Annotated in this window: 46 protein-coding genes and 1 pseudogene (1 of these 47 running past the window's edge); 31 read left to right on the top strand and 16 right to left on the bottom strand. The window is 72.9% G+C overall.

Annotation, left to right across the window (positions count from 1 at the left end):
• The 7 genes from AB0O36_RS14070 to AB0O36_RS14100 all read left to right on the top strand — a co-directional run.
• Nucleotides 1-916: the 3' portion of an allantoate amidohydrolase gene (locus AB0O36_RS14070; protein WP_365108976.1), read on the top strand. 275 nt of this gene lie to the left of the window's left edge; only the last 916 of its 1,191 coding nucleotides appear in the window; its start codon lies off the left edge, out of view; the stop codon is at nucleotides 914-916.
• On the top strand, nucleotides 907-2,250 hold the full coding sequence (locus AB0O36_RS14075; protein ID WP_365108802.1) for a formimidoylglutamate deiminase: 1,344 nt from the start codon (nucleotides 907-909) through the stop codon (nucleotides 2,248-2,250). The genes AB0O36_RS14070 and AB0O36_RS14075 overlap by 10 nt, the downstream gene beginning before the upstream one ends.
• 223 nt (nucleotides 2,251-2,473) lie before the next feature.
• Nucleotides 2,474-3,643 carry an imidazolonepropionase gene (hutI, locus tag AB0O36_RS14080; RefSeq protein ID WP_365108804.1) on the top strand — a complete coding sequence of 390 codons (1,170 nt, stop codon included), beginning with the start codon at nucleotides 2,474-2,476 and terminating at the stop codon, nucleotides 3,641-3,643.
• 114 nt (nucleotides 3,644-3,757) lie between these two features.
• Nucleotides 3,758-4,468 (top strand): LPXTG cell wall anchor domain-containing protein, encoded by a 711-nt coding sequence (locus AB0O36_RS14085; RefSeq protein ID WP_365108807.1) that lies wholly within the window; start codon nucleotides 3,758-3,760, stop codon nucleotides 4,466-4,468.
• 11 nt (nucleotides 4,469-4,479) lie between these two features.
• Nucleotides 4,480-5,682, top strand: coding sequence for a hypothetical protein (locus tag AB0O36_RS14090; protein WP_365108810.1), 1,203 nt, complete (start codon nucleotides 4,480-4,482; stop codon nucleotides 5,680-5,682).
• Nucleotides 5,679-6,809: a neocarzinostatin apoprotein domain-containing protein gene (locus tag AB0O36_RS14095; RefSeq protein ID WP_365108813.1), complete on the top strand. Its 1,131-nt coding sequence runs from the start codon at nucleotides 5,679-5,681 to the stop codon at nucleotides 6,807-6,809. The genes AB0O36_RS14090 and AB0O36_RS14095 overlap by 4 nt, the downstream gene beginning before the upstream one ends.
• The gene (locus AB0O36_RS14100; protein ID WP_365108815.1) at nucleotides 6,806-8,131 is read left to right on the top strand and encodes a hypothetical protein; all 1,326 of its coding nucleotides are present in this window, start codon (nucleotides 6,806-6,808) and stop codon (nucleotides 8,129-8,131) included. The genes AB0O36_RS14095 and AB0O36_RS14100 overlap by 4 nt, the downstream gene beginning before the upstream one ends.
• A 109-nt stretch (nucleotides 8,132-8,240) precedes the next feature.
• Here the strand turns inward: AB0O36_RS14100 and AB0O36_RS14105 are convergent, their stop codons facing one another.
• Complete coding sequence (locus tag AB0O36_RS14105; RefSeq protein WP_365108818.1) at nucleotides 8,241-9,761, bottom strand: oligopeptide:H+ symporter; 1,521 nt, start codon at nucleotides 9,759-9,761, stop codon at nucleotides 8,241-8,243.
• A 400-nt stretch (nucleotides 9,762-10,161) separates the two neighbouring features.
• Here AB0O36_RS14105 and AB0O36_RS14110 point away from each other — a divergent pair, with 400 nt between their 5' ends.
• Together AB0O36_RS14110 and AB0O36_RS14115 are read left to right on the top strand one after the other, a co-directional pair.
• The gene (locus tag AB0O36_RS14110) at nucleotides 10,162-10,839 is read left to right on the top strand and encodes a response regulator transcription factor (protein WP_365108821.1); all 678 of its coding nucleotides are present in this window, start codon (nucleotides 10,162-10,164) and stop codon (nucleotides 10,837-10,839) included.
• Nucleotides 10,840-10,853: 14 nt separating this feature from the next.
• Entirely contained in the window at nucleotides 10,854-12,119 is a 1,266-nt protein-coding gene (locus tag AB0O36_RS14115) for an ATP-binding protein (RefSeq protein WP_365108824.1), read from the top strand.
• Between the two features lie 76 nt (nucleotides 12,120-12,195).
• Here AB0O36_RS14115 and AB0O36_RS14120 read toward each other — a convergent pair whose 3' ends face one another.
• Nucleotides 12,196-12,750, bottom strand: coding sequence for a GtrA family protein (locus AB0O36_RS14120; RefSeq protein ID WP_365108827.1), 555 nt, complete (start codon nucleotides 12,748-12,750; stop codon nucleotides 12,196-12,198).
• A 205-nt stretch (nucleotides 12,751-12,955) separates the two neighbouring features.
• Here AB0O36_RS14120 and AB0O36_RS14125 point away from each other — a divergent pair, with 205 nt between their 5' ends.
• The 3 genes from AB0O36_RS14125 to AB0O36_RS14135 are packed head-to-tail and all read left to right on the top strand — an operon-like array spanning nucleotide 12,956 to nucleotide 15,809.
• Nucleotides 12,956-14,095: a 5-(carboxyamino)imidazole ribonucleotide synthase gene (locus AB0O36_RS14125; RefSeq protein ID WP_365108830.1), complete on the top strand. Its 1,140-nt coding sequence runs from the start codon at nucleotides 12,956-12,958 to the stop codon at nucleotides 14,093-14,095.
• Entirely contained in the window at nucleotides 14,092-14,622 is a 531-nt protein-coding gene (purE, locus tag AB0O36_RS14130; RefSeq protein WP_365108832.1) for a 5-(carboxyamino)imidazole ribonucleotide mutase, read from the top strand. The genes AB0O36_RS14125 and purE overlap by 4 nt, the downstream gene beginning before the upstream one ends.
• Entirely contained in the window at nucleotides 14,619-15,809 is a 1,191-nt protein-coding gene (locus tag AB0O36_RS14135; RefSeq protein WP_365108835.1) for a dipeptidase, read from the top strand. Before purE ends, AB0O36_RS14135 begins: the two co-directional genes overlap by 4 nt.
• A gap of 162 nt (nucleotides 15,810-15,971) precedes the next feature.
• Here the strand turns inward: AB0O36_RS14135 and AB0O36_RS14140 are convergent, their stop codons facing one another.
• A complete protein-coding gene (locus AB0O36_RS14140) occupies nucleotides 15,972-16,337 on the bottom strand; it encodes a VOC family protein (protein ID WP_365108838.1) in 366 nt (121 codons plus the stop codon).
• A 107-nt stretch (nucleotides 16,338-16,444) separates the two neighbouring features.
• Here AB0O36_RS14140 and AB0O36_RS14145 point away from each other — a divergent pair, with 107 nt between their 5' ends.
• The gene (locus tag AB0O36_RS14145; RefSeq protein WP_365108841.1) at nucleotides 16,445-16,933 is read left to right on the top strand and encodes a CGNR zinc finger domain-containing protein; all 489 of its coding nucleotides are present in this window, start codon (nucleotides 16,445-16,447) and stop codon (nucleotides 16,931-16,933) included.
• A 246-nt stretch (nucleotides 16,934-17,179) separates the two neighbouring features.
• On the opposite strand, the gene AB0O36_RS14150 is transcribed toward AB0O36_RS14145, so the two are convergent.
• The gene (locus tag AB0O36_RS14150) at nucleotides 17,180-18,526 is read right to left on the bottom strand and encodes a UDP-glucose/GDP-mannose dehydrogenase family protein (RefSeq protein WP_365108844.1); all 1,347 of its coding nucleotides are present in this window, start codon (nucleotides 18,524-18,526) and stop codon (nucleotides 17,180-17,182) included.
• A 150-nt stretch (nucleotides 18,527-18,676) separates the two neighbouring features.
• Between AB0O36_RS14150 and AB0O36_RS14155 the strand changes: the two genes are divergently transcribed.
• The 4 genes from AB0O36_RS14155 (at nucleotide 18,677) to AB0O36_RS14170 (ending at nucleotide 23,593) form a co-directional block, all read left to right on the top strand.
• Nucleotides 18,677-19,834, top strand: a complete 1,158-nt coding sequence (locus tag AB0O36_RS14155) for an acyl-CoA dehydrogenase family protein (RefSeq protein ID WP_365108846.1) — start codon at nucleotides 18,677-18,679, stop codon at nucleotides 19,832-19,834.
• A gap of 179 nt (nucleotides 19,835-20,013) precedes the next feature.
• Nucleotides 20,014-21,096, top strand: coding sequence for an NDP-sugar synthase (locus tag AB0O36_RS14160; protein ID WP_365108849.1), 1,083 nt, complete (start codon nucleotides 20,014-20,016; stop codon nucleotides 21,094-21,096).
• A gap of 50 nt (nucleotides 21,097-21,146) precedes the next feature.
• On the top strand, nucleotides 21,147-21,950 hold the full coding sequence (locus tag AB0O36_RS14165) for a polyprenol monophosphomannose synthase (protein WP_365108852.1): 804 nt from the start codon (nucleotides 21,147-21,149) through the stop codon (nucleotides 21,948-21,950).
• A 56-nt stretch (nucleotides 21,951-22,006) separates the two neighbouring features.
• Nucleotides 22,007-23,593: a hypothetical protein gene (locus tag AB0O36_RS14170; RefSeq protein ID WP_365108855.1), complete on the top strand. Its 1,587-nt coding sequence runs from the start codon at nucleotides 22,007-22,009 to the stop codon at nucleotides 23,591-23,593.
• Nucleotides 23,594-23,614: 21 nt separating this feature from the next.
• On the opposite strand, the gene AB0O36_RS14175 is transcribed toward AB0O36_RS14170, so the two are convergent.
• Both AB0O36_RS14175 and AB0O36_RS14180 read right to left on the bottom strand, forming a co-directional pair.
• Nucleotides 23,615-24,763 (bottom strand): acyltransferase, encoded by a 1,149-nt coding sequence (locus AB0O36_RS14175; RefSeq protein ID WP_365108857.1) that lies wholly within the window; start codon nucleotides 24,761-24,763, stop codon nucleotides 23,615-23,617.
• 98 nt (nucleotides 24,764-24,861) lie between these two features.
• Complete coding sequence (locus tag AB0O36_RS14180) at nucleotides 24,862-26,232, bottom strand: LCP family protein (RefSeq protein ID WP_365108860.1); 1,371 nt, start codon at nucleotides 26,230-26,232, stop codon at nucleotides 24,862-24,864.
• 106 nt (nucleotides 26,233-26,338) lie between these two features.
• Between AB0O36_RS14180 and AB0O36_RS14185 the strand changes: the two genes are divergently transcribed.
• Nucleotides 26,339-26,875: an acyl-CoA thioesterase gene (locus tag AB0O36_RS14185; protein WP_365108863.1), complete on the top strand. Its 537-nt coding sequence runs from the start codon at nucleotides 26,339-26,341 to the stop codon at nucleotides 26,873-26,875.
• 219 nt (nucleotides 26,876-27,094) lie between these two features.
• Nucleotides 27,095-28,270 (top strand): acyltransferase, encoded by a 1,176-nt coding sequence (locus AB0O36_RS14190; RefSeq protein ID WP_365108866.1) that lies wholly within the window; start codon nucleotides 27,095-27,097, stop codon nucleotides 28,268-28,270.
• A gap of 32 nt (nucleotides 28,271-28,302) precedes the next feature.
• Here the strand turns inward: AB0O36_RS14190 and AB0O36_RS14195 are convergent, their stop codons facing one another.
• Nucleotides 28,303-29,685, bottom strand: coding sequence for an LCP family protein (locus AB0O36_RS14195; RefSeq protein ID WP_365108978.1), 1,383 nt, complete (start codon nucleotides 29,683-29,685; stop codon nucleotides 28,303-28,305).
• A gap of 268 nt (nucleotides 29,686-29,953) precedes the next feature.
• Here AB0O36_RS14195 and AB0O36_RS14200 point away from each other — a divergent pair.
• Nucleotides 29,954-30,949 (top strand): annotated as a pseudogene (locus AB0O36_RS14200) (glycosyltransferase family 2 protein); the annotation flags it as partial.
• A 589-nt stretch (nucleotides 30,950-31,538) separates the two neighbouring features.
• On the opposite strand, the gene AB0O36_RS14205 reads toward AB0O36_RS14200, so the two are convergent.
• The 4 genes from AB0O36_RS14205 to AB0O36_RS14220 form a co-directional block, all read right to left on the bottom strand.
• A complete protein-coding gene (locus AB0O36_RS14205) occupies nucleotides 31,539-33,287 on the bottom strand; it encodes an LCP family protein (RefSeq protein ID WP_365108869.1) in 1,749 nt (582 codons plus the stop codon).
• Between the two features lie 94 nt (nucleotides 33,288-33,381).
• Nucleotides 33,382-35,196 (bottom strand): LCP family protein, encoded by a 1,815-nt coding sequence (locus AB0O36_RS14210; RefSeq protein ID WP_365108872.1) that lies wholly within the window; start codon nucleotides 35,194-35,196, stop codon nucleotides 33,382-33,384.
• Between the two features lie 161 nt (nucleotides 35,197-35,357).
• A complete protein-coding gene (locus AB0O36_RS14215) occupies nucleotides 35,358-36,665 on the bottom strand; it encodes an LCP family protein (RefSeq protein WP_365108874.1) in 1,308 nt (435 codons plus the stop codon).
• 435 nt (nucleotides 36,666-37,100) lie between these two features.
• Complete coding sequence (locus AB0O36_RS14220; RefSeq protein WP_365108877.1) at nucleotides 37,101-37,853, bottom strand: TIGR03089 family protein; 753 nt, start codon at nucleotides 37,851-37,853, stop codon at nucleotides 37,101-37,103.
• Nucleotides 37,854-37,993: 140 nt separating this feature from the next.
• Between AB0O36_RS14220 and AB0O36_RS14225 the strand changes: the two genes are divergently transcribed.
• The gene (locus AB0O36_RS14225) at nucleotides 37,994-39,490 is read left to right on the top strand and encodes a peptidoglycan recognition protein (protein WP_365108880.1); all 1,497 of its coding nucleotides are present in this window, start codon (nucleotides 37,994-37,996) and stop codon (nucleotides 39,488-39,490) included.
• A 649-nt stretch (nucleotides 39,491-40,139) separates the two neighbouring features.
• Nucleotides 40,140-40,802: an HAD family hydrolase gene (locus AB0O36_RS14230; RefSeq protein WP_365108883.1), complete on the top strand. Its 663-nt coding sequence runs from the start codon at nucleotides 40,140-40,142 to the stop codon at nucleotides 40,800-40,802.
• Here the strand turns inward: AB0O36_RS14230 and AB0O36_RS14235 are convergent.
• The gene (locus AB0O36_RS14235; RefSeq protein WP_365108885.1) at nucleotides 40,783-42,009 is read right to left on the bottom strand and encodes a transcriptional regulator; all 1,227 of its coding nucleotides are present in this window, start codon (nucleotides 42,007-42,009) and stop codon (nucleotides 40,783-40,785) included. The genes AB0O36_RS14230 and AB0O36_RS14235 overlap by 20 nt on opposite strands.
• Nucleotides 42,010-42,194: 185 nt before the next feature.
• On the opposite strand from AB0O36_RS14235, the gene AB0O36_RS14240 reads away from it, so the two are divergent.
• Together AB0O36_RS14240 and AB0O36_RS14245 are read left to right on the top strand one after the other, a co-directional pair.
• Nucleotides 42,195-42,557 (top strand): hypothetical protein, encoded by a 363-nt coding sequence (locus AB0O36_RS14240; protein ID WP_365108888.1) that lies wholly within the window; start codon nucleotides 42,195-42,197, stop codon nucleotides 42,555-42,557.
• Between the two features lie 163 nt (nucleotides 42,558-42,720).
• Nucleotides 42,721-43,677, top strand: coding sequence for a DNA-3-methyladenine glycosylase 2 family protein (locus AB0O36_RS14245; RefSeq protein ID WP_365108891.1), 957 nt, complete (start codon nucleotides 42,721-42,723; stop codon nucleotides 43,675-43,677).
• Nucleotides 43,678-43,737: 60 nt separating this feature from the next.
• On the opposite strand, the gene AB0O36_RS14250 is transcribed toward AB0O36_RS14245, so the two are convergent.
• From AB0O36_RS14250 to AB0O36_RS14260, 3 genes are read right to left on the bottom strand one after another with little or no spacing between them, the layout of a single operon-like run.
• Nucleotides 43,738-45,054, bottom strand: a complete 1,317-nt coding sequence (locus AB0O36_RS14250; protein ID WP_365108894.1) for a coenzyme F420-0:L-glutamate ligase — start codon at nucleotides 45,052-45,054, stop codon at nucleotides 43,738-43,740.
• The gene (gene cofD, locus AB0O36_RS14255) at nucleotides 45,051-46,004 is read right to left on the bottom strand and encodes a 2-phospho-L-lactate transferase (protein WP_365108897.1); all 954 of its coding nucleotides are present in this window, start codon (nucleotides 46,002-46,004) and stop codon (nucleotides 45,051-45,053) included. The genes AB0O36_RS14250 and cofD overlap by 4 nt, the downstream gene beginning before the upstream one ends.
• 31 nt (nucleotides 46,005-46,035) lie before the next feature.
• Nucleotides 46,036-46,539 (bottom strand): cysteine dioxygenase family protein, encoded by a 504-nt coding sequence (locus AB0O36_RS14260; protein WP_365108900.1) that lies wholly within the window; start codon nucleotides 46,537-46,539, stop codon nucleotides 46,036-46,038.
• A 623-nt stretch (nucleotides 46,540-47,162) separates the two neighbouring features.
• Between AB0O36_RS14260 and AB0O36_RS14265 the strand changes: the two genes are divergently transcribed.
• From AB0O36_RS14265 to AB0O36_RS14275, 3 genes are all read left to right on the top strand, one after another.
• Nucleotides 47,163-47,426, top strand: coding sequence for a WhiB family transcriptional regulator (locus tag AB0O36_RS14265; protein WP_003983763.1), 264 nt, complete (start codon nucleotides 47,163-47,165; stop codon nucleotides 47,424-47,426).
• A gap of 214 nt (nucleotides 47,427-47,640) precedes the next feature.
• The gene (locus tag AB0O36_RS14270) at nucleotides 47,641-51,375 is read left to right on the top strand and encodes a glycosyltransferase (RefSeq protein ID WP_365108903.1); all 3,735 of its coding nucleotides are present in this window, start codon (nucleotides 47,641-47,643) and stop codon (nucleotides 51,373-51,375) included.
• Complete coding sequence (locus AB0O36_RS14275) at nucleotides 51,372-52,883, top strand: DUF5719 family protein (protein WP_365108906.1); 1,512 nt, start codon at nucleotides 51,372-51,374, stop codon at nucleotides 52,881-52,883. Before AB0O36_RS14270 ends, AB0O36_RS14275 begins: the two co-directional genes overlap by 4 nt.
• A 78-nt stretch (nucleotides 52,884-52,961) precedes the next feature.
• Here AB0O36_RS14275 and AB0O36_RS14280 read toward each other — a convergent pair whose 3' ends face one another.
• The gene (locus tag AB0O36_RS14280; protein ID WP_365108981.1) at nucleotides 52,962-53,411 is read right to left on the bottom strand and encodes a metallopeptidase family protein; all 450 of its coding nucleotides are present in this window, start codon (nucleotides 53,409-53,411) and stop codon (nucleotides 52,962-52,964) included.
• A 181-nt stretch (nucleotides 53,412-53,592) separates the two neighbouring features.
• Between AB0O36_RS14280 and AB0O36_RS14285 the strand changes: the two genes are divergently transcribed.
• The 4 genes from AB0O36_RS14285 (at nucleotide 53,593) to AB0O36_RS14300 (ending at nucleotide 57,664) form a co-directional block, all read left to right on the top strand.
• The gene (locus AB0O36_RS14285) at nucleotides 53,593-54,021 is read left to right on the top strand and encodes a DUF3499 domain-containing protein (RefSeq protein WP_365108984.1); all 429 of its coding nucleotides are present in this window, start codon (nucleotides 53,593-53,595) and stop codon (nucleotides 54,019-54,021) included.
• Nucleotides 54,022-54,099: 78 nt separating this feature from the next.
• Nucleotides 54,100-55,464, top strand: a complete 1,365-nt coding sequence (locus AB0O36_RS14290; RefSeq protein WP_365108909.1) for a phosphomannomutase/phosphoglucomutase — start codon at nucleotides 54,100-54,102, stop codon at nucleotides 55,462-55,464.
• A 762-nt stretch (nucleotides 55,465-56,226) separates the two neighbouring features.
• The gene (locus AB0O36_RS14295; protein WP_365108911.1) at nucleotides 56,227-56,409 is read left to right on the top strand and encodes a Trm112 family protein; all 183 of its coding nucleotides are present in this window, start codon (nucleotides 56,227-56,229) and stop codon (nucleotides 56,407-56,409) included.
• Between the two features lie 121 nt (nucleotides 56,410-56,530).
• The gene (locus tag AB0O36_RS14300) at nucleotides 56,531-57,664 is read left to right on the top strand and encodes an SIS domain-containing protein (RefSeq protein ID WP_365108914.1); all 1,134 of its coding nucleotides are present in this window, start codon (nucleotides 56,531-56,533) and stop codon (nucleotides 57,662-57,664) included.
• The last annotated feature ends 7 nt before the right edge of the window (nucleotides 57,665-57,671 follow it).

A 57,671-nucleotide genomic window follows, 5' to 3' on the forward strand; every position in this document is an offset into this window, starting at 1 on the left:
CCTCGACGAACTCCGCGCCCGCGGCGTGGAATTCACCCGGCCGCTCGCCATCACCAACTTCGGCGACGAGGAAGGCGCCCGCTTCGGCCTGGCCTGCGTCGGCTCCCGGCTCACCGCCGGACAGCTGACCAGGCAGAAGGCGTACGAGCTCCGCGACGCGAACGGCATCACCCTCCCCCAGGCCATGGAGGCCGCCGGCCACGACCCGGAGACCATCGGCCCGGACCCCGAACGCCTCGCCCGCATCGGCGCGTTCGTCGAACTCCACGTCGAACAGGGCCGCGCCCTGGACCTGTCCGGGGACCGGGTCGGCATCGCCTCCGCGATCTGGCCGCACGGCCGCTGGCGGTACGACTTCCACGGCGAGGCCAACCACGCCGGCACCACCCGCCTGGTGGACCGCCGCGACCCGATGCTCGCCTACGCCGAGACGGTGCTCGCCGCCCGCCGCGAGGCCGAACTGGCCGGAGCCGTCGCCACCTTCGGCAAGATCTCGGTCGAGCCCAACGGGGTCAACGCGATCCCGTCGCTGGTCCGTGGCTGGCTGGATGCCCGCGCCGCCGACCAGGTCTCCCTCGACCAGGTCGTCGACGGCATCCGCAAGTCCGCCGGCGAATACGCCGACCGGCACGGCATCGACCTCGCCGTCACCCGGGAGTCCTTCACCCCCGTGGTCGAGTTCGAGCACGCCCTGCGCGACGAACTCGCCCGGATCCTGGGCACGGGCACCCCCGTCCTGGGCACGGGCGCCGGACACGACGCCGGAATCCTCTCCGCCGCCGTCCCGACCGCGATGCTGTTCGTGCGCAACCCCACCGGCGTCTCCCACTCCCCGGCCGAGTACGCAGCCGAGGACGACTGCGTCGCCGGTGTCCTCGCCCTGGCCGACGTACTGGAAGGACTCGCGTGCCGGTGACCACCACGTACTGGCTGGAACACGCCTGGCTCGGCACCCACGTCGAGCCGGGCGTGGCCCTGGACGTATCCGCGGACGGCCGGATCGCCGCCGTCCGCACCGGGACGGAAACGCCCCCGCCCGGCGCCGAAGTGCTCCGCGGCCTGACCGTCCCCGGCCTCGCCAACGCGCACAGCCACGCCTTCCACCGGGCCCTGCGCGGCACCGTGCAGCTGGGCTCGGGGACCTTCTGGACCTGGCGCGAGATCATGTACTCCGTCGCCCAGAACCTCACCCCCGACACGTACTTCGCCCTCGCCCGCGCCGTGTACGCGGAGATGGCGCTGGCCGGCATCACCAACGTCGGCGAGTTCCACTACGTCCACCACGCGCCCGGCGGCACTCCCTACGCCGACCCCAACGCGATGGGCGAGGCACTGATCGAGGCGGCCGCCGCGGCCGGCATCCGGATCACCCTGCTCGACACGGCGTACCTGTCCAGCGGCTTCGGCAAGGCCCCCGAACCGCACCAGCTGCGGTTCTCCGACGGCACCGCCGACGCCTGGGCCGAGCGCGCCTCCGCCCTCAAACCGCGCGAGCACGCCCTGATCGGTGCCGCCGTGCACTCCGTACGGGCCGTGCCGGCCGGCCAGCTGGCCACCGTCGCGCAGTGGGCGGACCAGCGGCAGGCCCCTCTGCACGTGCACCTCTCCGAGCAGACGGCGGAGAACGAAGCCTGCCTGGCCGCGCACGGGCGTACGCCCACCCAGCTGCTCGCCGACCACGGAGTGCTCGGCGCCCGCACCACGGGCGTCCACAACACGCACCTCACCGACGGCGACATCGCCCTGCTGGGCGGCTCCGCCACGGGCACCTGCATGTGCCCCACCACCGAACGGGACCTCGCCGACGGCATCGGCCCGGCCGTACGGCTGCAGCGGGCGGGCAGCCCGCTCTCGCTGGGCAGCGACAGCCACGCGGTCGTCGACCTGCTGGAAGAGGCCCGCGCGATGGAGCTGAACGAACGCCTCCGCAGCCGGACCCGGGGCCACTGGACGGCGAACGCGCTGCTCACCGCCGCCACGGCGGACGGCCACGCGGCGCTGGGCCTGCCGGACGCGGGCCGCCTGGAGGCGGGCGCGCTCGCCGACTTCACCACCATCGCGCTGGACTCGGTCCGCACGGCGGGGCCGGTGCCGCGGCTCGGCGCCGAGACCGCCGTCTTCGCCGCCTCGGCCGCCGATGTCCGCCACACGGTCGTGGCGGGCCGCCACATCGTCCGCGACGGCGCCCACACCCTCGTCCCCGACGTCCCGTCGGCCCTGGCCGAATCCATCGCCGCGGTCCGCGCCTGACGGGCCATTCGCCCCTCCCCACCCCTTCCCGAAACCGGGGGGCTCCGCCCCCGGACCCCCGCGCCTCAAACGCCGGCGGGGCTGGATTTCGCGCAGCGAAATTCCAGCCCGCGCGGCGTTTGAGCGCACCGGGCGCGGAGCGCACGGAACGGGGCCCGGGGCGGAGCCCCCGGTTTCGGGAAAGGGGCGGGGAGGGGAAATGGCGAAGCCCTGAGAGGAACCCATGACCACCACAGCCATCACCAACATCGGCAGCCTCGTCACCAACGATCCCGCCCTCGGCGAAGGCCCCCTCGGCCTGGTCCAGGACGCCGCCGTCGTCATCGAGGACGGCACGATCGCCTGGGTCGGCCCGACGGCGAATGCCCCGGCCACGGACGAGCGCTTCGACGCGGACCGCCGCGCCGTCATCCCCGGCTTCGTGGACAGCCACAGCCACCTCGTCTTCGCGGGCGACCGCACGCAGGAGTTCAACGCCCGCATGTCGGGCCGCAACTACTCCGCCGGAGGCATCCGCACCACCGTCGCCGCCACCCGCGCCGCCACCGACGCCGAGCTCGAAGCCAACCTGCTGCGCCACCTCCACGAGGCGCGCCGCCAGGGCACCACCACCTTCGAGACCAAGTCCGGCTACGGCCTCACCGTCGAGGACGAGGCCCGGGCCCTGCGCATCGCCGCCGCCCACACCGAAGAGGTCACCTACCTCGGCGCCCACATCGTCTCCCCGGACTACACCGAGGACCCCGCCGCCTACGTCGACCTCGTCACCGGCCCGATGCTGGACGCCTGCGCCCCGTACGCGCGCTGGGTGGACGTGTTCTGCGAGAAGGGCGCCTTCGACGGCGACCAGGCCCGCGCCGTCCTCACCGCCGGCCGGGCCAAGGGCCTGATCCCGCGGATCCACGCCAACCAGCTCAGCCACGGCCCGGGCGTCCAGCTCGGCGTGGAGCTCGGTGCGGCCTCCGCCGACCACTGCACCCACCTCACCGACGCGGACGTCGACGCCCTGGCGAACTCCGAGACGGTCGCCACCCTGCTCCCCGGCGCCGAGTTCTCCACCCGGGCCCAGTGGCCCGACGCCCGCCGGCTGATCGACGCGGGTGCCACCGTCGCCCTGTCCACGGACTGCAACCCGGGCTCCTCGTACACGAGCTCCATGCCGTTCTGCATCGCCCTCGCCGTCCGGGACATGGGCATGACCCCCGACGAGGCCCTGTGGTCCGCCACCGCCGGCGGCGCCCGGGCGCTGCGCCGTACGGACATCGGCCGGCTGGCCCCCGGATCGCGTGCGGACCTGGCCCTGCTGGACGCGCCCAGCCACGTCCACCTGGCCTACCGGCCGGGCGTTCCGCTGGTCTCGGCGGTCTGGCAGAAGGGCGAGCGCGTGCACTGACGGACGGCTCCGGCTTGTTCTGTCCCTTGTCTTCCCTCCGTAAGGTCCCGGGCGTACCTTGAGCCCCCGATCTGATGTGCCGTCAGTAACTTGTGGCCCGAGGGGAAGACCAAGGTGTCCGACCGGATACGCTCCACCGCGCTCCTGATCGCCTCCGCGCTCGCCGGTTCGGCGGCGGCCGTCCTGGCCGCCGCCCCCGCGGCCCACGCCGATGTGGTCGACGTCAAATACGACTGCAAGACTCCGATCGGCGACAAGTCGGCCGTCTCGCCCATCGACATCAAGGCGGTGAAGGAGGGCGAGGGCTACAAGCTGACCATGTCCTTCCAGAAGGGCGTCTCCTCCAGCCCGGTCGAGCTGGGCAAGGGGGCGATGAGCCCCAGCGCGCTGATCGTGGTCAAGGGCGCGGAGGAGGCGAGCGTCCCGGTCTCCGGCCCGGCCAACGCCGAGGCCGCGCCCGCCAACACCCCCATCAAGATCAGCGACCTGTCCGGCACCTACAAGCCGAAGAAGTCGGGCAAGGTCACCTTCACCGCGGGCGTCCTCACCATCAAGGCCCTGGGGACCACCACCACCTGCACCCCGGGCAACAGCCCCAAGGCGTCGCTGGAACTGGACGTGACCGCCGCGGGCGGCGCCACGGGCGGCGGCGGAACCTCGGGGAGCACCGCGGGGAACACCTCCGGCGGCGGATCCGAGAGCCTGCCGCAGACCGGGCCCGCCGACTCCGCGCTCGCCCTGGGCACCCTCGGCGGCACCGTCCTGCTCACCGGCGCGGCCGGCGTGCTCTGGCTGACCCGGCGCGGGCAGCGGGCCCGGTCCTGAAGGTCCCCCGGATGCACGCGCCCCACCGCCGGCGCCACCCGGCCCCCCGGCACCGCCACCCCGCCCGCCCGCGCCTGTGCCGGGGACCGCTCCGGGCCGCCGCCGCACCGCCGGCGGCCGCGCTCGCCGCCGCGTTCCTGCTGGCCGCGGCGGCCACTGCGGCCCCGGCGGCCTCTGCGGCCGACAGCGGCGCGCGGGGCCAGGTTTCGGCCCGCACCGCCGCCGCGCCCCGCGCCACCGTGCCCCGTACGGCCACTGCGGCCAATGCCGCCGCCTCGGCCCGCACCACCTCGGCGCCCCGGACCGTGGCCCCGCCGGCGGCCTCCGCCGCGGACCCCGGCTGGACCGCCGAGCCGGCCACCGCGTCCCCTTCCGCCGTCCCCCGCCCCTTCTTCTACCTGCAGGGTCCCGCCGGCAGCGTGCTGGAGGACCGGCTCGCCCTCGCCAACCCCACGGACCGGGAACACGTCATCACCCTGCGCGGGGCCGACGCGTACAACACCGCCGACGGCGCCTTCGCGGTGCGCCCGCCCGGTGCCTCGACCGCGTCCGGCCCCTGGATCAGCTTCGGCACCCACGGCACGGTCAGGATCCCGCCCCGGCACCGGGCGGTGGTGCCCTTCACCGTCACGCTGCCCGCCGACGCGGTCCCCGGCGACCACCCGGTCGCGGTGGTCGCCGAGGAAGCGGGCCGGGAGGCGGGCGTACGCGTCCACCTGCGGGTCAGCGGGCCCGCACTGGCCGCCCTCACCGTCGAGGACGTGTCCGTGGCCGGCCGGGGCACGGCCGCCCGGGTCCGCTACGCCCTGGTCAACCGGGGAAACGTGGCGCTGTCCCCGGAGGCGGTCCTGCGTACGGACGGCCTGTTCGGCGGCCCGGAGGAGCGGCCCGCCCACCGGCTGCCGGTGGAACTGCTGCCCGGCCAGCGGGTGGAGCTGACCGAACCCTGGCCGGGCGCGCCGCGGCTGGACGCGGTGGACCTCACCCTCACCGTCACCGCCCCCGGCGGCGCCCGCGCCACGGGCACGGCCTCGGCCCGCATGGTGCCGTGGTCCGCCGCGGGCTGGACCGGGGCCGGCCTGATCGCCCTGGCGGGTGCGGTCCTCGCCGCCCGCCGCACGGTCCGTTCGCGGCAGCGGGACCCCGGCCCGTCGGCCGCGCCGCCCGCCGCACCCTCCGTACGGGAACCCGAGTTGACGGGAGCGTCGAAGTGAGCGCCCACCCCGCCCCGCGCCGCGCCGCCCGGATCCGCGTGGTCCTGGCCGCCCTGTTCCTGCTGGCCCTGTCGGCCGGTCCGGCCGCGGCGGCGCAGCGGAGCCCGGCCGCCCCCGCGGCACCGGCTGCTCCCGCCGCCCCTGCCGCCCCCGCCGAAGGGAAGGCCGCGGCCGAGCTGTCGCTGAAGGAGGCGGCCCAGGGCACCGAGGTCACCGTCTCCGGTACGGGATGGCCCGCCGGGACCGTGGTCATGCTGCTGCTCTGCGGGCAGAACATGATCGGCGGCACCAACAGCTGTGCCAACGACGCCGGACAGGCGGCCTCGGTCGGCGCCGACGGGACGTTCCGCAAGGCGCTGGCCGTCGTGCCCCCGCCCAAGCCCTGCCCCTGCGTGGTCAACGTGACCTCGGTCAACGGCGACCAGTCCACCGTCAGCCTGCCCTTCACGGTCACCGGCCACCCGGTGGCCGAGCTGCCCGCGGAGTCCGGGCAGGCCCGCCTCGCCCTGCTCACCGGGGTCCGGCTCAAGGGCGAGGACGGGGTGCTGACCTGGTTCGGCGCCCCGCCGTCCCGGAAGTTCACGGTGACCGTGGGCAACCTCGGCTCGGCCCCGGTCAAGGACCCGGTGTTCCAGATCGGCACCGCCCACGGGGTGTTCGCGCCCGTGTGGGAGGAGCGCCAGTGGAAGGGCACCATCCCGCCCGGCCAGAAGGCGGAGGTGGAGCTCGACGTCGAGCTCACCATGGGCGCGCACGGCGACTACGGCATCTCCCTCAAGTACGGCGACAAGGTCCTGGCCGTGCAGCCCTGGGGCGTCGACCGCCCGTACGGCGTGCTCCTGTTCTGGGGCCTGCTGTTCGTGGTGGTCCCGGCCGGGCTCTTCCGCATCGGCATGGCGGTCGTCGACCGGGTCAGGCCCCGTACGGGCACGGGGCGGTCCGCCGCGCCCGCCGCCCCGGGACGCCACCGCGCGGCCGCGGCCGGCGCCCCGCCGGCCCCGCCCGTGACGCCCCCCGGCGGGGCGTCCCCGCAGACCACCACGGCCGTCCTGCCGTGGTTCACCCCGGCACAGCCGGCAGATCCATCCGCACCGTCAGACCATCCGACAACGAAGGGAAATCCGTGAAGACCCAACGGAGGGTGAGCGCGGCCGCGGTCGCGCTGCTTCTCGGCGGCGCGGGCGTGGTGATGGTGGCCGCTGCCCCGGCAGGCGCGGCCGAGATCTCGTTCCCGACCGTGTGCGATCCCCCGATCGGCGCGAACATCGAGGGAACGACCAAGGCCGAGGTGACCGTGACCCCGGCCGAGGCCAAGGTGGGCGACGAGGTGGAGGTGGTCTGGAAGACCACCAAGGCGGCGTCGGACAACCCCGGCTACATCGACCTGCCGGCGAACTCGGTGACCCCGTCCGGCGTGCTCAAGGTGGGCGGGGACGGCACCGGCGACCTGCCGGTGCAGGGCAAGGCGGAGAACCCGGCCATCCCCAAGAACTCGCCCATGGTGGTCACCCCCATGAAGGCGAAGTTCAAGCTGACCAAGGCCGGCACGGTCACCCTGACCCCGGCCTCGTACAAGATCACGGCGATGGGCACCGACACCGTGTGCACGCCCAAGCAGGGGACCACCGTCCCCGTCGCGGCGACGATCAAGGTGTCCGGCTCGGGCGGCCCGGACCCGACACCCACGGCGACCTCCAAGCCGACGCCCACACCGACGCCCACTCCGACCCCGACCCCGTCGGGCAGCGTGACGCCCACGGCCACGCCGACCGCCACCCCCACGCCCACCGCGACGAACAGCGGGCCGAGCGAGGTGCCGGGCAAGGAGGCCGCCGTGACCTTCGCCTGCGTGGCTCCGGGGCCCCCGACCATCCAGTCCAAGGTGACCATCGACGCCAAGCGGAACGGCGGGAACTGGGACCTCACCGTCAAGACCGGCCAGGGCGTCATGAACAGCCCGGCCGACCTGCCGGCCGGAGCGCTCAAGCCCTCCATGGAGGTCGTCCTCGGCGGCGCCGACAGCGGCAAGGTCCAGGTCAGCGGGCCGGGCAACAAGGAGCCCATCGCTGCGGGCCGGCCGGTCAGCCTCAGCGACATGACCGGCACCTACAAGCCGGGCAAGAGCGGCAAGGTCACGCTCAGCCCCGGCAAGCTGACGATCGACGCGCTCGGCATGAAGATCGCCTGTGAGGCCAAGTCCACCGCGGTGTCCCTGGAGCTGGACACCACCGCGCAGCCCGGCGGCAGCGGTGGAGGCACCGGCGGCACCTCGGGCGGCTCGGGAGGCAGCTCCGGCACCTCGGGCGGCTCCGGCGGCAACCTCGCCGAGACCGGTGCCGAGGACGACGGCGGCCTGAAGGCGCTCGCCCTGGTCGCCGGCACGGTGATCCTGCTCGGCGGCGCGGTGTTCACCTTCACCCCGTGGCGCCGCCTCCGCGGGCAGCGCTGACCCTGCCGTCGTCGGCCCTCACCTGCCCTCACCTGCGGGAACGCGGAACGGCCCGGCACACACCGTTGTGTGCCGGGCCGTTCCCCCGTTCAGCGGGCGGGGACGTGCGTCAGTTCACATCGCCCATCAGCGCGTTGACCTTCTTGCGGTACATGAAGATCGAGAGGCCGGCCAGTACGGCGGCGACCGCCTGGAAGAGGATCACGCCGACGCCGTCCAGCTTGACCTCGGCCAGGCCGAGCAGACCGGTGACGCAGTCACCGGCGGTGACGGCCAGGAACCAGACGCCCATCATCTGGGAGGCGTACTTCTGCGGCGCCATCTTCGTGGTGACCGACAGGCCGACCGGGGAGAGGCACAGCTCCGCGATGGTGTGCATCAGGAAGATCAGCACCAGCCACCACATGGTGACCTTGGTGTCGTTGCCGGCGGTCTGGCTCAGCGGCACGGCGAAGACGAAGAACGAGGCACCGACGATGACCAGGGCCACCGAGAACTTCACGATGGTGCTGGGCTCGCGGCTGCGGCGGGCCAGGGCCACCCACACGGCGGCGAAGATCGGGGCCAGGGCCACCACGAAGAGCGGGTTCAGCGACTGGAAGATCGTGGTCGGGACCTCCCAGCCGAGGAGGCTGCGCTGGGAGTTCTTGTCACCGAACAGCGAGAGGGTCGAACCGCCCTGGTCGTAGATCATCCAGAACACGGCGGCGGCCACGAAGAACCAGATGTAGGCGCTCATCCGGGTCTGCTCGACGGAGGACAGGTCCTTGTCCCGCTTGATGCGCGCCAGGACGGCCACCGGGATGATCAGACCGGCGATGGTGATCGGGTACAGCGCCCACTTGATGGTGAACATGTCCGCCGCGACCACGGCGCCGTAGAAGACGGCGGCGACGCCCAGGACGGCCAGCGCCTTGACGATCACGGCCTTGCGCTCGGCCGGGCTCAGCGGGTTCGGGACGAGGCTGCTCTTCGGGCTCAGGGTGCGGCCGGCGAGCAGGAAGATGGCCAGGCCGACGCCCATGCCGATGGCGGCGAGCAGGAAGCCGATGTGCCAGTTGACGGTCTCGCCGATGGTGCCGATCACGAGCGGAGCGGCGAAGGCACCGACGTTGATGCCGATGTAGAACAGCGTGAAGCCGCTGTCACGGCGCGGGTCGTCCGCGCCCTTGTACAGGTGGCCGACCATCGTGGAGATGTTGGCCTTCAGCAGACCGGAGCCGACCGCGACCAGCAGCAGGCCGACGAAGAACGCCGCCTGGCCGGGCAGGGCGAGCGCCACGTGACCGGCCATGATCACGAAGCTGGCGACGGCGACCGTCTTGCGGGCGCCCCAGACGCGGTCACCGAACCAGCCGCCGGGCATGGCCATGAGGTAGACCATCGCCACGTACACGGAGTAGATCGCCGTGGCCGTCGCCGCCGTGAAGCCGAGGCCGCCGCCCTGGCTCCCGGTCGCGGCGTCCACACCGCCGGAGACCAGGTACAGGACGAGGAGGGCGCGCATGCCGTAGTAGGAGAAGCGCTCCCACATCTCGGTCATGAAGAGCGTGGCCAGGCCGATGGGGTGGCCGAGGAAGGTCTTCTCGTGAGCTGCGCTCGGCGAGGCCTGCGTCAGGCTGGAAGCCATGTCGATCCTTGCTAACTCGGGACGCCGCGCTTCGTGAGCGGGTACGGCGCCCGGGGAGGGGGTGGCCCGTGCGCGTCGTCGCACGCGGGCCGGTCCCACAGGTCATTCACTGCCGCCGGGGCGGGGGAGGAAAGCCTTCCGAGGCTGACGGTCCACCCGGGCAGAGAAACAGGGACCTTGGGCCGCTTTCGGACGCAAAAGTCCCTGAACTACTTCATCAGGAGTGTCGCCACCATACGACACGACACCGCCGGATATGGAAGGAGATGAGAGATGGATCACAGGCTGGGAGGGAACCGATCTGCCATATTCGAAGGTGAGTAGTAGTTCATATCCGCAGATCGATGGGGGTCTGTCGACGCAGTCCAGCATTCCGCGCACGCGCATTACCATCACCCACATGACGCGTGTACTGCTCGCCGAGGACGACGCCTCCATCTCGGAGCCGCTGGCCCGCGCCCTGCGCCGGGAGGGCTACGAGGTCGAGGTCCGCGAGGACGGACCCACCGCACTGGACGCGGGACTGCAGGGCGGCGTCGATCTGGTCGTACTCGACCTCGGTCTGCCCGGGATGGACGGGCTGGAAGTGGCCCGCCGCCTGCGGGCCGAAGGTCACGGCTTCCCGATCCTGGTGCTCACCGCCCGTGCGGACGAGGTCGACACGGTCGTCGGCCTGGACGCCGGCGCCGACGACTACGTGACCAAGCCCTTCCGCCTCGCCGAGCTGCTCGCCCGGGTCCGGGCCCTGCTCCGGCGCGGCGCCGTCGAGCCCGCCCAGCCCCCCGCCACCCACGGCGTCCGCATCGACGTGGAGTCGCACCGGGCCTGGATGGGCGACGAGGAGCTGCAGCTCACCGCGAAGGAGTTCGACCTCCTGCGCGTGCTGGTGCGCGACGCAGGCCGGGTCGTCACCCGCGACCAGCTGATGCGCGAGGTGTGGGACACCACCTGGTGGTCCTCCACCAAGACGCTGGACATGCACATCTCCTGGCTCCGCAAGAAGCTCGGTGACGACGCGGCCAACCCGCGCTACATCGCCACCGTGCGCGGGGTCGGCTTCCGCTTCGAGAAGAGCTGAGCCCCACCCGAGCCATGCGCCGCCGCCTGATCCAGTCCACGCTCGCCGTGGTGCTCGTCGTGATCGCCGTGTTCGGTGTGTCCCTGGTCATCGTGGAGACCCGGACGATCACCAACAGCGCCCAGGAGATGGTCGAGTCCCAAGCCCTCACGCTCGTGGGCGTCGTCGAGTCCAACGTGCTGGAGGGCAAGCCGGTGGACGCCGACGCCCTCGCCGACCGGCTGGACAACGGGCGGTACGCCCGCGTGCACGTGCCCGGGAACCCGGACCTCGTCCTCGGCACCCCCATCGACGGCGGTGTGATCCGGGGCAGCGCCCCCGGGGAGCACGGCGTGACCGTGGTGGTCGAGGAGCCCCGCTCCACCGTCACCCGCGAGGTCGTCCGCACCCTCGCCGTGGTCGGAGCGGTGGCCCTGCTCGCCGTGGTGGCGGCCGTCCTGCTCGCCGTACGCCAGGCCAACAAGCTGGCGTCCCCGCTGACCGACCTCGCGGAGACCGCAGAACGGCTCGGCTCCGGCGACCCGCGCCCCCGGCACCGCCGCTACGGCGTCCCCGAGCTGGACCGCGTCGCCGACGTCCTGGACGCCAGCAACGAGCGGATCGGGCGGATGCTGACCGCCGAGCGGAGGCTCGCCGCCGACGCCTCGCACCAGCTCCGCACCCCCCTGACCGCGCTGTCCATGCGGCTGGAGGAGATCACGGTCACCGACGACCTGGAGACCGTACGGGAAGAGGCGTCGATCGCCCTCACCCAGGTGGAGCGGCTCACCGACGTGGTGGAACGGCTGCTGACGAACTCGCGCGACCCGCGGACCGGCTCCGCCGTCCCCTTCGACCTCGACGAGGTCGTCAAACAGCAGGTGGAGGAGTGGCGGCCGGCCTACCGCAGTGCCGGGCGGGCCATCGTGAGCTCCGGGAAGCACGGCCTGCAGGCCGTGGGCACGCCCGGAGCGGTGGCCCAGGTGCTGGCGGCGCTCGTGGAGAACTCGCTGATGCACGGGGGCGGCACCGTCGCCCTGCGGACCCGGGTGACCGGCAACCAGGCCGTCATCGAGGTCACCGACGAGGGGCCGGGCGTGCCCGCCGACCTCGGCAACCGGATCTTCGAGCGGGCCATCAGCGGCCGGAACTCCACCGGCATCGGCCTGGCCGTGGCCCGCGACCTCGCGGAGGCGGACGGCGGGCGGCTGGAGCTGATCCAGGCGCACCCGCCGGTGTTCGCCCTGTTCCTGAGCCGGAAGGCGCACGAACGCGTCGAACCGGAGAAGACCGTCCGCTGAGGCGGCCGGGCCGCCGGGACCGCGGAACGGCGGTCCGCCCCGCGGATCGGAAGGCCTGGGAGGATGTCCCCGTGGCTCAGCGGTTGGCGGGGACCCGCTCGTCCGGGGCGGCCAGCGAATCCGGGGCGGCCAGGGACGCGGCCGTGGCGCCCGCCCCGCGCGGACCGACGACCACGGCCGCCGGAGCCGGCTCGGGCATCGCCCGGAAGACCCAGGTGCGGTAGGACCAGAAGCGGAACAGCGTGGCCACGCCGATGCCGATCAGCTTGAAGGCGTTGTTCTGCAGCGGGCTGTCCCAGCCCGCCCCGTAGGTGGCGGCGTACAGGATCCCGGTCTCGATGACCATCCCGATCACGCTGAACAGCACGAACAGGACCATCTCGCGCTTGCGGCCGGACTTGTCCCGGTCCCGGTAGGTGAAGTACCGGAACCCTATGTAGTTGCAGACGATGGCGACCGTGATGGCTATGACGTTGGCCCGGCCGACCTGCAGCTCGGTGGTGCTCCGCAGCAGGTTGAACACGCCCAGGTTGACCAGGACACCCAGACCGCCGACGGCGCCGAACTTCACGGCTTCGCGAGCGAGGCCGCGCGCCCGGTCCCCGAGGGCCGCCTGCTGTGTCGCGCTCATACGGTGTTCCGCCCCTGTCGTCGGTCGTCGTCCGGTGGTCCGCGGGCCTTCCGGCCGATCCAGTCATGCTAAGTGTCAGCCCGATGGTGCGTCTGCGCCTTCCGGCACGGATGTGACGAACTCGTACAGCTCTGCGACACGGCAGGAGTTCTTCCGGCCATCGCCCTGGTCCGGATGGCGGAATACCGGCGGATACCCTGGAGGAGTGACGTTCCCGGTAGTCGGTATGGTCGGCGGCGGCCAGCTCGCCCGCATGACCCACGAGGCGGGTATCCCCCTCGGTATCAGATTCAAGATCCTCAGTGACAGTCCGCAGGACTCGGCGGCCCAGGTGGTGAGCGACGTCGTCATCGGCGACTATCGCGACCTGGACACCCTGCGCGCCTTCGCGCGCGGCTGCGACGTGATCACCTTCGACCACGAGCACGTGCCCACCGAACACCTTCGGGCCCTGGAAGCAGACGGCATCCCCGTCCGCCCGGGGCCCGACGCGTTGGTGCACGCCCAGGACAAGGGGGTGATGCGCGCCAGGCTCGACGAGATCGGCGCGCCCAGCCCCCGCCACCGGATCGTGTCCGATCCGGACGACGTGGCCGCCTTCGCGGAAGAGGTCGGCGGGTTCCCCGTCATCCTCAAGACCGTGCGCGGCGGCTACGACGGCAAGGGGGTGTGGTTCGTCCGCACCCACCAGGACGCGGAAGCCCCCTTCAGGGCGGGCGTCCCCGTCCTCGCCGAGGAGAAGGTGGACTACGTCCGCGAACTCGCGGCGAACATCGTCCGCTCCCCGCACGGCCAGGCCGTGGCCTACCCCGTCGTCGAGTCCATCCAGGTGGACGGCGTCTGCGACACGGTCATCGCCCCCGCCCCCGACCTCTCGGAGGAGCTGGCCGGCGAGGCACAGGCCCTGGCCCTGCGGATCGCCGGGGAACTCGGCGTGACCGGCCACCTGGCCGTGGAGCTGTTCGAGACCACCGACGGCCGGATCCTGGTCAACGAGCTGGCGATGCGCCCGCACAACTCGGGCCACTGGACCCAGGACGGCGCGGTCACCTCCCAGTTCGCCAACCACGTCCGCGCGGTCCTCGACCTCCCCCTCGGCGACCCCCGGCCGCGCGCGCCCTGGACGGTCATGGCCAACGTGCTCGGCGGGGACTACCCCGACATGTACGCGGCCTACCTGCACTGCATGGCCCACGACCCGCAGCTGAAGATCCACATGTACGGCAAGGACGTGAAACACGGCCGCAAGGTCGGCCACGTCAACACCTACGGCGACGACCTGACCGATGTGCTGGAGCGCGCACGTCACGCTGCCGGCTACCTGCGAGGAACGATCACCGAATGAGCACCGCGATCAGCACCACCCACGGCGACGCCCCCCTGGTCGGCATCGTCATGGGATCGGACTCCGACTGGCCGGTCATGGAGGCCGCCGCCCAGGCACTCGCCGAGTTCGAGATCCCCTACGAGGTCGACGTCGTCTCCGCGCACCGGATGCCGCACGAGATGATCGCGTACGGCGAGCGGGCCGCCGACCGCGGCCTGAAGGTCGTCATCGCGGGTGCGGGCGGGGCCGCCCACCTGCCCGGCATGCTCGCCTCGGTCACCCCGCTGCCCGTGATCGGCGTACCCGTCCCGCTGAAATACCTCGACGGCATGGACTCGCTGCTGTCGATCGTCCAGATGCCCGCCGGGGTTCCCGTGGCCACCGTCTCGGTGGCGGGCGCCCGCAACGCCGGCCTGCTCGCCGCCCGCATCCTGGCCACCCAGGACGCGGACCTCCTCGCCCGGATGAAGGAGTTCCAGCAGGAGCTCAACGACCAGGCGACCGAGAAGGGCAAGCGGCTGCGCGCCAAGGTGGCCGCCGGATGACGGACGCCGCCCCCGGAACCCACCGGATCGCCGAGGCCCGGGAACTGCTCGCCGAGCACCCCGTCGTCGACGGCCACAACGACCTCCCCTGGGCACTGCGCGAGCAGGTCCGCTACGACCTGACGCGGCGGGACCTCACCGGCGACCAGTCGGCGCACCTGCACACCGACATCCCGCGGCTGCGGGCCGGCGGTGTCGGCGCCCAGTTCTGGTCCGTGTACGTCCGCTCCGACTACGCCGGCGACGAGGCGGTCAGCGCCACCCTGGAGCAGATCGACGCGGTCGCCCAGCTGATCGACCGTTACCCCGGCGACCTGGTGCGGGCGCTGACGGCCGACGACATGGAAGCGGCGCGGGCGGACGGGAGGATCGCCTCGCTGATGGGCGCCGAGGGCGGCCACTCCATCAACAACTCGCTGGCCACCCTGCGCGCTCTGCACCGGCTGGGCGTGCGGTACCTGACCCTCACCCACAACGACAACGTGGACTGGGCGGACTCGGCGACCGACGAGCCGCGCCACGGCGGCCTCACGGACTTCGGCCGCGAGGTCGTCCGGGAGATGAACCGCATCGGCATGCTGGTGGACCTCTCCCACGTGGCCCCGAGCACGATGCGGGACGCCCTGGACGCCTCGTCCGCCCCGGTGATCTTCAGTCACTCCTCCGCGCGGGCGGTCTGCGACCACCCGAGGAACGTCCCGGACGAGGTGCTGGAGCGGCTGCCCGCCAACGGCGGTGTCGCCATGGCCACCTTCGTGCCGAAGTTCGTCCTCCCGGCGGCCGTGGAATGGACCCTGGCGGCGGACGAGAACCTGCGGGCCCACGGCCTGCACCACCTCGACACCTCCCCGGAGGCGATGGCCCTGCACCGGGCCTTCGAGGAGGCCAACCCGCGGCCGGTGGCCACCGCCGCCACCGTCGCCGACCACCTGGACCACATGCGCGAGGTGGCCGGCGTGGACCACGTCGGCATCGGCGGCGACTACGACGGCACGGCGTTCACCCCGTCCGGCCTGGACGACGTGTCGGGCTACCCGAACCTGATCGCGGAGCTCCTCGGCCGCGGCTGGTCTCGGGCCGACCTGGCCAAGCTCACCTGGTCGAACGCGGTCCGCGCCCTGCGCGACGCGGAAGCGGTCTCCCGCGACCTCTCGGCGACCCGCGGCCCCTCGAACGCGGTGATGTGACCCGCGGGGGTCAGGAGCGGCACAGACACACGGGATGCCCGGCCGGAACACCGTTTTGGATGCGTCCCTCGCGCCGCTCGGCGCCGGGGGCGCCTCCCGGGCTTCGGGGCGCTGCGCCGGACTCCGTCCGTCGGCCTCGGCGGGCGGGGCGAACCGCGGGGGTCAGGAGCGGCACAGACACACGGGATGCCCGGCCGGATCGGCGTAGACGCGCCAGTTCCGGCCGGGCTCTCCCGCGTCCAGGGGCTTCGCGCCCAGCGCCACGATGTGCTGCTCCGCGGCGTCCAGGTCCTCCACCGTCAGGTCCAGGTGGAACTGCTGCGAGCCCTCGGGGGAGGGCCAGGCCGGCGGGACGTGCCCCGGCGCCAGCTGGAAGGCCAGCGGCGTGCCCTCGTGTCCCCCCAGGTCCGCCCAGCTGCCGTCCTCCTCCAGCGAGGGGGTGCCGCCGAGCAGCCCCGCGTAGAAGGTGGCGAGGGCGAGCGGGTCCGGGCAGTCGAGGACGACGGTACCGAGCTTGGCGACGGCCATGACGTACTCCTTCGAAGCGGCGAACGGGTTACCGGTAATGCGGCTTTGCCGGTAACGACCACCCTACGCGTTACCGCATCGCCGATCCAGCAGGTAACTTCGAGAACATGAGCGGCGGACGCGCGGCGGCCCCCGGAGGGCTCGCACTGGTGGAGGAACTCGTCAACACGCTGAGCGTGGACACCGGCGAGGACCGCCTCGCCACCCGCTTCGCCCTCTCCGGCACGGAGCTCGCGGAAGCCGCCTCCCTCCGCGAGGCGCTGCGCGCCGCCCTCCTGGCACACGCCGGCCACCCGACCCCGCCCGGGACCCTGGGCGCCTTGAACCACCTGCTGGCCGGGGCCCCGCTGACCCTGCGCATCGACGAGGAAGGCACCGCCACCCTGGCGGCCGACGGGGACGGGCTGACCGCCCGGATCGCCACGGCCGTCACCGAGGCCGTGACCGCCGGCACCTGGTCCCGCCTCAAGGCGTGCGCGGCCGAGGACTGCCAGTGGGCCTACTACGACCGCAGCCCCGCCGCCCGCGGCCGCTGGTGCACGATGTCGGTCTGCGGCAGCCGGGCCAAGATGCGCACGTACCGCTCCCGCGGCTAGCCCGACGCCCTGGGGTTCCGGGGCGGAGTCCCGAGGGGGGCTTGGGGTGGAGTCCCGAGGGGTCTGGGGCGGAGCCCCGAGGGGGTCCGGGGCAGGGCCCCGGTTTCGGGAAAGGGGCGGGGTGGGGAATTCGCCCCGCGCAGCGGCAGGCCCGCCGAGCGCGCGCACGCCCGCTCGCGAGGGCCGGCCCGAGGGCGGTCAACCGCCCGGGCACGTCCGGCCGGCAGGCCAAAGCAGCGGCAGGCGCTACGCCCGCGGCCGCCCCATCGCCCGGTACGTCCAGCCGGCGGCCCGCCACCGCTCCGCGTCCAGCGCATTGCGCCCGTCCAGGATCAGCGGCACGGAGACCGTGCCCGCCAGCTCCGCAGGATCGAGCTCGCGGAACTCCCGCCACTCGGTCAGGTGCAGCACCACGTCCGCGCCGGCCACCGCCGCCGCCGCCGAGGCCGCGTACGCCAGCGTCGGGAACACCTGCCGCGCGTTGTCCATGCCCTTGGGGTCGTACACCGTGACCTGTCCGCCCTGGAGGTGGACCTGTCCGGCCACGTTCAGCGCCGGCGAGTCCCGTACGTCGTCCGAGTCGGGCTTGAAGGTGGCGCCCAGCACCGCGACCCGCTTGCCCAGGAAGGAGCCGCCCACGGCCTCCCGCGCCAGCTCCACCATGTGCCCGCGCCGCCGCATGTTGATCGAGTCGACCTCGCGCAGGAAGGTCAGCGCCTGGTCCGCGCCCAGCTCGCCGGCCCGCGCCATGAAGGCGCGGATGTCCTTCGGCAGGCAGCCGCCGCCGAAGCCGATCCCGGCCCGCAGGAACTTCGCGCCGATCCGCTCGTCGTGGCCGATGGCCTCCGCCAGCTTCACCACGTCGCCGCCGGCCGCCTCGCAGACCTCGGCCATGGCGTTGATGAAGGAGATCTTCGTGGCGAGGAAGGAATTCGCCGCGGTCTTCACCAGCTCCGCCGTCGGGAAGTCGGTCACCACCAGCGGGGACCCCTCCGCGACCGGCGTCGCGTACACCTCGCGGAGCAGCTTCTCGGCGGACCCGCCCGCCTCGCGCACGCCCACCACGATCCGGTCCGGGTGCAGGGTGTCCTGTACGGCGAAGCCCTCCCGCAGGAACTCGGGGTTCCAGGCCAGCTCCACGTCCCCGCCCGCCGGGGCCAGCTCGGCCAGCCGCCGCGCCAGCCGGTCCGCCGAGCCCACCGGCACGGTGGACTTGCCCACGACCAGCGCCGGCCGGGTCAGCAGCGGGGCCAGCGAGTCGAACGCCGCGTCCACGTAGCTCATGTCGCAGGCGTACTCGTTGTGCTTCTGCGGGGTGTTCACGCACACGAAGTGGACGTCGCCGAACTCCGCGACCTCCGCGAAGTCCATCGTGAACCGCAGCCGCCCGGTGGACCCCGGCAGCCCGGCCACGTGCCGGGCCAGCAGCTCCTCCAGCCCCGGCTCGTACATCGGGACCCGCCCCGCCGCCAGCATCTCGATCTTCTCGGGTACGACGTCCAGCCCGAGCACCTCGAAGCCCAGTTCGGCCATGGCCGCGGCATGCGTCGCGCCGAGATAGCCAGTGCCGATCACAGTGATCTTGGGGGCCATGGGTACTCCATCGGGTGGCGGTGCGGTGTGCGGGCCCGAGCATAGCCGCGCGCGTTGTCACCAAGCTCACGCGTACGGCCCGTACCCCTACTCGCCGGTCGGCCATAGGCTTGGGTTACTTAACGGTAGTTAGCATGGGGAGTGAGTGCTTTGGCAGGTTCCGACTTCGACCTCTACCGCCCCGCCGAGGAGCACGACATGCTCCGCGACTCGGTCCGCGCGCTGTGCGAGGCGAAGATCGCCCCGTTCGCGGCCGCAGTGGACGAAGAGGCGCGGTTCCCGCAGGAAGCCCTGGACGCGCTGGTCGCCAACGACCTGCACGCCGTCCACGTACCGGAGACCTACGGCGGTGCGGGCGCCGACGCCCTCGCCACCGTGATCGTCATCGAGGAGGTGGCCCGCGTCTGCGCCTCCTCCTCCCTGATCCCGGCGGTCAACAAGCTCGGTTCGCTCCCGGTCATCCTGTCCGGCTCCGAGGACCTCAAGAAGAAGTACCTGGGCCCGCTCGCCAAGGGCGACGGGATGTTCTCGTACTGCCTCTCCGAGCCGGACGCCGGCTCGGACGCGGCCGGCATGAAGACCCGCGCCGTCCGCGACGGCGACTACTGGGTCCTCAACGGCGTCAAGCGCTGGATCACCAACGCCGGCGTCTCCGAGTACTACACGGTCATGGCCGTCACCGACCCCGAGAAGCGCTCCAAGGGCATCTCCGCCTTCGTCGTCGAGAAGTCGGACGAGGGCGTCTCCTTCGGCGCCCCGGAGAAGAAGCTCGGCATCAAGGGCTCCCCGACCCGCGAGGTCTACCTCGACAACGTCCGCATCCCCGCCGACCGCATGATCGGCGAGGAGGGCACCGGCTTCGCCACCGCGATGAAGACCCTGGACCACACCCGCATCACCATCGCGGCCCAGGCCCTCGGCATCGCCCAGGGCGCCCTCGACTACGCCAAGGGCTACGTCAAGGAGCGCAAGCAGTTCGGCAAGCCGATCGCCGACTTCCAGGGCATCCAGTTCATGCTCGCCGACATGGCCATGAAGGTCTCCGCCGCCCGCGCCCTGACCTACCAGGCCGCGGCCGCCTCCGAGCGCGGCGACGCCGACCTCACCTACCTCGGCGCCGCGGCCAAGTGCTTCGCCTCCGACATCGCCATGGAGGTCACCACCGACGCCGTCCAGCTCCTCGGCGGCTACGGCTACACCCGCGACTACCCGGTCGAGCGCATGATGCGCGACGCGAAGATCACACAAATTTATGAAGGTACGAATCAGGTTCAGCGCATCGTCATGGCCCGCAACCTTCCCGCGTAGTCACGCGTCTGAACCTGTGGGCACTCCCGGTCACGGCGGGGGTGCCCACAGGGTTTTCCGGGCGCGGCCCCCTGCCCCGGACGGCCGCCCGGCACTGTCCGGGGCGGGTGTCCGGGGCAGGGGGCCGCGAACCATAGACTGACTTCGCTCATGAGTTTGACCATGTACTGGGGAGAGAGATGACGGAAGCGATCCTGCTCGTCGGCGGGCAGGGGACGCGGCTCCGCCCGGTGACGGTGAACACGCCCAAGCCGATGGTGCCCGCGGCCGGAGTGCCGTTCCTCGCGCACCAGATAGCCAGGGCCGCCGACGCCGGTGTCACGCACATCGTCATGGCCACCTGCTACCTGGCCGAGGTCTTCGAGCCCTACTTCGGCGACGGATCTGACTTCGGCGTCCACCTCGAATACGTGGTCGAGGACGAGCCGCTGGGCACCGGCGGCGCCATCCGCAACGCGGCCGAGCGCCTCACCGGCGGACCGGACGAGCCGGTCCTGGTCTTCAACGGCGACATCCTCACCGGCCTGGACATCCGCGGCCTGGTCGACGCCCACCAGGCCGCGCAGGCGGACGTCTCCCTGCACCTGGTCCGCGTCGAGGACCCCCGCGCGTTCGGGCTCGTCCCCACCGACGCCGACGGCCGGGTCCTGGCCTTCACCGAGAAGCCGCAGACCCCCGAAGAGATCGTCACCGACCAGATCAACGCGGGCTGCTACGTCTTCCGCCGCTCCGTGATCGACTCCATCCCGGCCGGCCGCCCCGTCTCCGTGGAACGCGAAACCTTCCCCGGCCTGCTGGCCTCGGGCGCCACCCTGCACGGCGTCACCCAGGACACCTACTGGCTCGACCTCGGCAAGCCCGAGTCCTTCGTCCGTGCCTCCGCCGACCTGGTCCGCGGAGTCGTGTCCTCCCCCGCCGTCCCCGGCCCGCGCGGCGAGGCCCTGGTCCTGCCCGGTGCCGAGGTGGCCGAGGGCGCCGAACTGACGGGCGGTACCGTGGTGGGGGCCGGCGCCCGGATCGAGTCCGGCGCCGTCGTCCACGGCTCGATCGTGCTGGACGGCGCGCGCCTGGGCGCGGACACGCACGTGAGCGCCAGCCTGGTCGGTGCCCGTGCCGTCGTCGGCCCGCGCACCGTGCTGGACGGTGCCGTCATCGGAGATGACGCACTGGTGGGGGCTGACAACGAACTTCGCGCGGGGGTGCGGGTGTGGTGCGAGGCAGAGCTGCCTCCCGGAGCGCTGCGCTTCTCCTCGGACCGGTGACACGGGCCGACGGCCCCGCGCTTTCCGACGACTTCAGTGAGGCACACCCTGTGATTGGCGAGCACGACTCCCCGCGCGCGACGGACCTCGCGAACACCCGCCTGCCCGAGAGCTGGGCCGACACGCCGTTGACCGTGGTCATGCCCACGTACAACGAGGCGGAGAACGTGCCCCTCATGGCCGAGCTGCTCATGGGCCTGGAGCTGCCCGGCCTGCACCTGCTCGTCGTCGACGACTCCTCGCCCGACGGCACCGGGAAGATCGCCGACGAGCTCGCGGAGAAGTACCTCGCGGAGGACGGCAGCCCGCGCATGTCGGTGCTGCACCGCACCGCCAAGGACGGCCTGGGCCGCGCCTACACCGCCGGCATGACCAAGGCCGTCGAGGACGGCGCCCGCTACGTCCTGCAGATGGACGCCGACGGCTCCCACCCGTCCGGGAAGATAGCCGAGATGCTGGGCGTGGCCCTGTCCACCGACGCGGGCCTGGTCGTGGGCAGCCGCTACGTGCCCGGAGGCACCCTCTCCGACAACTGGGGCACCCACCGCAAGCTGCTCTCCCGCTGGGCCAACGCCTACGCGAGCACCATCCTGGGCACCCGGATCCGCGACATCACCGGCGGTTTCAACCTGTGGAGCGCGGACGCACTGCGCGCCATCGACCTCGCGTCGGTCGACAGCGCCGGCTACAGCTTCCAGGTGGAGATGAAGTACGCCGCCCTGCGCCGCAGGTTCCGGGTCATGGAGGTGCCGATCCACTTCGAGGACCGCACCGTCGGCGAGTCGAAGATGAACCTCGCGGTCCAGCTGGAATCGATCGCCATGCCGTGGAAGCTGCGTGCCCGCGCCCGCTGAGCCCGGCCGTCCGCTCTTACGCCTCACACGCCGAGAACCCCGACCCTGGATTCCCATTGACACGCGCTCTTGAGTCGGCGACCCGCCACGATCACGAGCCGGAAGCGGCGGCGGCCGACACCGCCCCGGCCGGCACCGGGACGACCCGCCGGCGCAGGCTCTTCGACCAGGACCGGGCGGTCGCCGTCCTCCACGGAACCGTGCTGCTGGTCACGGCGCTGCTCGCCCTGGTCATCGTCAAGCTGCCGTGGATCGGCGACCTCGGCATGCACGCCGCCACCCTCGAACGGCTGCGGCACGACCTGCTCGACCCGGGCAACCCGATGGTCGACGCGACGACCGCCAGCCCGTACTACTCCCCGTGGATGGTGCTGCTCGCCGTCGTCGCCAAGGCCACCGGCCTCGGCACCTTCGCGGTGCTGCGGCTCGCCGCGGTCGTCGGCCTCACCCTGCTGCTCACCGGCGTCTGGCACTTCACCCGCACCCTCACCCGCGACCGGGCCGCGCCGCCGCTGGCCCTGCTGTGCCTGCTCTTCCTCTGGGGACCGAAGTTCTTCGTCTGGAGCGGGTTCATCGGGTTCACCGGGCTCAGCCTGAACATCTCCTACCCGAGCACCTTCACCACCGGCCTCGGCCTCCACCTGCTGGCCCTGCTGGCCAGGACGCTGCGCCGCGGCACGCCCCCGGGCTGGTCCGCCGCCGCCGGACTGGGCGTGATGTGGGCGCTGCTGATGCTGTGCCACCAGTTCACCGGTGTGGTCATGACCTTCGGTGCGCTCGGCGTGCTCGCCGGGGCCCGCCCCTGGCCCGCCCGGCAGACCTGGCTGCGGCTCGGCGCCGGACTGCTCAGCGGGCTGGCCCTGCTCGCGGTGTGGCCGTACTACTCCTTCTTCTCGCTGTTCGGCATCAAGGGCCTGGAGGAGATCCACTTCGGCCTGTACGACGAGCTGTGGGGCAAGTGGGCGTACGTGCTGGTCGGCGTGGCCGCGCTGGCGGTGCGCTGGTGGCGCGACCGCCGTGACCCGCTGGTCGTCTGGTTCCTGCTGGGCCTGGCGATGGTGGTGGCCGGCGAGGTCCTGGACAAGTGGTCCTGGGGCCGGGCGGAACCGGCCGTGGCCATGCCCGCGCAGATCGCCGCCGCGCTCGTCGTGGTCGAGGGCGGCAGGAAGGCGCTGCGCGCCCTGTTCGCGGTCGTGGTGAGCGCGGCGCTGGTGGCCGGAGCCTGGGCGCAGAACGACGTGCTCGGCTGGGTCATCCGCAAGGAGGCGCTGCCGAAGGCGGTCACCGAGGGCGCCTGGCAGCCGTGGGGCGGGCACCGCTGGATGACCCGCCACACGGCCTACGGCGACGTGGTGATGTCCCCCCGGAACACCGCACTGACCCTCCCGGCGTACGGCGTGTACACCGTCGACCCGGGCTATCCGGACTTCTTCCTGCCGGACGAGAAGGAACGGATCGAGGCCACCCGGCGCTACTTCGACCGGGACACACCGCGCCAGGAGCGCCTGGACATCCTGCACCGCTACCGGGTCAAGTGGATCGTCCAGTGGAAGGACCAGGGCGGCCTGCCCGTCACGGACCCGGCGGTCCGCCTCGCGGGCAAGGGGCCCACGGGCGAGCTGCTGCTCCGCGTCGTCGGCTGACCCGCGCGGAGCGGGACCCGCTCAGACCTTTCCGGGCCGCTGGTCCAGCAGGCGCCGGAGCAGCCGGCTCCCCGGCCGTTCCACGAACCGCTGGATCAGCCAGCCGAGCAGTACCGCTCCGGCGATGACCGACAGCAGCAGCGTCCAGGCCGGCACCTCGTCCTTCAGCCGCTCGAACACGGTGATGCCGAGCTGCTGGTGGATCAGGTACAGGGGGTAGGAGACGGCCCCGGCGGCCGGCAGCCACCTCCAGTTGATCCGGTCGAACCAGCCGAGGGCCACACCGGCCATCGCGACGTAGCAGAGGCTGACCACGGCCATGCAGACCGTCCACGACAGGGTGTGCGGAGGGTGGGTGTTGGCGGCCACGGTCGCGATCATCTGGTGCTGGGCCAGCAGCCAGGACAGGCCGAGCAGGAACCACGGCTCGGAGTAGCGCGGGCCCTCACGCCGGATCAGGTAGAAGGCGATGCCGGAGACGAAGAACGGGGACGAGCCGGGATTGGCCAGCGTGTCCAGCAGCGGGATGCCCGAGAGCGGGGCCAGCAGCGAGGCGATGGTCCAGATCCAGCAGAAGTTCAGCACCCGGCGCCAGGTCAGGCCCGCCCACGCCACGACCGCGAAGATCAGGTAGAACCGGGCCTCGGCCCAGAGCGTCCAGTACGACCCGTCCACCGCCCCGACCTTCAGGGGATCCTGCAGCATCGTCAGGTTGGTGAGCACACGGCTCGGCGTGAGGCCGTGCTCGGTGCCGCCGGCCAGCAGCAGCACCCCGGCCGTGGTCGCCAGGACGCAGAACCAGTACGCCGGCGCCAGCCGGACCACGCGGCTGCGCACGTACGACCCGAGCGATCTCCCCCACGCCGACATGCAGATGACGAAGCCGCTGATCATGAAGAACAGCTCGACGCCCAGCCAGCCGTAAGGGGCCACGGTGGCCAGTCCGGGGAAGACCGCGTCGGCGTCCCCCCAGCTGCGGTCGGCGACGTAGTGGTACACGACGACCATCAGCGCGGCCAGCAGGCGCATCCCGTCGAGCACCCGGAGCCGCGGGCGCGCCGCGGCCGGGGCGGGGGCGGCAGCCGTTCCGGCCGCCGGGGAGCGGCCCGGGTCGGGCACCGGCTCCGATCCGGGCGACGGAACGGCCTGCGGGGAAGCGGACACTGGCATGGTCACTCCTGGAACACCCCTTCCGGGCAAGGACAGTCGCCAAGTGTGATGAACGGCTTGTCCGGAAGTCCAATCGGGGTGTGGGGGAGTGCCCCATGTCACGGGCTGACGGTCACCTTTTCGTCGTTCTGGATCTGCTTCACCAGCTGCTGCACCTTGGCCTTGTCCCAGACCAGGTTGCCGCCGCGGCTGCCGGAGACCGGCATGTTCATGGAGGTGCCGCCGCCCCCGGTGATGCCCTTCATCGCGAAGAACATCTCGCCCAGGTCGAACAGCGACATGTCCTTGTCCACGATCACCGTGTCCAGGCCGGCGCCCATCACCGGGTACAGCTTGAACGGGTTCATGATCGTGCCCGGCGTGGCCGCCTGGCTCGCCAGCGCCGACAGGAACTTCTGCTGGTTCTTCGTACGGGCCAGGTCGGACTCGGCGAAGGCGTACCGGGTCCGGACGAAGGCCAGGGCCTGCTCGCCGTTGAGGGTCTGCTTGCCGGCCTGGAAGTCGGCGCCCGACTTCTCGTCCTTGAAGCCCTTCTCGATGTCCATCTCGACCCCGCCGAGCGCGTCGACGATGCCGGCGAACCCGGCGAAGCCGATCTCCGCGTAGTGGTCGATGTGCAGGCCGGTGTTGTACTCGACGGTGCGGACCAGCAGCTCCGGGCCGTCCTGCGCGTACGCGGCGTTCAGCTTGGTCCGCTGGCCCTTGCCCTCGTACTTCTTGCCGGACTCCGACCCGACGAACGACGGGATCTCCACGTCCGAGTCGCGCGGCAGCGAGATCATCGAGTTCCCGCCGGAGCAGGCGGCGAGGATCATCATCGAGTCGGTCCGCTTGCCGTCTGCCGAACCGGTGTGGAGCCGCTTCTTCTCCTCCTGGCTCATGCCCTCACGGCTGTCCGAGCCGACGATCAGGTACGTGGTGCAGCCGTCGTCCTTGGGACGCTCGATGACCTTGGACAGGTCCACCTCGCGGCGCACCTTGCCGTCCGCCCAGAAGTACGTGCCGACCGTGGTCACCAGCAGCGCCGAGACCAGCACGATCGAACCGATCTTGATCCGCTTGCGCCAGTCCGGGGCCGCCGCACCGGTACGGCGCGGTCCGCCGGGTCCGCCCGGCCCCTGGCCGGGGATTCCCGGGCCGCCGGGGCCGCCGGGGTGTCCGCCCGAGGGGGCGCCGTACACCTGGCCGGTGTTGTAGCCGCTGTCGTAGCCCGCGAAGGTGTCGTGGCTCTGCGCCTGCTGCGGAGGGACGCCGTAGCCCTGGCGCTGGCCCTGGCCCTGGCCCTGGCTCTGGCCCGGCCCCTGGGGCGGAACGGCGGGACGCTGCGGCCGGCCCTGCGGCTGCGGCGGGCGCCGGACGTGCTGCATCCGGCGGGCACCCTCCGGCTCCGCCTGCGAGCTGCCGCGTCCGTAGCGCTCGTCCTGGCCGCCGTCGCGGCCGTCGTTCCACCCTCTGGGCCAGTCATTCATGCGGACAAGAATGCCTGCCCCGGAGGGGCGCCCGACAGGGCGGGTGGGGGTTCGTACCGGTGCTGTTGCACAGCTGATGCATCCGCGACCGATCTATGGTTCTCGTATGACAGAGATACCGGGCGAGCTCACGGGCAAGCCGACCTCCGCCTCGCGCACCACGCTCAGCCACATCATGACCGGCAACGACACCAACCTCCTGGGCACGGTGCACGGCGGCGTGATCATGAAGCTGGTGGACGACGCGGCGGGTGCGGTCGCCGGCCGGCACTCGGGCGGCCCCGCGGTCACCGCCTCCATGGACGAGATGGTCTTCCTGGAGCCGGTCCGCGTCGGTGACCTGGTGCACGTGAAGGCCCAGTGCAACTGGACGGGCCGGTCCTCGATGGAGATCGGCGTACGGGTCATGGCCGAGCGCTGGAACGAGTCCACCCCCGCCACCCAGGTCGGCAGCGCCTACCTGGTGTTCGCCGCGGTGGACGCCGAGGGCAAGCCCCGGCAGGTCCCGCCGGTGGTCCCCGAGACCGACCGGGACAAGCGCCGCTGGCAGGAGGCCCAGATCCGGCGCACCCACCGGCTGGCCCGCCGCCGGGCGATCAGGGAGCTCCGCGAGCGGCGCGCCGCCGAGGGCCTCGACGACTGAGTGCTCCGGTCACTGCCGGGTGCCCCGGGTCGTTGCCGAGTGCCCCCGGGCCACCTCCGGGTGCCCCGGGTCTTAGCGGAGTGTTTCGGGTCACCGCGGTGACGAGCGCCGTACCGGCAGGTAAAGGCGCCGTTAGACTCCGCTGTGACGTCCGGGGGGTGTGCAAGGCGCGCCGGGCGCCCGACCCACACCACGAACACCCGATGGAGCGGTTCCCACATGTCGACTGCGACCCAGTCCCGGCCGGCCGCGCAGGAGGCTGCGCCCGGCGCGCGGCCCCCGGCCGGCTCCCCGGGCGCCGGCCCCCGACCCCGCCTGTACGTACTCGACGGCCTGCGGCTTATCGCGGCGCTGTCCGTACTCAGTTTCCACTGGCTGGGAGTCAACAAGCACCCCACGGTCTGGGGTCAGAAGCCGTCGGTGATGATGCCCACGGCCCACCACCTGGCTTCGTACGGCTGGCTGGGCGTCCAGCTGTTCTTCGTGATCAGCGGCTTCGTCATATGCATGTCCTGCTGGGGCCGTTCGCCCCGGCAGTACTTCACCTCGCGCGTGGTCCGGCTCTACCCGGCCTACTGGGTCTGCATCCTCATCACGGCGCTGGTGGTCACCTACGCGAGCACCGTCCGCGCGGACCGGTCCAAGCTGACCCCCAGCGACGTGCTGACCAACCTCACGATGCTCCAGTGGCCGCTCAAGGGCGAGGCCGTCGACGGCGTCTACTGGACGCTGTTCATCGAGCTCCGCTTCTACCTGCTGTTCGCCGTCGTCGTGGCGATGGGGCTGACCTACCGCCGGGTGCTCGCCTTCTGCGGGATCTGGACCATCCTCGCGGCGCTCACCCCCATCTCGGGCAGCTCCGTGATGGACCTGTTCCTGATGCCGGAGTACGCCCCGTACTTCGTCGCGGGCGTGGCCATGTACCTCGTGTACCGGTTCGGCGCGAACTGGATGCTATTCGGCGTCATCGGCTTCTCCTGGCTGTACGCGCAGAACCGGCTCCGCATCACCGTGAAGTCGTACGAGGGCGAGGTGGTGCACTCGCTGTCCTGGCCGGTCCTGGCGGTGGTCTCGGCCCTGATCTTCCTGGTCATGACGGCCGTCGCGATGGGCGCCTTCAACTGGGTCCGCTGGAAGTGGCTGACCGTGGCCGGCGCCCTCACCTACCCCGTCTACCTGCTCCACCAGGAGCTCGGCTGGGCGATGATCCGCTGGGGCCGTGACCACGGGGTGGCCCCGTACCCCCTGCTGGGGATCTGCCTGGCCGCGATCCTGCTCCTGGCCTACCTCGTGCACCGGCTGGTCGAGCGTCCGGTGTCCGCGCTGCTCCGGCGGATGCTGGACAGCGCCACGCTGTCGCTGCCGAAGGCTGATCCGCCGGTACGACGGCCCTGACGGCCCGACCGGGCTGTGCGGCGCCGCGGGTCTCAGTTCCCGCACACCACCTGGTCGCCCGTCACCACGCCGAACTCGCCCTGCTGCGGGTCCTCCGCGCGGACCGGTGCCACCGTGCGGAAGTCCGCGCCGGCGGTGACCAGGAGGGTGCGGCCCTGGCCGCGGACGGCGCGCAGTTCGCAGCCCGGCAGGGCCGTGGCCAGGGTGCGGGCCGAGCGGTCCCAGCGGGGGTCGTACGCCACCACCGTGCGCTTGACCTCGCGGCTGGCCGCGTTGCCCGGCGTCCGGGTGGTGTTGAACCCGGTCGCCCGCAGGGCCGCGTCCACCCGGCCGCCCAGACCGTCGATCCGGGTGCCGTTCTCCACCTGCACCCGGATCTGCTGAGGCGCCACGTCCACCGGCACCGCCGCCGGCCCCCGGCTCCGGCCGCCGCCCGCACGGACCGGCGCCAGCGGCCGGTCGTCCCGCAGCGCCTGGAACAGCGCGGCGGCCTTCGGCCCGTCCCACTTCACCGTGGAACCGATCCCCGCGACCTTGAACGAGGCGTCGCCGACCGGCACCGAGGCGAACTCCGACGAGGCCGGGGTGAAATCGCGCATCGCCTGCCCCAGCGCCAGCATCTGCTGCGAGCCGAACCCCCGGTCCGCCCGCACCGACCCCAGCAGGGTCGAGCTGACCTGCTTGAACTTCACCGGGTTCAGCAGCACCCCGCCACTGGTCGCCTGTTTGATCAGGGCCGCCAGGAAACGCTGCTGGCGCTGCATCCGCCCCAGGTCCGAGGCCCCGTCCACATGCCGCGACCGTACGTACTGCAGCGCCTGGCCGCCGGTGAGCCGGTGCGTGCCGGGCGCCAGGTCCAGCCCCGTGTTGGGGTCCCGCATGGCCTTGGCGGTGCAGATGTCCACCCCGCCCATCGCGTCCACCGTCTTCATGAAGCTGGTGAAGTCGATCTCCAGATAGTGGTCGATCTTGACGCGGGTCATGTTCTCCACGGTCCGCACCGTCAGCTGCGGCCCGCCCTCCGCGTACGCGGCGTTCAGCCTCACCGGGTGCGTCCGGTGGTCCTTGCCGGTCACCAGGTCCCGGTGCGCGGGCGCCTCCGCGTAACTGTCCCGGGGCAGGCTGACCACGCTCGCCCGCTCCCGGTCGGCCGAGATGTGCACCAGCATGATCGTGTCGGTGCAGTGGCAGGGCGCCCCGCCCAGCCGGTACTCGCGCCGCTCCTCCTGGGTGATCCGGTCCCGGCCGTCGGTGCCGACCAGCAGCACGTTCGTCCCGTGCCCGGCCCGGGGGCGGTTCTTCATGTCCTTGAACGGGTCCACCCGCTCGATCCCGGTGTCCAGGCCGGTCATCACCGCGTGCCCGATCGCCCCGCAGCCCAGCACCACCACCGAGACCGCGCCGGCCAGCCGCAGCCCCCAGCGCGGCCGCTCCCCGCGCGCCGCCCCGCCCCGGCCCGTCCCGCCCCGGCCCGTCCCGCGCCGGGCACGCCGGGGCGGGGCGGGACGGCTTCGGGGTCGGTGCGGCGGCTGGGGCACGAGGGACACCTCCGCGGGCGTGATCGATTCGTCAGAACAGTAGGTCCATACGATCGGCGACAGCCGGTATGGCCGGGACGGCACGCACCGGTTTCCCCCGTACGCGGTAACGTGGCACCGAACCCGACCCCCTTCGAAGGACCTCATGCGCACCCAGCAGCCCGCAGTCTCGGTGATCATGCCGGTGCTCAACGAGGAGCGTTACCTCCGCGACTCCGTCCGGCACATCCTGGGGCAGCAGTACGACGGCGAGATGGAGGTGGTGATCGCCCTCGGCCCGTCCACGGACCGTACCGACGAGATCGCCGCCGAGCTCGTACGCGAGGACCCGCGCGTCCACACCGTGCCGAACCCGACCGGCCGTACCCCGGCCGCGCTCAACGCGGCGATCGGCGCCTCGCGCCACCCGATCGTGGTACGCGTCGACGGTCACGGCATGCTCTCCCCGAACTACATCGCCACCGCGGTCCGGCTGCTCGCCGAGACCGGCGCGCAGAACGTCGGCGGCATCATGCACGCCGAAGGGGAGAACGCCTGGGAGGACGCCGTCGCCGCGGCGATGACCTCGAAGATCGGCGTGGGCAACGCCGCCTTCCACACGGGCGGCCAGGCCGGCCCGGCGGAGACGGTCTACCTGGGCGTCTTCCGGCGCGAGGCGCTGGAGCAGCAGGGCGGCTACAACATCGAGTTCATCCGCGCCCAGGACTGGGAGCTCAACTTCCGGATCCGCGAGGCCGGCGGGCTGATCTGGTTCTCGCCCGAGCTGAAGGTGCAGTACCGGCCGCGGCCGTCCGTACGGGCGCTGGCCAAGCAGTACAAGGACTACGGGCGCTGGCGGCACGTGGTGGCCCGCTACCACGCCGGCTCGATCAACCTCCGCTACCTGGCCCCGCCGGTCGCCGTCTGCGCGATCGCGGCGGGCCTGGTCGCGGGCGCGGTGCTCTCGCCGTGGGCGTTCGTGATTCCCGGCGGTTACCTGGCGGCGATCACCGCGGGCTCCGTGCCGGCCGGCAAGGGGCTGTCCCTCAAGGCCCGGCTGCAGATCCCGGTCGCCCTGGCGACCATGCACATGTCCTGGGGCTGGGGCTTCCTGACCAGCCCGCGCTCGCTGGCGCGCAAGGTCATCGCCTCGCGCCGCCCGACGGTGCACACGCCGCCGCCGGCAGCCGCGGAGCCGTACGGGCAGCAGCCCCGGCAGCAGTCGTACGAGGCCCAGCACCAGTACGCCCCGCAGCAGGACCCGTACGCGCAGGAGCAGCAGGCGTACGCCCCCGGGCAGTACCAGGCGCAGCAGCCGTACCCGCCGCAGCAGCACGCGTACGCGCCCCAGCAGTACGGGCAGACCGGGCAGACCGAGCAGTACGGCCGGCCCGAGCAGTACGGGCAGCAGGAGCAGTACGGGCAGCCCGAGCAGTACGGGCAGTACGGGCAGCACCAGCCGTACCCCGAGCAGGCCCAGCAGCACCAGCAGCCTCAGCAGCCGTATCCGCACCAGCCGTACCCGCAGCAGCAGGACCCGTACGCCGGGCAGCAGCAGCCCCCGCAGGACCGCCCCGCGGGCTGGTGACGCGGGCGCGCTCAGCGCCCGGCGCCCAGCCGCCCGCGGGTACGTACGCGAGGGCAAGCCAGGGCAAGCGAAGGCAAGCGAAGGGGCCCGGCGGAATCATTCCGCCGGGCCCCTTCCGCGTACCCCCGGTCGCGTGATCAGGGGTGCGTACGCGGGACGGCCGCTACCAGGTGAATCCCGGCTGGATCGCCATGCAGGCCGACTCGTCGTCGCCGTTGAGGGCGCGCGCCGAGTCCGGTGCCTTGCTCGGGGCCGGCGGCGGCACGGTCACGGTGTCGCCCTTGCGCCAGTCCTTGCCGACGAACAGGGTCACCCCGGAGACGTCCGTGGACCGCTCCACGGCGGTCGGCGGCAGCCCCAGCGCGGTCGCCACCGACAGGGCGTCCCCGGCCTGGTCCAGCCCGGCGTACCGGACGACCGTCAGGTCCTCGGCCGCGACGTGCTTGTCGACCATCGCGCGGGTGTAGCCCTTCTGCGCCAGCAGCGCGGCGACCTCGTTCGCCCGGTTCCTGACGGTGGGCTGCGGGTTCGTCTTCCCGCCGGTGGCGTTGCGCACCATGATCGGGATCCGGTGCGGGGCGGCGGCCGGGTCCGCCGACGGCGGCGGCAGCGGCGCCCCCGTGGTCGAGCCGGGGGCCGGGCCGGCCGACGTACCGGGAGCGGCGGAGGACCCCGGAGCGGCGGAGGACCCCGGAGCGGTCGCCGACGCGCCCGGGGAGGGCTGCGCGGGGCGGGCGTCCTTGCCGTCCAGCGCGATGTCCTCGCGGACCATCCGGAACAGCGCCTCGGCCTCTGCGGGCTTGGGCTCCACCCGGTCCCGGTCCTGGGGACTCCAGATCCACGGCATGGTGGTCATGGTGATCCGGCCGGTGGGGACCTTCTTGAGCTCCATGCTCAGGTCGTACAGCTTGTCGATCTTGTCCAGACTCTCGTCCACGACCATGGCCTTGATGGCGGCCTGGGCCAGGCTGTTCAGCTTGACCGGATTGCTGAGCTTGGCGTTCTTGCGGAACTCGCGGGCCAGCGCGTTCATGTACATGTGCTGGGCGTGGGTGCGGCCGATGTCGGTGCCGTCCTCGAAGCCGTAGCGGGTGCGCAGCCACTGCAGGGCCTGCTCGCCCTGGATCCGGGTGGTGCCCTGCGGCAGCTTCAGGCCGGAGCCCTTCCCGTCCTTGGTGAGCGAGTGGACGTTCTGCCGGACGCAGACCGGGACGCCGCCGATGGCGTCCGCCATCGACACCACACCCTTGAAGTCGATCATCATGAAGTGATCGATCGGGATCTTGGTGAGCTCCTGCCAGGCGGCCACCGTGCACCCCGGGCCGCCACGGCTCAGGGACTGGTTGGTCTGTACGAGGCCCCTGCTGGCGGGGTGCACCTTGCCGTTGGTCTCGGTGCACTTGGGCATCTTCAGCAGGGTGTCGCGCGGCATCGACACGACCGACATGTTGCTGCGGTCGGCGGACAGGTGCAGCAGCATCTGCACGTCCGCGAGCGGCGGGCCGTCGAAGGTGTCCTTCGCCCCGCCCAGGGCCTTGTTCTCGTCCCCGTCCCGGGCGTCGGACCCGATCAGGAGGATGTTCAGCGGCGTCTGCCCGAAGGCGTTGGGCCGGGAACCGCCCAGCTTGTTGTCGCCGAGGTTCAGCGCATCCGTCCGGATGCTGTCGTTGAGGTAGCGGTAGTACAGGTATCCGGCGCCGGCCGTGCCGAGTATCAGCAGGGCCAGGACGGACGACACCCAGCGCAGCACCCGCCGGCGGCGGGGCCGCCCGCGCCCGGCCGGGCCGTCGCCGCCCGGACCGTTTCCGCTGCCCCGGGGCCGGGGTATCGCGCCGGGCTCGCCGGGCGCGCCGGACCCGCCGCCGGCGGGCCGGGAGGGCGCACCCTCCCCCCGCACGTTGCTGTGCCTCACGCAAAACCCCCCATGAAAAGGACCTGACGACCTGACGCATCAGGGATCGAAGGAATGATGCCGGTTCGTCACGTGCCGGGCACGCACCGCCCCGTCACTTGGCGCAGACGACCTTGTCCGCCTCTACGCGCTGGATGTCCTCCGGCGCCTTCTCGGGCGCCGTGAGCGGGACGCCCGCCCCCTTGAAGTCCTCCCCGAGGGTGAGCTTCATCGGGGTCCTGGGCGCCGCGTCCGCCGTGCCGATCTTCAGCGCGGCGGCCGGCAGACCCATGATGTCCGCCAGCGCCCGTGCCTGGTCGGCCTGGTTGGGCGCGTACTCCAGGGTGGTCTTGGGCAGCTTCGCGGGCGCGTTGCCCTCGTTGCTGGCCTTCAGGACGCCCTTGCTGTTCTGCAGCCAGGCCAGGGTGGTGGAAGCCGACCCCGAGGGGCCGCCGCCGTTGAACACCTCGATCCGTACGTCGGACGCCTGCGCGCGGTTGCCCTGCAGCAGCGCCTCCTGCTTGGCGTCGGCCGCGTCCTTCGCCGCCTTCTGCTGCTGCTCGACCTCGGTGAGCGAGACGTCCTCGCGGACCATCGACAGCAGCTGCTCGGCCTTGGTCTCGTTCTTCACCACCGTCGCCTTGACCTTCTCGGCCGGGTTGTCCAGCACCGGCAGGGTGGTGAAGGTGACGTTCTTCGGGTTGACGCCCTTCAACTCGCTGGCCAGACTGGTGAGTTTGGCGATCGAGCCGATGCCCGAGTCCACGGTCAGCGCCTTCGTCATGGCCTCCGCCATGGAGAAGAACTTCTTCGGGCTGGACAGCGTGTCCTTGGACTTCATCTCGCGCATCATCGACCCGAGGAACTGCTGCTGGGTCTTGATCCGGTCCAGGTCACTCTCGTTGCCGAAGGCGTGCCGGGTGCGTACGAAGGCCAGCGCCTGCTCGCCCTGCAGCCGGTGCTCGCCCTGTGACAGCTTCAGCTTGGACTTCGGGTCGTCCACCGGCTTGCCGAGACAGACCGGGACGCCGCCGACCGCCGTGCTCAGGCTCTTGACCGCGTTGAAGTCGGCCATCATGAAGTGGTCGATCGGGATGCCGGTGAGCTTCGTGACGGTGCGCATGGTGCAGCCCGGGTCGCGGCCCGCCTGCCCGAGGCTGGTGTTGAAGCGCACGCCCCGCTCGCCGGGGATGTTCTTTATCGAGCCGTCCTGCTGCTTCGTCGGACACTCGGGAATCTCCGTGATCAGGTCACGGGGGATGGACACCGCGGTGGCGTTGGTGCGGTCCTTGGAGACGTGGAACAGGATCGTGGTGTCGGCGTGGCCGGCGCTGTTCTTGTCCCCGTAGCCCTCGTTGCCGGAGCCGGTGCGCTTGTCGGTGCCCAGGACCAGGATGTTGATCGGCTGGTCCTTCTTGAAGCCGCCGGTGCCCGCGCCCACCGTGTCGATGACGTCGAGGTTGGCGTTCAGGTGCCGGTAGTACAGGTACCCGCCGACCGAACCGGCCACCAGCAGGAAGGCCAGCGAGCCGCCGGTGATGACCAGCGCCTTCTTCCGCCCGCCGCCTTTGCCGCCTTTGCCCGCCTTGCCGCGTTTGCGGTTGGTGCGCCGCCCTCCGCCCCCGGGCGCCGGATCGCCGCGGCGCGGTCCGGGGACTGCGGGGGAGGGTGCGCCGGGAGCCTCGTCGGGGGCTGACGGGGCACGGCGTGAACGTCCCTGCGGGGAGGCGCCCTGCGCCGCGCCGCGCGAGCCGGCCCGGGAGTCCGACCGCGAGCCGCCGCGCGAGCCGCCCTTCGGGGGGCTCAGCGGCGAGCGCTGCTGCGGTGCGGAATGGTCCAGTCGCAGTTCGTAGTTGCCGGTGCGGGGGTTGAGGACCCACTGGTCTGCGGGATCGATTTCGTCCGCCCGCCCACGGCCTTGTGCATCCACGGTCAGTCGAGTCCTCCGTCGGTGGCACCGGGTCGCTCACCATATCCGGCCCGTTCGGGGTCAAACCACGCCGGTGACAAATTCCACGGACCTTATAACGGGGCATTCCGGTTCAGAAGCTCGGTTCGGGCGATGCCTTTTGGGATTGCTTTACCGCCCGGTCACCTACAGGACGCGGCCCCGGCCGTGGTGCCCGTGAACGTGGGGTCGGGCGAGGGGGTGCCGCTGCTCCGTGCAGTCGGCCCCGCCGTCGTCCCCGGTGACGGACTCCGGTCTTCCGGGTGACCGGTCCGGTCCCCTCCCGCTTCCGCTTCGGCCTCCGCTTCGGCTTCGGCTTCGGCTTCGGGGGAGGCTCCGGTGCCGGATGCGGTTCCGGGTTCGGTGCCGGCTTCGGGCGGGGTCAGGGTCAGCGGGCGGTCCGCGCGCAGCTGCCCGAACAGTCGTGAGGCGTCCGGTTCATGGAGTTCATCACGGTTCGGGTCGGCAGGGTAGGGATGCCTCGGCACGGTCAGGAACTGCACGTTTCCGGTCGGGATGTCCCGCACGCTGCGGACCAGTTCGTAGAGGCCGCGCAGCGAGGCCAGCCCCGGGTCCGTGGTGATCGACGAGGTCGCCGCGTCGAGCAGCGGGTACAGCTTGGCCGGGTTCAGCAGCACTCCGTTGCTCTGCACCTTCTTCACCAGCGAGCCCAGGAACTGCTGCTGCCGCTGCATCCGTTCGGTGTCACTGCCGTTGCCCAGGCTGTAACGGGCGCGGACGAAGCCGAGCGCCTGCTCCCCGTTCAGGACGTGCCGCCCGGCCGGGAGCTTCAGCTTCGCCTCGGCGTCGTCGATCGGCGTCTTCAGGCAGACCTCCACCCCGCCGACCGCGTCCACCATCTTCTTGAACCCGCGGAAGTCCACCACCATGTGGTGGTCCACCCGGATCCCGGTCAGCTTCTCGACGGTACGGATGGTGCAGGCCGCCCCGCCCCACTCGAAGGCCCAGTTGAACTGGGCGTACTGCCGGGTGGTGCGGCTCCCGTCGGGCCTCCCGCAGTCGGGGATCTCGGTCATCAGGTCCCGGGGCACCGAGACCGCCGTGGCGCGGCGCCGGTCGGCGGACACGTGCAGCAGGATGGTGGTGTCCGAGCGCTGGGTGGTGCGCGCACGGCCCCCGTCGAGCCCGTAGCGGGCGTTGCCCGGGCCGGCCCGCGAGTCCGAGCCGATCAGCAGGATGTTCTCCGCGCCGCCGGCGGTCCGCGCCGGGCGCTCCCGCTCGTAGCGTTCGAGCTCGGCGACGGCGGAGGAGTCCTCGGTGATGTTCGCGTTCAGCTTGTTGTAGACCCACCACCCGGTACCCGTGCCGGCCACCACGAACAGGGCCGCACCGACCCCGGTCCAGCGCAGCAGGCGGCGCCGACGGCCCGGGGGCTTCGCTCCGCCCCCGGCCGCTCCGGTGCCGCCGGGTATGCCCGCGCTGTCCGTCACTCGCGTCAGTCCCCTCACGCGTCGCGGGCGGCCGTACGTACGGGTGCGACCGCCGGGTACCGCTCACGCACCGCGCCCGGACCCGACCGGCCCGGACCCGGCCCGCGAGCCGCACCCTCCGCCGAGCATGACCCGGGGAGGGCGGAGCGGCCCGGGGGCGGGGGTGCGGACTCCGCCGAACGGGTGACAAAAAGCGTGGCGCCGCAGGTGACGGGCGGGCGGCGACGGGGGGAGGGCGGCGGTCACGGCGGGTGGTGGGGGTCACGGCGGGTGGCGGGGGTTGCCGTGGGCGGCGCGGGGGCGTCCCGGGACGGGGGCGTCCCGGGGGCGAGGGGGCAGGGGCTGCAGGCCGTCACGCCGTACGGCCCATCCCGCGGTACGGGTCGTCCCGCGGTACGGGCCGTTCCGCCGCGGATCACCAGGTCCCCGCCGTGGTCATTCCGCGGTGCGGGTGACCCGCTCGCTCTCCCGGCGCTGGGCCAGGCCCTCCCCGGACAGCCGGTCCAGGTTCCGGCACAGCACCACCGACCCACCCGAGGCCAGCGGCGCGAACAGCCCGGCCGAGAGCCCCTCCCAGCCGTCGTAGGGGAGCCCGGACAGGACCCGCGACCCCTCGCCGAGCCCGAGCTTCGCCGCGTCCTCGCGCGCCCGCTCGACCAGCTGCGCGTACGACAGCTCGACACCGCCCACGGCCAGCCCGACGGCGCCCGGGTCCACCGGAACGAACGGCGCGAACCGGTCGCCCTGCCCGGGAACCTCCACCGCGTAGTCGAGGAACCCGGCCGGTGGCTGCGGGAAGCGCCCGCCCAGCGGCCGCAGCGCCAGCGCCACCCGCTCACCGCCGCAGGCGGCGGCCGCGTCCAGGGTGTCCGGGCCGCTCACCACCAGGTCGGCGCCGGCCGGATCGCCGCCGGGCTCGACCACCACGCCGACGGACGCGGCGGCGACCACCCAGACGGCCGTCTGCCAGTGGGCCGGGAGCAGCAGCGCGAGCCGGTCGCCGGGGCCGGCGCCGAGGTCGCCCTGGAGCAGGTTCGCGGTCTTGGCCACCCAATTGGCGAAGGTGGCGACGGACAATTCGACCCGCTCGCCCGTGGCGTCGTCGTAGAAGGTGACGAGCGGACGGCCGGGGTCCGCGGCGAGCGCGGATCGCAGCAGGTCGGCAGGGGTGCGGTCAGTGGCGTTCACCCGGCCCAGGGTAGTCGGGGAGCCTCGCCCGTCCGGCGCAGCCGCCCTCATCCGTCCGGGGGAGCACGGTGCGCCCGGCGCGCCGACGGACCGTCAGTTCCCGCTGGCAGGTGCCCCGGACTGCGCCCACGATCTTTCACATGCGTGGATTCCTTGCTTCCTCGATCGGCGTCGCGACCGCGGCCGCACTGGCCCTCCCGCTCGCGCTCGCCACCCCCGCCCTGGCCGAGTCCGCCGCCCCCGCCGAGTCAGCCGCCTACGCCGAGTCCGCCGCCCCCGTGGGTCCCGCCGGGTCGACCCAGTCGCTGCCACTGGTCCCCCTGGGACCGGCGCGGGACCGGGCGACCGGAGCACCCGGCATGAGCGCCACGCCCCGCGTGCCCGAGGCACAGGGCCTGCCCGCCCGCGAGGTCAAGACGTTCTCGCTGGTCGGCGTCGTCTGGGACGACGCGGCCACGGAGCTCCTGGGACGCGTCCAGGTGCGCACCCGGTCCGTCGCCGACGGGCGCTGGTCCGACTGGCAGGACGTGGAGACCCACAACAGCGAACACGCGGCCGACCCGGACGGCGCCGAACGCACCTCGGGCCGGGTGCGCGGCAGCACCGCCCCGCTGTGGGTGGGGCCGTCGGACGGGATCGAGGTCCGGGTCCGGGCCGGGACGGGCGTCCGTACGCTGTCCAGCCTTCCGGCGGGCATGCGGATCGAACTCGTCGACCCCGGCGAGGCGCGCCCCGGTACCCACGACGACAAGAACGGCTCCACGCCCGCGGACGGCGGAGCGGACGGAGACACGCAGCCCGGCACGGACGGCGGCACGGACGGCGGTACGGGCTCCGGCACGGGCGGCGACCACAAGGGCCGCCCCGGAGCGGCCCAGGGCATGACCATGGCCATGGCGGAGTCCTCGCTGGCCAACGTGCCGCACGCTCCCCTCGGCGCGACCGAGATCGCGGAGCTCAACAAGGCGGACGCCACCGCCGACGCGGTCTTCGCCAGCGACGGGGCGCTGGAGGCGGCGGCCCGCCCGTACATCGGCCCCCGACCGAAGATCATCACGCGGAGGGGGTGGGGCGCGGACGAATCGCTGCGCGAGGCGGGCTTCGTCTACACGCAGTCGGTCAAGGCGGCGTTCGTCCACCACACCGCGTCGGGCAACAACTACGCCTGCAGGGACGCCCCGGCGGTGCTGCGCAGTCTGTACCGGTACCACGTGGTGAGCAGCGGCTGGCGGGACTTCGGCTACAACTTCGCGGTCGACAAGTGCGGCAACGTGTACGAGGGTCGCGCCGGCGGCATCGCGAAGCCGGTGCTCGGCGCGCACACGATGGGCTTCAACAGCAACAGCATGGGGATCGCCGTACTGGGCACCTTCACGGCGTCCGAACCGCCGCAGGCGGCGGTGGACGCGGTGGCCGGGCTGACGGCGTGGAAGCTGGGCCTGTTCAACGCGGACCCGCGCGGGAAGACGACCCTGAAGTCGGCGGGAGGCAACAAGTTCCCCAAGGGCAGAAACGTTTCGATGAACGTGATCTCGGGCCACCGAGACGGCTTCGCCACAGAATGCCCGGGCAAGCGCCTCTACGGCCAACTCCCCCCGACCCGCACGGCTTCGGCGGTGCTGCAGGGTCGGCCGTAGGGGGTACGTCGCTACTGCCGCGGCCCGCTCCACCCCCCGAGCCGGAGCGGGCCCGGTCGGGGGTTGCCCACCCACCCCCCGGCACCGTGTCACCGGGCCGGACGACGCAGTCGTGCGGGACGGGGCAAGCAACCGGACTCCTGTCGGACGGGACCGGTCGGTGGGTCGGGGTGGTGGGTGTGCCGGGGCGTTGCCTGGGCGGCGTCATGGGGGTGCCCGGGGGCTGCCCGTCAGTCCTCACTGTCCTTCCGTGCCGGCCGTCGGCGTCAAGGGCGCTCCTTCGTCGCGTCGCCCGTTGGGCGATGGCCCTTCGGGCCACCCTTGACCCCGACGACCGTCCCGGAACGACAAGGACTGTCGGGCGGCCCCCGGGGGAATGGCATGGGGGACCGAGGACGCCTCGGGTCTGGCGTTGGCGGGCTGGTCAGAGGCTCCGCTCGGTCAGCCGCCCCGAAGGGGCGGATGCAGCGGTGCAGTGGATCAGATGACTGCAATCCAGGCCCGTCCAGGGCGCCTCAGATCGCTACGCGCTCCTGTCTCTCAGCGGATGCCGACCGTGGGGGCCGAACATAGGCCGACGTCGATCGCTACGCGGTGTTCAGGGATCGGCGGCTGAGGCGCCGATGTGGTCGCCGATAGGCTCGGGGACATGATTCGAGCTGTGGTTTTCGACGTTGGTGAATGCCTGGTCGACGAGACCCGCGAGTACGGGACATGGGCCGACTGGCTCGGCGTCCCCCGCCATACGTTCGCCGCCATGTTCGGGGCGGTCATCGCGCAGGGACGCGACTACCGCGAGGTGTTCGAGGAGTTCCGGCCCGGATTCGACCTCACCGAGCAGCGCGAGGCGCGTGCTGCTGCTGGTCAGCCCGAGTGGTTCGGTGAAGCGGACCTTTACCCGGATGTCCGGCCCGCGTTGGCCAAGCTCCGTGCCGACGGGGTGTGGTTGGGCATCGCAGGGAACCAGACCGTTCGCTCGGGCGGGCTGCTGCGGGAGCTTTTCACGCCGGATGTCGACCTGATCGGGACCTCGGACGACTGGGGTGCTTCGAAGCCGGACATCGCCTTCTTCGAGCGGGTGGCCGAGGTGGTCCCGTTCGCGAATGACGAGATCCTGTATGTCGGAGATCGTGTGGACAACGATCTTCGACCGGGGGCTGCTGCCGGGATGCATACGGCACTCGTGCACCGTGGGCCGTGGGCCACGATCCAGTGGAACAGCGAAGAGGCCCGGACGCTTCCGACGTTCCGCGTGGAGTCCCTGGAGGAACTTCCGGGCCTTGTGTCGGCGTTCAATGCGTCAGGGCGTTGAGGACTGGCCCCCAGGCGTACAGCCGGTCATCGAGATCGCGGACACATTGCTCGTGCTGCCATGGTGCGAGGGCGCGTCGCACGTCTCGGACGCGCTCCATGCCGGTTGCGTACCAGTGCGTCTCCAGTAGCTCCAGGGCGCGTACTGCGTAGGCCGCGGCGTCCTGGGGACGGCCGGCCTCGGCCTCCACCGCGCCGAGATCGCCTAGGACCACGGTCCGCTGCTTGTCCGCGTCCGGGGGGAGCTCCTCCAGGACGCGGACAAGCGTCTCCCTGGCTTGGGGCAGGTGTCCTGCCTTGAGTTGGGTGTTCCCCTTGAACGCCGCAAGCCGGACCGGGCTGAACCAGTCCATCCACTCCGGGTCGGGTTGATCGTCTCCGACTGCCAGGACGTCCTCGCCGTGGTTGATCAGCCGGAGTGCCGTGTAGGTGTTTCCGCACCGGGTTTCGCACTCGGCTTCGACTGCGTCCAGCCATGCCCGGAAGCCTGTGGAAGCTGCGGCCCGTCGCGCGTAGGTGCGCGCTGCCGCCATTCTTTCGGCAACGGCAGGCTGGTTCCCGGACCAGCCCGGGATGAAGGCCATGTGCGCCAGGATCGCGCTGCCGAGGAGCGGATCGTCCGCTTCGCCCGCGGCCTGGAGTGCGCGCACCCAGGAATCCTGGGCGCGTGCCGGTACCTGCTGATCGAAGAACTCGATCCGACCGGCGAGCAACCAGGACTCGGCCAGCGCTGTGGCCAGGCTGCGCCGGGTCAGGCCGGAGGTTGCAGGGAGCAGGGCTTCACCGAGCTCTGCGTGGGCTGCCACGGCAGGGTGCAGGGTGGCCGGGGCGACACTCCAGTAGAGCTGCCGGTGGGCGCGGGTGACCGTGAGGTAGTCGGAGCCGGTGCTCGCCGGCTGCATGGTGTTCGGGGTCCGCATGGGACCGCGGGTCGGCGGTGCGAGGACAGTCGCAGGTGGTCGCGGATCGGCAACACCCTCGGGCGGAGTGAACCCCAGGTCCTCCATCGTCCGGCCCAGCAACTGCTGCAGGGCCTGGCGTGCGTCCGGATAAGGCCACGGTGGAGAAGACGATTCCCAGCGCTGGATCTGCTTCAGACCGACCGTCACGCCGAGAGCGGAGAGGGCGTCGGCAAGTGCTTGCTGGGAGCCGAATCCAGCGGCCGTACGGGCAGCGCGTAGACGCGTGTTTCCGGTAGGTCGCGACATCGCAATCTCCTTTGGGGCGTGGAGAACACCACTGTGGCAGGAAGTCCGGCAGGAGGCCACGCTTCCTCGAATTCCGCCCGAGGAAGTCCGGTTCAAGGTCGAAAGAAGTCCTCAAGAAGTCCTGTTGGCGGAACTTCTGACGGTTCATCGTTCTCTCGTTGCCCACTGACGATAGGGAGCCAGGGATGAACGACCACCAAACGGCGGCTGAGCCGTTCTGCCACGTCGCACACCCGTTGCTCAACAAATCCGTGACGGACACGTCGACTCGGCAATCCGGCACGCTCATGGCAGTGGTGCGGGAGAACGCAGCCCGTCCGGGATTCCCGGATCGCCCCGCGCTCGTGGCGTACATCCGGGGAGCCGATTACACCGAGTGGTCCACGCTCCTTGAGAACGTGGCGGCGGGGCGCGTCTGCTGTGTCTGCCAGCACCTCATCCTCGGGCCGGCCTACCAGACGATCGTCCCGTTCTCCGCGTCGGGCGCTCGCCCGAACCATTACGCCCACCACCGTGGGGACCCTGAATGCGACCCGGCAGCGGAGTGACCGCACCTGATCCGCTCGCCTTCGTGCGTCGGCCGGAGCGCGGTGGACCGGTTCCGGCGTGACGGGACGGGGCTCCCTGGCCCGGGGGCGCGGCTACGCTCAAGGGGTGGCAGGCCGATTCGATCCGCTGACTCCCACCGCTGCGCGGGGTGGGCGGGTCGACGTGCCCGTTCCGCGTGTGGGGGCGCGCAGTGCGCACTCCGGGGCGAAGAGCCGGACCTGGGTGCCGGCCGAGGTCACCGATCTCGGGCTCACCCTGGGGCCGCTGCGGCGCGGGCCCGCCGATCCGACCTTCCGTACGACGGCCGACGGGTCGGTGTGGCGGGCCAGCCTGACCCCGCAGGGTGCCGCCACCCTCCGGGTGTCGCGGCACGGGGATGCCGTGGAGGCCGATGCCTGGGGGCCCGGGGCGGACTGGGTGCTCGACGGGCTGCCCGCGCTGCTCGGGGCCGAGGACGATCCGTCCGCGTTCGTCCCGCGGCACCGTCTGGTGCACGCCAGCCACCGCCGGCGCGCCGGGATGCGGCTCACCCGTACCGGGCTGGTGCTGGAGACCCTGATTCCCGTGGTCCTGGAGCAGAAGGTCACCACGGACGAGGCGTACCGCGCCTGGCGGCGGCTGGTCCGGCAGTACGGTGAGCCCGCCCCGGGGCCCGAGCCCGTGCCCGGACAGTGCCTGTACGTCATGCCCGACGCCCGCACCTGGACCTGCATCCCGTCCTGGGACTGGCACCGGGCGGGCGTGGACGCCAAGCGGTCCGGGACGATCATTCGGGCGGCGCGCGTCGCACGCCGGCTGGAGGAAGCTGCGCGGATGCCGCTCGCGGAGGCGACCGGGCGGCTGGAGGCCCTTCCCGGGATCGGGCCCTGGACCTCTGCCGAGACCTTGCAGCGCAGCAACGGCGCCGCCGACGCCGTCACCACCGGTGACCTGCACCTGCCCGGCATCGTCGGCTACGCGCTGGCCGGGAACGCCGACGCTGACGACGCCGAGATGCTGGAGCTCCTCGCGCCGTACGCCGGGCAACGCCACCGGGCGGCCCGGCTGATCCTGCTCTCGGGCCGGGTGCCGCCCCGCCGGACCCCGAAGATGCGGCGTACCGACATCGCTGCCTGGTGAGCCGCGCCGGCCCGGGCCCCGGGTCCCAGGTCCCGGGGACCGGGCCCCGGGGGCTCATCCTCAGCGGACCTCTATGAAGGTCTCCGCCGCGCGCGGCGGGCGTTCCGCCGGGGTGGTCGCCGCGTGGCCCACCGCGACCGCGCCCATCGGGTCCCAGTCCGCGGGCAGCGAGAGGACCTCGCGGACCACGTCGCGGCAGAACATGGTGGAGGACACCCAGGCCGAGCCCAGGCGCTCGCCGGCCAGGGCCACCAGGAAGTTCTGTACGCCGGCGCCCACGGCGACCACGAACATCTCGCGTTCCGCCGCGTCCCGCCGGGCGTCCCCGTAGTGGTGGGCGCCGTCGGCGACCAGGCAGGGCACCACCAGGTAGGGCGCGTTCCGCAGGACGTCGCCGCGGCGGACCCGTTTGGCGATGGATTCCTCCGGCTTGCCGTCGCGGCGGAGGTCCGCGATCCAGGCGTCCCGCATCGCGTCGAGCAGCCGCAGCCGGGACTCCGCCGACTCCAGCAGCACGAACCGCCACGGTGTGGTGTGGTGCGGGGCCGGCGCGGTGACGGCCGCGGCGACCGCCCGCCGGACCGCTCCCGGGTCCACCGGTTCGTCGGTGAAGGCACGCACCGTACGGCGCTGGGTCACGGCCTCCCGCACGGCCTCGGAGGTGCCCAGCCGGAACAGGTCCTCGGCGGGCGCCCGGACCAGCTCCCGGGCCGAACCCTCGCCCAGTACGCCGGTCAGGCCGCGTACGACCGCCACCGGGCAGCCGCTGGACTTGCCCTTCACCAGGTCGCCCGCGGCGGCCAGTTCGTCGGCGGTGGCCGTTATCGTCGCGCTCAGCGGGTTGCCGTGGGCGTCCGTGCCGCCGCGCAGGTCCTCCAGGACGCGTACGCCGGCGGCTCCGATCGCCACGTCCGTCAGGCCGCTGCGCCAGGGCCGGCCGAAGGTGTCCGTGACGACCACGCCGACCTCGACCGAGAGCAGGGCGCGCAGTCCGGTCCGTATCGACTCGGCGGAGGCGTCGGGGTCCTCGGGGAGCAGCAGGACCGTGCCGGCCGCCGTGTTCGAGGCGTCGACCCCGGCCGCCGCCATGACCAGCCCCTGCCGGTTCTCGACGATCCGGAGGGGGCCCCGGCGGGCGACCACCCGTACGGTCTCGGCGTCGATCGCGGCCTCGCGGGAGGCGGCGGCGAGGATCCGGCCCTCCGCCTTGGAGACGATCTTCGAGGTGACCAGCAGGACGTCCCCGTCCCGCAGACCGGGCGCGGCGGCCGCGATCAGCTTCGCCAGGTCGTCGCCCGGCTGTACTTCGGGGAGGCCGGGGACCGCGAACACCTCGTAGGAGGGTGCGGCCGCGGCGGGCGTGCCGGCAACGGTCACCGGGCGGCCTCCGCCAGGTCCAGCGCGGCCCGCGCCATCGCCGCGGTGGCGGCCAGGTCGGTCATCATCAGCGGTACGGCGCGGCACTCGATGCCCGCGGCGGTGACCTCGGCGACGGCGTCGGCGTCCGCGGTGTCCACCAGCCAGCCGTCCAGGAGGTCGGACCCGTAGTGCCGGGCCACGGCGGCGGCGGTGGACTCCACGCCGACCGCGGCCAGCACCTTGTCCGCCATGCCGCGCACCGGGGCCCCGCCGACGATGGGGGAGAGCCCGATGACGGGCGCCGGGGCCGCGGCGACGGCCTCGTGGATCCCGGGCACGGCGAGGATGCTGCCGATGGAGACGACCGGGTTGGACGGCGGGAAGAGGATGACGTCGGCCTCGGCCAGCGCCTCCGTCACGCCGGGGGCGGGCTTGGACGCCTCGGCGCCGACGGGTACGACGGCCTCGGCGTCCACCGAGGCGCGCAGCCGCACCCAGTACTCCTGGAAGTGGATGACGCGCCGCTCGCCGTCCAGGGTCACGGCGACGTGGGTCTCGACCCGGTCGTCGGACATGGGGAGCAGCCGTACGCCGGGCTGCCAGCGGTCGCAGAGCGCCTCGGTGACGGCGCTCAGCGGGTATCCGGCGGACAGCATCTGGGTGCGGACGATGTGGGTGGCGAAGTCGCGGTCGCCGAGCCCGAACCAGCCGGGCCCGACGCCGTACGCGGCGAGCTCTTCCTTGACCTTGAAGGACTCGTCGGTGCGACCCCAGCCCTGCTCCTCGTTGATGCCGCCGCCGAGGGTGTACATCACGGTGTCCAGGTCGGGGCAGACCTTCAGCCCGAACAGGTGGATGTCGTCACCGGTGTTGCCGATGACGGTGATGTCCGCGTCGGGGGCCGCCGACTTCAGTCCGCGGAGGAAACGGGCGCCGCCGATACCGCCGGCCAGAACAACAATGCGCATGAGGCGCAGTCTGCCACGGTCGTGATCACCGTCAGGCGGTTACGGGTTCCGCAGTGGCCGGGGTGCACCGGGGCATCTCGTGCATCGGCATCTCGGTGAGGCCGGGGAAGTACACGTGCAGGCTGACCGCGCCGTCGAGGGAGTCGTTGACGACCTCGTGGGAGTAGCCCGGGGCGAAGACGTGCTGGGTGCCGGGGGCGAGGGTGCGCGGGCCGCGCTGGCCGTGTTCGGTGAGCTCGCCGTCGAGGACCGTCAGCACGCCCGAGGAGCGGCCGTGGTCGTGCCGGCCGCTGCCCTGGCCGGGGACCCAGCTGAGCAGCCAGACCTCGTAGCCGGGGCCGGTGCGCAGCCGGTGGTACCAGCGGGTGGTGGCGTCGTACTCGACGAGGTGTTCCCACGCGGTGCGGTCGGCGGAGATCTCGCGGGCGAGGCCGATGAACTCGGCCACGGTGGTGGGGTGTTCCTTGGCGGGCTGGAGGAGGTGCGGGACCTCGAGGATGTCGCCGGCGATCTGGAGGTCGCTGTCGTTGTTCACGGGTTTCCTCGGCGGAAGTCAGTGGCGCGGAGCGCTGGGGGTGCTGTCGGGCGGTCGCGGGGATCGCGAGGGGTGCGGAGGCTTCAACAGCCGCGACAGCAACAGAGACCCTGGGCAGCACGCAGGAACCCACGAATGGGGGTCCGGGTGGCGGCTGCGGTCACTGACATGCGGACAAGGAGAGCGGTTCGGGGGCCTGACTGTCAACCCAATGTCCGGATTGCGAGAAAAGATTCACCTCATCCGGTTACTGTGCGCGGAGAAAGGTTTGTGCAGTCCCGGCCAGGGGATTGGCGCACCAGTCGCACCTGTAAACGTGCGCGGCCCGTCGTGACCGGACTGTGATCTCCGCCGCTTCTGTGGCCGGAACGCAACCACACCGGAGGGTGACGCGTCGGCTACGGATGCGACCGGTGATCAAGTCGACCCTGCGGCAAGTGTCACGATTTTTGGCGATATGAACACTTTCTGCATAGGCTTGGTTCCGCAGGGTGAATAAGGGGCCCAATAGCAGATCTCGGCTTGACTGCCCCGGATCCACACACTTGTAATTTCACTCGTGTTGTTCCGGCCAGACCGGACACGGCAACCACGGGGACGCACAGACAGAGCGAGGGGCGCACATGACCGAGCTGTTTCAGGAACTGCTGGTCGAGGAGGCGGACGAGGAGCTCGGATGGCAGGAGCGCGCTCTGTGCGCCCAGACCGACCCCGAGTCCTTCTTTCCCGAGAAGGGCGGCTCCACCCGGGAGGCGAAGAAGGTCTGCCTCGCCTGTGAGGTCCGCTCCGAATGCCTCGAATACGCCCTTGCCAACGACGAGCGCTTCGGCATCTGGGGCGGACTGTCCGAGCGTGAGCGCCGCCGTCTGAAAAAGGCCGCTGTCTGATCGGTCCCGACCGTCGAGCAGCACGCATTGCACACATAGCGAACAGAGCAAACGGTCCGCCTCCTGCACCTTCCCCGCTGGAGGCGGACCGTCGCATTCCAAGGGCTTGCCAAGGGCTAGTGTGGGGCGCTGTCCAGCCGACTCCGAGGGCCCGTACCCCCGGAACCACCCCGGACCCGTCCGGGGGACCCCCAGCCGGAGGGCCCGTACCGCGATGTCCCTGCACCCCCACCAGGCAACCACCGCCACAGAGGCCCCGGCCTTCCCCCGGCACGTCGTCACCGCCGTCCTGGTCGCCCACGACGGAGCCCGCTGGCTCCCGCAGGCCCTCTCCGGACTCCTCGGCCAGGACCGCCCCGTCCAGAACTGGATCGCCGCCGACACCGGCAGCGGGGACGACTCCGCCCGGCTGCTCGCCGACGCCCTCGGCGACGACCGCGTCCTCCACCTCGCCCGCCGCACCTCCTTCGGAGCCGCAGTCGACGAGGCCGCCCGCAACGCCGGCACCCTCACCCCCGAGGACCTCCCCTACCTCAAGCGCCCCAGCGGCTGGGACCCCGTCAGCCGCACCTGGCGCGACGACGCCTACGACCTCCCCGAGCTCCCCCACGGCGAGCCCGTCCAGTGGCTCTGGCTGCTCCACGACGACTGCGCCCCCGCACCCGACGCACTCGCCGAACTCCTCCGCGTCGCCGACGAGAACCCCGACGCCGGAATCCTCGGTCCCAAACTCCGCGGCTGGTACGACAGGAAGCAGCTCCTCGAAACCGGCGTCACCATCGCCCACAGCGGCCGCCGCTGGACCGGCCTGGACCGCCGCGAGCAGGACCAGGGCCAGCACGACCAGGTCCGCACCGTCCTCTCCGTCTCCACCGCCGGCATGCTCGTCCGCCGCGACGTCTACGACGCCCTCGGCGGCTTCGACCGCCGCCTCCCCCTGATGCGCGACGACGTGGACCTCTGCTGGCGCGCCCACCGGGCCGGCCACCCCGTCCTCGTCGCCCCCGACGCCGTCCTCCGCCACGCCGAGGCCGCCGCCCGCGAACGCCGCACCGTCGACTGCGCCGGCCGCGGCCCCTCCAGCCCGCACCGCGTCGACAAGGCCGGCGCCGCCTACACCGTCCTGGTCAACACCCCCGGCGCGGTCCTCCCCTGGGTACTGGTCCGGCTGGTCCTCGGCACCCTGCTGCGCACCCTCGGCTACCTCGTCGGCAAGGCCCCCGGCCAGGCCGTCGACGAGTTCACCGGACTCCTCGGCACCCTCCTGCGGCCCGGCCGGATCCTCTCCGGCCGACGCAGACGCGGCCGCCCGGCCGTACCCGCCAAGGAACTCAGGCAACTGTTCCCGCCCCCCGGCGCGACCCTCCGCGCCAACGTCGAGCAGCTCGCCGGCCACCTCGGCGCCGGTCGCGACACCGACACCGCCGCCGGCCGGCACGGCGGCGGCCTCGAATCCGGCCCCGGCGGCGACGACGCCGACTACCTGCACATCGAGCAGTTCGGCCGCCTCAAGCGGATCGCCCGCAACCCGGCCCCCGTCCTCTTCGCCCTCCTCCTGCTCGTCTCCCTCGTCGCCTGCCGCTCCCTGCTGGCCGGCGGCACCCTCATGGGCGGCGCGCTCCTGCCCGCCCCCGCCGGAGCGGGCGACCTCTGGCGCACCTACGCCGACGACTGGCACCCCCTCGGCACCGGCTCCACCGCCGGCGCACCCCCCTACCTCGCCGTCCTCGCCGCGCTCTCCGCCGTACTGCTCGGCTCCACCCAGGCCGCCCTCACCCTGCTCCTGGTGTGCTCCGTCCCGCTCGCCGGACTCACCGCCTACTTCGCCTCCCGCCCCCTGGTCGAATCCCGGCTGCTGCGCGCCTGGGCCGCCGTCGCCTACGCCTTCCTCCCCGCCGTCACCGGAGCCCTGGCCGGCGGCCGGCTCGGCACCGCCCTGCTCGCCGTACTCCTCCCGCCGATCGCCCGCGCCGGCGTCTCCGCGTACGGACTCGCCGCCGGGGGCGACCCCGAAGGGGACCGCGGCAGCCGGCGCGCGGTGTGGACGTACACCCTGCTCCTCACCCTGGCCACCGCCTTCACCCCGGCCCTCTGGCCGCTCGCCGCCGCCCTCGGCACCGCCGCCGTGGTGCTCCGCCGCGCCGAGTGGAAGACGTACGCCGCCCGCCACGCCGCCGTCCTGGCGACCCCGCTGCTGGTCCTCGCACCCTGGTCGCTGACCCTGCTCACGCACCCCGCCCGCTTCCTCCGCGAAGCCGGACTCCCCTACGGCAGCGGCGCCGCCACCGCCCTCGACCTGCTCGGCATCAGCCCCGGCGGCCCCAAGACCGGCGGCGGGCTCCTGCTCCTCGGCATCGTCCTCGCCGCCCTGGCCGCGCTCCTGCGCGAGGAACGCGGCTTCGCGGTCCGCACCGCCTGGGCGGCCGCCCTCGCCGGCCTCCTCCTCGCCGTCCTCACCAACCGCAGCGGCTGGGCCGGCCCCGCCACCCTCGTCTACGGCCTCGCCCTGCTGGCCGCCGCCGCCCTCGGCGCCGACGGCGCCAAGGACCGGCTCGCCGCCCACGGCTTCGGCTGGCGCCAGCCCCTGGCCGCACTCATCGGCCTGGCCGCCGCGGCCGGCCCGCTGCTCGGCGCCGTCGGCTGGACGACCGTCGGAGCCGACGGCCCGCTGGACCGCCGCGACCCCGTACAGGTCCCGGCCTTCGTCGCCGAGGAGAGCGGCACCCGCGACCAGCCCCGCACCCTCGTGCTCGGTGGCACGTCCGCCGCCGTCTCCTACACCCTGGTCCGCGGCTCCGGCGGCCGCCTCGGCGACGCCGAACTCGCCGCCGCGACCGGCGGCGACCAGCGCCTCGACAAGGTCGTCTCCAGCCTGGTCGCGGGCTCCGGCGCCGACCAGACCGACCAGCTCGGCGCCTTCGCCGTCCGCTACGTCCTGGTCCGCGACGGCGCCCCCGAGCGGTTCCACCAGGTCCTCGACGCCACCCCCGGCCTGAGCCGGCTCAGCCAGCTCGACGGCAGCGCCCTCTGGCGGGTCGACCGCCAGGTCGCGCGCGCCGTGATCCTCTCCGGCAAGCCCGGCGAGGCCCCGATCCCGGTGGCCGCCGGCCCGGTCGACGTCCACACCACGCTCCCCGCAGGCGGGCCCGGCCGGACCCTGCGCATCGCCGACCGCGCCGACGCCGGCTGGAGGGCCACCCTCGACGGCGAACCGCTCCGGGCCAAGACCCTCGACGGGTGGGCCCAGGGCTTCGAACTCCCCGCCGACGGCGGCCGCCTGGACCTCACCCACGCCGACTCGGCCACCGGCACCGCCTGGCACTGGGCCCAGGCCGCGCTCGCCGTACTGCTGCTGGTGCTGGCCCTGCCGGGCCGCCGCAGGCAGCTCGACGACGACCTCCCCGACGAGGAGGCCACCGGCCCGGACGGATCGGCCGGCGCGGAGTACGGCGAGGGCCGCCGGGCGCGCCGCCTGCGGGCCGGAGCCGGGGCGGGAGCAGCGGACGGCGCGGACGGCGGTGACGGTGCCGGCGCGCCGGTCACGGCCGACCCGTACGCCGAGATCCCCGCGCAGGTGCCCTACCCGCAGGACACGTACGGCTACGACTACGCGGGCACGGAGGACGCCGACGCCGGTGGGTACCCCGCCGGCCCGGCCGCCCCTGCGGGCCCGCACGGCGTCCACGACGGCGCACCCGGTGACCCCGGGCAGGCGCAGGACCCGGCGTACGGCGCATACCCCGGGCAGCAGCAGCCGTACCCGTACGCCTACGACGACGCCGCCCCCTACGGGCAGTACGACCAGTACGGCGGACCGTACGGGCAGCACGGGCAGCAGGAACACCACAGCGGACACGAGCAGTACGAACAGCACGGGCAGCAGTACGACGCATACGGACAGCCGATCGGCCATCAGCGGCCGCGTCCGGACGGGAGCCACCGGCAGTGAAGCGCGCACCCCTGACCCTCGCCGCCGCGGCCGCCGCACTCGCCGCCCTCACCGGCATGGCCGCCCTCACCGCACCCGACGGCACCGCGGCCACCGGCGCGGCCCCGGCCGCCGCCCGCCGGCCCGTCGAACGTTCCGCCCTGGTCTGCCCGTCGCCCTCCGGCTCCGACATCGCGGAGACCGCCTACACGGCCGTCACCCCGGCCGGCGGGGCCCGCGGGGTCGGCGGACAGGGGGCGGCCCGCCTGGTCGGCGCCACCAAGGAGCAGAAGCAGGTGCTGGAGCTGAAGGAGGCGGGCAAGCCGGTCGGTGCCACCGCCTCGGGGGCCGAGGCCCCGGCGCTGACCGGGACCGCCGACGGCGCCCTCGCCCCCGGCTGGACCGCCCAGCAGACCACCAAGGTGTCGGTGGGGCAGGCCCGGGGCCTGCTCGGACTGGCCTGCACCCCGCCCGGCACCGACTTCTGGTTCCCGGGCACCGCGACCTCCCAGGGCCGCCAGGACTACGTCCACCTGACCAACGCGGACGACTCCCCGGCGGTGGTGGACATCGAGCTCTTCGGCCCGGAGGGCCGCGCCAAGACGGAGCAGGGCAGCGGGGAGAACATCCGGGTCGGCCCCAGGTCCTCGGTCCGGGTCCTGCTGAGCACCCTGACCTCCGAGCAGCTGCCGGACGTCACCACCCATGTGACGACCCGTTCGGGCCGGGTCGGGGCGTCCGCGCAGGTCATGGAGGACGGCGTCGGCGCCGACTGGCTGCCGGCCTCCGCCGACCCCGCGGGCTCCCTGGTGCTGCCCGGCATCCCGGCCGACGCGACCTCGGTCCGGCTGATTGCCCATGCCCCCGGCGAGGAGGACGCCGACCTGCGCATCAAGCTGGCCGGGCCGGGCGGCTCGATCAGCCCGGCCGGGAGCGAGCAGCTGCACGTCAAGGGCGGGATGACCGCCTCCCTCGACCTGAAGGACGTCACCCGCGGCGAGCCGGGCTCCCTGGTGCTGACGCCCGCGGACCCGGGGAAGTCCGTCCCGGTGGTGGCGGCGGTCAGGGTGGTCCGGGGCACCGGGGCCAAGCAGGAGCTCGGCTTCGTCCCGGCGGCCGGCCCGGTCGGCGCACGGGCCACCAACGCCGACAACCGCACCGACCAGGGGGCCACCACCCTCTCACTCACCGCGGTGGGCACGGACGCCAAGGTGCGGGTCACCGCCTCGGCCGGCACGCAGGGCGGCGAGCCGGCGAGCCAGGAGTACACGGTGAAGGCCGGCACCACCATGGCGGCGGTACCCCCGCCGGTGCCGGGCGGGGGCGGCAAGGGACCGTACGCGCTGACCGTGGAGACCCTCTCGGGTGGCCCGGTCCACGCGGCGCGCACCCTGTCGCTGCCCCACGAGGGCATCCTGTTCTTCACCGTGCAGCCGCTCACCGACGACCGCGGCACGGTCTCCGTCCCCGAGGCGTCCCAGGACCTGACGGTCCTGGACGACGACCGGAACCGGACGGGGCGGGAGTAATCCGGGAAGGGCGAGTCCGGGGAGGGCGAGTCCGGGGGACGGCCTCAGCGGGGGCGACGGCCTCGGGAGGCGAGGGCCTCAGTCCTGCCCGTACCGGGGGTCGACGGTCTCGGGCGACAGCCCCAGCAGCTCGGCCACCTGCTCCACCACGATCTCGTGCACCAGCAGCGCCCGGTCGTCGCGGGTCTTCGAACGGATCTCCACCGGCCGCCGGTAGACGATGATCCGGGCCGGCCGGCCCTCGTCCGGCTCCACCAGCCCGCCCAGCGGCACGGCCTCGTCGTTCCACCCGGTGTCCGCGCCGCCCGGCGCCCCCGGGACCTCCGCCACCATGAACTCCACCTCGGCCAGCTGCGGCCAGCGCCGCTCCAGCCGCTCGACCGAGTCCTGCACGAGATCCCCGAAGAGCTCGGCCCGGCTCGCCGCGAGGGGTACCTGAGGGGGTGCCACCGGCCCGCGCATGCCGCGGCCGTGCCGGTCGCGTCGGCGGGGGCGGGGCTCGGTGGGCTGCGTCGGCGAACTGTCCATCACCTCGGCAGGGTAGCCCTCCACCGCCCCCGAAGGGACCGATTCCGCCGCCGGCGAGCGGATGTCACACACGGGACATTACGGGCGGGTCCGGAGGGTGGTGCCGGCCGCGCCCGGTGCGTGAGAGGCCCCGCTCCGGGCCGGCCACCGTCGCGATCACGCCACGACACGGGGGAGTGAGCTGACCCGGAGTCGTCGCGGCCCGGTCAAGAGTGCGGTACCGTCCAACGTCGTGAGCCTTGTACGTCGCTGTTCGCGCACCGCGTGCGGCCGCCCTGCCGTCGCAACACTGACGTACGTCTACGCCGATTCGACCGCAGTCCTCGGCCCGCTCGCCACCTACGCCGAACCCCACTGCTACGACCTGTGTGCCGAGCACTCCGAGCGCCTGACCGCCCCGCGCGGCTGGGAGGTCGTACGCCTGTCCGACGGTTCCGCGCCGTCCCGCCCGAGCGGCGACGACCTCGAAGCACTGGCCAACGCCGTGCGCGAGGCGGCACGTCCGCAGGAGCGGGCGGCGGAGGCCGGCGGCAGCGGCCGGACCGGCGCGAGTCCGAGGAACGAGACACGCCGCGGCCATCTGCGCGTACTGCGCTCGCCGGATTCCTGACGCTTTTGTGCCGCTGAACGCCCCGGCGGGGCAGGGTAGGTTGTCCGGACGGACAGGACCCCAGGTGGAGGGCAGGCAGTGGCTGCGGATCTTTCGAACATCGTCAAGGCGTACGACGTGCGCGGAGTCGTTCCCGACGATTGGGACGAGTCCCTCGCGGAGCTGTTCGGGGCGGCGTTCGTCGAGGTCACGGACGCTTCGGCGATCGTCATCGGCCATGACATGCGGCCCTCGTCGCCCGGTCTGTCCGCGGCCTTCGCGCGGGGCGCGGCCGGCCGTGGCGCCGACGTCACCCTGATCGGCCTGTGCTCGACCGACCAGCTGTACTACGCCTCCGGCGCGCTGGGCCTGCCGGGCGCCATGTTCACGGCCTCCCACAACCCCGCGCAGTACAACGGCATCAAGATGTGCCGGGCCGGCGCGGCCCCCGTCGGCCAGGACACCGGTCTCTCCGACATCCGCGCCCTGGTGGAGAAGTGGTCGGAGGCCGGCGCCCCCGCCGCGTCCGACACGCCCGGCACCGTCACCGAGCACGACGTCCTCGCCGACTACGCGGCGCACCTCCGCGGCCTGGTCGACCTGGCCGCGATCCGCCCGCTGAAGGTGGTCGTGGACGCGGGCAACGGCATGGGCGGCCACACCGTCCCCTCGGTCTTCGAGGGTCTGCCGCTGACCGTCGTCCCGATGTACTTCGAACTGGACGGCACCTTCCCCAACCACGAGGCCAACCCGCTGGACCCGAAGAACATCGTGGACCTGCAGGACCGGGTCCGGACCGAGGGCGCCGACCTCGGCATCGCCTTCGACGGCGACGCCGACCGCTGCTTCATCGTCGACGAGCGCGGCGAGGGCGTCTCCCCGTCCGCGATCACCGCCCTGGTCGCCGCCCGCGAGCTGGCCCGCAACGGCGGCACCGGCACCGTGATCCACAACCTGATCACCTCCTGGTCGGTGCCGGAGGTCGTCAGGGAGAACGGCGGCACCCCGGTCCGCACCCGCGTGGGCCACTCCTTCATCAAGGAGGAGATGGCGAAGACCGGCGCGATCTTCGGCGGCGAGCACTCGGCGCACTACTACTTCAAGGACTTCTGGAACGCGGACACCGGCATGCTGGCCGCCCTCCACGTCCTCGCCGCCCTCGGCGGGCAGGACGGTCCGCTCTCCTCCCTGGTCTCCTCCTACGAGCGCTACTCCGGCTCCGGCGAGATCAACTCCACGGTCGCCGACCAGGCGGGCCGCCTCGCCGCGGTCAAGGAGGCGTACGCCTCCCGCGAGGGCGTCGAACTGGACGAGCTCGACGGCCTGACCGTCTCCGCCGCCGACTGGTGGTTCAACGTCCGCGCCTCCAACACCGAGCCGCTGCTCCGCCTGAACGTCGAGGCCCGCGACGCCGAAACGCTCACCCGCATCCGCGACGAAGCCCTGTCCCTGATCCGCGGCTGACCGCCTCCGCCGAGGCCCGAGCGGGCGTTCCGCCGTGCTCTGCCCGCCCGAACCTCCACGGAGGCCCGGGCGGGCACTCCGCCCGGCTCCACCCCGCGCCTCCGCCGAGGCGCGCGCGCCGGCTCCGCCAAGGGCGAGGCCGCCGACTCCGCTCAGGTTGGGGTGAGGGCGCCGGCTCGGCCGAGGTTGTGGGCAGGCGTTCCGCAGGGCTTTGCCCGGCCCTGCCGGGGCGCATGGCTCCGCCCAGGGTGAGGGCGTCGGCTCGACCGAGGTGTGGGCAGGCGTTCCGCAGGGCGGAACGGGTGGGCACACCGGAACACCGCTCCGCAGGCTCGCTCTCGCTCGGCCGAAGCCCCGCTCGGCTCGGCCGAAGCCGCGCCTCTCGGGCAAAGCACCGGCTTCGCCGCAGCGATGGCTCGCTCCGCCCGAGCGCCCCGAGCCCGGACACCGGCTTCGCCGGCCCCGGCGCGGCGTGGCACCGTCAAGGCCCGCCCCGCCGGGGCCGCTCTCAGGCACCCGCACGGCGGCAGCGTGCAGCTGCCGAGGCCCGCCCCGCCACGGCAGCGCCCAGGCCCCCGCGCGGCGCGGCGACCAGCCGCCAACGCCCGCCCCGCCGGGGCACGGGCAACGGCCGCGCACGCACACCGCGGCGGGGTATCGCCGACCGGCCGACCGGCGGAGCCGTACGGCGGTGCAGCCAAAGGGCCCTGGCGGTACGCTGACCAGGCCCAACCTCATACGCATCCGAAGGGACGGACCCTCATGCCGCTCGAAGCCGGCCTCCTGGAGATCCTCGCCTGCCCCGCCTGCCACTCCCCCCTCCAGGACGAGACCAAGGCCGAGACGCCCGAGCTGATCTGCACCGCTGCCGACTGCGGCCTGGCCTACCCGGTCCGGGACGGCATCCCGGTCCTCCTCGTGGACGAGGCCCGCCGCCCGGCCTGAGCCCCCGCCCCGGCCCCACCGGCCGCGCGCCGCGCCCCACGGGCCGCGCCCGCGAGCCGCACGCCGTGAGCCGGGATCCGAGATCCGAGAGCCCGAGAACTCAACCGACCGGAGGCCCCGCATGCTCGACGAGTCGCTGCTCGACGCACCGGAAGACCTGGCCCGCGCCGACCGCCGCGGACTGCTGCGCGGCGCGGCCGAAGCCGGGGCCCGGGTCCGTACCGCGGCCCGGCACGCGGCCGAGGCGGGCCTGGGCGACCTCCGCCCGGACGGCCGCCCCCGGTCCGTCCTGATCGCCGGCCCCGGCACCGCGGCCACCGGCGTGGCGGACCTGCTCGGCGCCCTGGCGGGCGCCTCGGCACCGGTGACCCGCCTGCACCCGACCGGCGTCGCGCACGCCGCCGGTGCGCTCCGCTGGGCGCTGCCCGGCTGGGCGGGCCCCGTCGACCTGCTGCTCGTGGCCACCACCGACGGCACCGAACCCGGCCTCGCCCAGCTCGTCGAGCAGGCGTACCGCCGCGGCTGCAGCGTGGTCGCCGTGGCCCCGCCCCGGTCCCCGATCAACGAGGCGGTGCAGGCCGCGCACGGCCTCCTGGTGCCGATGGCCAAGGCGCCGTACGAGGACTACGACGAGAGCGCCGCGGCCGGCCCGGGCGCCCTGTGGGCCCTGCTCACCCCCCTGCTCGTGCTGCTCGACAAGGTCGGCCTGATCACCGCCGCCCCCGACACCCTGCAGCTCGTCGCCGACCGCCTCGACCACACCGCCGAACGCTGCGGTCCGGCCATCGCGACGTACAGCAACCCCGCCAAGACCCTGGCCGCCGAGCTCGCCGACTCCCTCCCGCTCATCTGGAGCGAGGGCCCCGGCGCCGCCCCGGCCGGCCGTCGTTTCGCCGCCACCCTCGCCGAGCTGGCCGGCCGCCCCGCGCTCGCCGCCGAGCTGCCCGAGGCGCTGCCCCGCCACGGGGTCCTGCTCGCCGGGGCCTTCGCGGCCGGAGCCGACCCCGAGGACTTCTTCCGCGACCGGGTCGACGAGCCCCAGGCCCTGCACGCCCGGGTGGTCCTGCTCCGCGACCGGCCCTCCGGCGGCCTCACCGCCGCCCCCGCGGCCCGCGAACTCGCCCTCAGCCACGACACGGCCATCAGCGAACTCGAACCCGAGGAGGGCGGGGAGCTGGAGCAGCTCGCCGAGCTCCTCGCCATCACGGACTTCGCCACCGCCTACCTGGCGCTGGCGTCCGGAGGCCGCCCCTGAGGGCACG

Source organism: Streptomyces sp. NPDC089799 (assembly GCF_040684755.1).
Lineage (GTDB): Bacteria > Actinomycetota > Actinomycetes > Streptomycetales > Streptomycetaceae > Streptomyces.

Coding starts and splice junctions, on each gene's coding strand:
- AB0O36_RS14145 (WP_365108841.1), top strand. CDS start 16,445: ATGAGCGGCGGACGCGCGGCGGCCCCCGGAGGGCTCGCACTGGTGGAG.
- purE (WP_365108832.1), top strand. CDS start 14,092: ATGAGCACCGCGATCAGCACCACCCACGGCGACGCCCCCCTGGTCGGC.
- AB0O36_RS14270 (WP_365108903.1), top strand. CDS start 47,641: ATGTCCCTGCACCCCCACCAGGCAACCACCGCCACAGAGGCCCCGGCC.
- AB0O36_RS14090 (WP_365108810.1), top strand. CDS start 4,480: ATGCACGCGCCCCACCGCCGGCGCCACCCGGCCCCCCGGCACCGCCAC.
- AB0O36_RS14225 (WP_365108880.1), top strand. CDS start 37,994: ATGCGTGGATTCCTTGCTTCCTCGATCGGCGTCGCGACCGCGGCCGCA.
- AB0O36_RS14105 (WP_365108818.1), bottom strand. CDS start 9,761: ATGGCTTCCAGCCTGACGCAGGCCTCGCCGAGCGCAGCTCACGAGAAG.
- AB0O36_RS14230 (WP_365108883.1), top strand. CDS start 40,140: ATGATTCGAGCTGTGGTTTTCGACGTTGGTGAATGCCTGGTCGACGAG.
- AB0O36_RS14180 (WP_365108860.1), bottom strand. CDS start 26,232: ATGAATGACTGGCCCAGAGGGTGGAACGACGGCCGCGACGGCGGCCAG.
- AB0O36_RS14120 (WP_365108827.1), bottom strand. CDS start 12,750: ATGAGCGCGACACAGCAGGCGGCCCTCGGGGACCGGGCGCGCGGCCTC.
- AB0O36_RS14185 (WP_365108863.1), top strand. CDS start 26,339: ATGACAGAGATACCGGGCGAGCTCACGGGCAAGCCGACCTCCGCCTCG.
- hutI (WP_365108804.1), top strand. CDS start 2,474: ATGACCACCACAGCCATCACCAACATCGGCAGCCTCGTCACCAACGAT.
- AB0O36_RS14280 (WP_365108981.1), bottom strand. CDS start 53,411: ATGGACAGTTCGCCGACGCAGCCCACCGAGCCCCGCCCCCGCCGACGC.
- cofD (WP_365108897.1), bottom strand. CDS start 46,004: ATGCGCATTGTTGTTCTGGCCGGCGGTATCGGCGGCGCCCGTTTCCTC.
- AB0O36_RS14110 (WP_365108821.1), top strand. CDS start 10,162: ATGACGCGTGTACTGCTCGCCGAGGACGACGCCTCCATCTCGGAGCCG.
- AB0O36_RS14190 (WP_365108866.1), top strand. CDS start 27,095: ATGTCGACTGCGACCCAGTCCCGGCCGGCCGCGCAGGAGGCTGCGCCC.
- AB0O36_RS14265 (WP_003983763.1), top strand. CDS start 47,163: ATGACCGAGCTGTTTCAGGAACTGCTGGTCGAGGAGGCGGACGAGGAG.
- AB0O36_RS14235 (WP_365108885.1), bottom strand. CDS start 42,009: ATGTCGCGACCTACCGGAAACACGCGTCTACGCGCTGCCCGTACGGCC.
- AB0O36_RS14135 (WP_365108835.1), top strand. CDS start 14,619: ATGACGGACGCCGCCCCCGGAACCCACCGGATCGCCGAGGCCCGGGAA.
- AB0O36_RS14150 (WP_365108844.1), bottom strand. CDS start 18,526: ATGGCCCCCAAGATCACTGTGATCGGCACTGGCTATCTCGGCGCGACG.
- AB0O36_RS14175 (WP_365108857.1), bottom strand. CDS start 24,763: ATGCCAGTGTCCGCTTCCCCGCAGGCCGTTCCGTCGCCCGGATCGGAG.
- AB0O36_RS14240 (WP_365108888.1), top strand. CDS start 42,195: ATGAACGACCACCAAACGGCGGCTGAGCCGTTCTGCCACGTCGCACAC.
- AB0O36_RS14295 (WP_365108911.1), top strand. CDS start 56,227: ATGCCGCTCGAAGCCGGCCTCCTGGAGATCCTCGCCTGCCCCGCCTGC.
- AB0O36_RS14140 (WP_365108838.1), bottom strand. CDS start 16,337: ATGGCCGTCGCCAAGCTCGGTACCGTCGTCCTCGACTGCCCGGACCCG.
- AB0O36_RS14300 (WP_365108914.1), top strand. CDS start 56,531: ATGCTCGACGAGTCGCTGCTCGACGCACCGGAAGACCTGGCCCGCGCC.
- AB0O36_RS14115 (WP_365108824.1), top strand. CDS start 10,854: ATGCGCCGCCGCCTGATCCAGTCCACGCTCGCCGTGGTGCTCGTCGTG.
- AB0O36_RS14160 (WP_365108849.1), top strand. CDS start 20,014: ATGACGGAAGCGATCCTGCTCGTCGGCGGGCAGGGGACGCGGCTCCGC.